Source organism: Microbacterium sp. NPDC089696 (assembly GCF_044749125.1).
Classification (GTDB): domain Bacteria; phylum Actinomycetota; class Actinomycetes; order Actinomycetales; family Microbacteriaceae; genus Microbacterium.
On record NZ_JBIVHF010000003.1, the window covers coordinates 111,187 to 163,957 of the forward strand.

General features: G+C 67.9%; 66 protein-coding genes and 1 other RNA gene (2 of these 67 running past the window's edge). 43 read left to right on the forward strand and 24 right to left on the reverse strand.

The window, feature by feature from the left end:
* From ACIPY8_RS16880 to ACIPY8_RS17000, 25 genes are all read left to right on the forward strand, one after another.
* Window positions 1-992: the 3' portion of a FliI/YscN family ATPase gene (locus tag ACIPY8_RS16880; protein ID WP_400820660.1), read on the forward strand. 337 nt of this gene lie to the left of the window's left edge; only the last 992 of its 1,329 coding nucleotides appear in the window; its start codon lies off the left edge, out of view; it ends in the stop codon at window positions 990-992.
* Window positions 989-1,414, forward strand: a complete 426-nt coding sequence (locus ACIPY8_RS16885; RefSeq protein ID WP_400820662.1) for a hypothetical protein — start codon at window positions 989-991, stop codon at window positions 1,412-1,414. The genes ACIPY8_RS16880 and ACIPY8_RS16885 overlap by 4 nt, the downstream gene beginning before the upstream one ends.
* Window positions 1,411-2,751: a hypothetical protein gene (locus tag ACIPY8_RS16890; RefSeq protein WP_400820664.1), complete on the forward strand. Its 1,341-nt coding sequence runs from the start codon at window positions 1,411-1,413 to the stop codon at window positions 2,749-2,751. The genes ACIPY8_RS16885 and ACIPY8_RS16890 overlap by 4 nt, the downstream gene beginning before the upstream one ends.
* Window positions 2,752-2,762: 11 nt before the next feature.
* Window positions 2,763-3,218: a flagellar hook capping FlgD N-terminal domain-containing protein gene (locus ACIPY8_RS16895; protein ID WP_400820666.1), complete on the forward strand. Its 456-nt coding sequence runs from the start codon at window positions 2,763-2,765 to the stop codon at window positions 3,216-3,218.
* A 31-nt stretch (window positions 3,219-3,249) separates the two neighbouring features.
* Window positions 3,250-4,416, forward strand: coding sequence for a flagellar hook protein FlgE (locus tag ACIPY8_RS16900; protein ID WP_400820668.1), 1,167 nt, complete (start codon window positions 3,250-3,252; stop codon window positions 4,414-4,416).
* 100 nt (window positions 4,417-4,516) lie between these two features.
* Window positions 4,517-4,747, forward strand: coding sequence for a flagellar FlbD family protein (locus ACIPY8_RS16905; protein ID WP_400820671.1), 231 nt, complete (start codon window positions 4,517-4,519; stop codon window positions 4,745-4,747).
* 2 nt (window positions 4,748-4,749) lie between these two features.
* Window positions 4,750-5,544, forward strand: a complete 795-nt coding sequence (locus tag ACIPY8_RS16910) for a motility protein A (RefSeq protein WP_400820673.1) — start codon at window positions 4,750-4,752, stop codon at window positions 5,542-5,544.
* Window positions 5,541-6,356 (forward strand): flagellar motor protein MotB, encoded by an 816-nt coding sequence (locus tag ACIPY8_RS16915; protein ID WP_400820676.1) that lies wholly within the window; start codon window positions 5,541-5,543, stop codon window positions 6,354-6,356. The genes ACIPY8_RS16910 and ACIPY8_RS16915 overlap by 4 nt, the downstream gene beginning before the upstream one ends.
* Before the next feature lie 7 nt (window positions 6,357-6,363).
* Window positions 6,364-7,284 carry a flagellar motor switch protein FliM gene (locus tag ACIPY8_RS16920; protein ID WP_400820679.1) on the forward strand — a complete coding sequence of 307 codons (921 nt, stop codon included), beginning with the start codon at window positions 6,364-6,366 and terminating at the stop codon, window positions 7,282-7,284.
* Window positions 7,284-7,937 carry a FliM/FliN family flagellar motor switch protein gene (locus ACIPY8_RS16925; protein WP_400820682.1) on the forward strand — a complete coding sequence of 218 codons (654 nt, stop codon included), beginning with the start codon at window positions 7,284-7,286 and terminating at the stop codon, window positions 7,935-7,937. The genes ACIPY8_RS16920 and ACIPY8_RS16925 overlap by 1 nt, the downstream gene beginning before the upstream one ends.
* 3 nt (window positions 7,938-7,940) lie before the next feature.
* Window positions 7,941-8,399, forward strand: a complete 459-nt coding sequence (locus ACIPY8_RS16930; RefSeq protein WP_400820685.1) for a flagellar biosynthetic protein FliO — start codon at window positions 7,941-7,943, stop codon at window positions 8,397-8,399.
* 117 nt (window positions 8,400-8,516) lie between these two features.
* Window positions 8,517-9,356 carry a flagellar type III secretion system pore protein FliP gene (gene fliP / locus ACIPY8_RS16935; RefSeq protein ID WP_400820688.1) on the forward strand — a complete coding sequence of 280 codons (840 nt, stop codon included), beginning with the start codon at window positions 8,517-8,519 and terminating at the stop codon, window positions 9,354-9,356.
* Entirely contained in the window at window positions 9,353-9,628 is a 276-nt protein-coding gene (gene fliQ, locus ACIPY8_RS16940; RefSeq protein WP_363365684.1) for a flagellar biosynthesis protein FliQ, read from the forward strand. Before fliP ends, fliQ begins: the two co-directional genes overlap by 4 nt.
* The gene (locus ACIPY8_RS16945; RefSeq protein WP_400820692.1) at window positions 9,628-10,389 is read left to right on the forward strand and encodes a flagellar biosynthetic protein FliR; all 762 of its coding nucleotides are present in this window, start codon (window positions 9,628-9,630) and stop codon (window positions 10,387-10,389) included. Before fliQ ends, ACIPY8_RS16945 begins: the two co-directional genes overlap by 1 nt.
* Window positions 10,386-11,492: a flagellar biosynthesis protein FlhB gene (locus tag ACIPY8_RS16950; RefSeq protein ID WP_400820695.1), complete on the forward strand. Its 1,107-nt coding sequence runs from the start codon at window positions 10,386-10,388 to the stop codon at window positions 11,490-11,492. The genes ACIPY8_RS16945 and ACIPY8_RS16950 overlap by 4 nt, the downstream gene beginning before the upstream one ends.
* Window positions 11,493-11,533: 41 nt before the next feature.
* The gene (locus ACIPY8_RS16955; RefSeq protein ID WP_400820697.1) at window positions 11,534-13,597 is read left to right on the forward strand and encodes a flagellar biosynthesis protein FlhA; all 2,064 of its coding nucleotides are present in this window, start codon (window positions 11,534-11,536) and stop codon (window positions 13,595-13,597) included.
* A gap of 156 nt (window positions 13,598-13,753) precedes the next feature.
* Window positions 13,754-14,638 carry a DUF4258 domain-containing protein gene (locus ACIPY8_RS16960; protein WP_400820700.1) on the forward strand — a complete coding sequence of 295 codons (885 nt, stop codon included), beginning with the start codon at window positions 13,754-13,756 and terminating at the stop codon, window positions 14,636-14,638.
* The gene (locus tag ACIPY8_RS16965) at window positions 14,635-14,859 is read left to right on the forward strand and encodes a DUF2283 domain-containing protein (protein ID WP_400820703.1); all 225 of its coding nucleotides are present in this window, start codon (window positions 14,635-14,637) and stop codon (window positions 14,857-14,859) included. The genes ACIPY8_RS16960 and ACIPY8_RS16965 overlap by 4 nt, the downstream gene beginning before the upstream one ends.
* Window positions 14,860-14,944: 85 nt before the next feature.
* A complete protein-coding gene (csrA, locus tag ACIPY8_RS16970; RefSeq protein ID WP_400820705.1) occupies window positions 14,945-15,193 on the forward strand; it encodes a carbon storage regulator CsrA in 249 nt (82 codons plus the stop codon).
* A 121-nt stretch (window positions 15,194-15,314) separates the two neighbouring features.
* Window positions 15,315-15,797 carry a flagellar export chaperone FlgN gene (gene flgN, locus ACIPY8_RS16975; protein WP_400820707.1) on the forward strand — a complete coding sequence of 161 codons (483 nt, stop codon included), beginning with the start codon at window positions 15,315-15,317 and terminating at the stop codon, window positions 15,795-15,797.
* A gap of 5 nt (window positions 15,798-15,802) precedes the next feature.
* A complete protein-coding gene (flgK, locus tag ACIPY8_RS16980) occupies window positions 15,803-17,209 on the forward strand; it encodes a flagellar hook-associated protein FlgK (RefSeq protein WP_400820709.1) in 1,407 nt (468 codons plus the stop codon).
* Between the two features lie 14 nt (window positions 17,210-17,223).
* The gene (locus ACIPY8_RS16985; RefSeq protein ID WP_400820711.1) at window positions 17,224-18,111 is read left to right on the forward strand and encodes a flagellin; all 888 of its coding nucleotides are present in this window, start codon (window positions 17,224-17,226) and stop codon (window positions 18,109-18,111) included.
* Window positions 18,108-18,503, forward strand: coding sequence for a flagellar assembly protein FliW (gene fliW / locus ACIPY8_RS16990; RefSeq protein ID WP_400820714.1), 396 nt, complete (start codon window positions 18,108-18,110; stop codon window positions 18,501-18,503). The genes ACIPY8_RS16985 and fliW overlap by 4 nt, the downstream gene beginning before the upstream one ends.
* Before the next feature lie 224 nt (window positions 18,504-18,727).
* Window positions 18,728-19,042, forward strand: coding sequence for an HU family DNA-binding protein (locus tag ACIPY8_RS16995; protein ID WP_400820716.1), 315 nt, complete (start codon window positions 18,728-18,730; stop codon window positions 19,040-19,042).
* 170 nt (window positions 19,043-19,212) lie between these two features.
* On the forward strand, window positions 19,213-20,010 hold the full coding sequence (locus ACIPY8_RS17000) for a sigma-70 family RNA polymerase sigma factor (protein ID WP_400820718.1): 798 nt from the start codon (window positions 19,213-19,215) through the stop codon (window positions 20,008-20,010).
* 10 nt (window positions 20,011-20,020) lie between these two features.
* Here the strand turns inward: ACIPY8_RS17000 and ACIPY8_RS17005 are convergent, their stop codons facing one another.
* Complete coding sequence (locus ACIPY8_RS17005) at window positions 20,021-21,109, reverse strand: AAA family ATPase (protein ID WP_400820721.1); 1,089 nt, start codon at window positions 21,107-21,109, stop codon at window positions 20,021-20,023.
* A gap of 150 nt (window positions 21,110-21,259) precedes the next feature.
* Between ACIPY8_RS17005 and ACIPY8_RS17010 the strand changes: the two genes are divergently transcribed.
* The gene (locus tag ACIPY8_RS17010; RefSeq protein WP_400820723.1) at window positions 21,260-22,147 is read left to right on the forward strand and encodes a TIGR01777 family oxidoreductase; all 888 of its coding nucleotides are present in this window, start codon (window positions 21,260-21,262) and stop codon (window positions 22,145-22,147) included.
* 31 nt (window positions 22,148-22,178) lie between these two features.
* Here the strand turns inward: ACIPY8_RS17010 and ACIPY8_RS17015 are convergent, their stop codons facing one another.
* Window positions 22,179-22,943: an SDR family oxidoreductase gene (locus tag ACIPY8_RS17015; RefSeq protein ID WP_400820726.1), complete on the reverse strand. Its 765-nt coding sequence runs from the start codon at window positions 22,941-22,943 to the stop codon at window positions 22,179-22,181.
* A 100-nt stretch (window positions 22,944-23,043) separates the two neighbouring features.
* Here ACIPY8_RS17015 and ACIPY8_RS17020 point away from each other — a divergent pair, with 100 nt between their 5' ends.
* Window positions 23,044-23,880: a helix-turn-helix transcriptional regulator gene (locus ACIPY8_RS17020; protein ID WP_400820728.1), complete on the forward strand. Its 837-nt coding sequence runs from the start codon at window positions 23,044-23,046 to the stop codon at window positions 23,878-23,880.
* A gap of 27 nt (window positions 23,881-23,907) precedes the next feature.
* On the opposite strand, the gene ACIPY8_RS17025 is transcribed toward ACIPY8_RS17020, so the two are convergent.
* Entirely contained in the window at window positions 23,908-24,747 is an 840-nt protein-coding gene (locus ACIPY8_RS17025) for an aldo/keto reductase (protein ID WP_400820730.1), read from the reverse strand.
* 40 nt (window positions 24,748-24,787) lie between these two features.
* On the opposite strand from ACIPY8_RS17025, the gene ACIPY8_RS17030 reads away from it, so the two are divergent.
* The 6 genes from ACIPY8_RS17030 to ACIPY8_RS17055 all read left to right on the forward strand — a co-directional run bounded on the left by ACIPY8_RS17030 (window position 24,788) and on the right by ACIPY8_RS17055 (window position 29,032).
* Window positions 24,788-25,192, forward strand: coding sequence for a YchJ family protein (locus ACIPY8_RS17030; RefSeq protein WP_400820732.1), 405 nt, complete (start codon window positions 24,788-24,790; stop codon window positions 25,190-25,192).
* Window positions 25,193-25,210: 18 nt separating this feature from the next.
* Window positions 25,211-25,942: a zinc ribbon domain-containing protein gene (locus ACIPY8_RS17035; RefSeq protein ID WP_400820734.1), complete on the forward strand. Its 732-nt coding sequence runs from the start codon at window positions 25,211-25,213 to the stop codon at window positions 25,940-25,942.
* A gap of 25 nt (window positions 25,943-25,967) precedes the next feature.
* Complete coding sequence (locus ACIPY8_RS17040) at window positions 25,968-27,665, forward strand: bifunctional 3'-5' exonuclease/DNA polymerase (protein WP_400820736.1); 1,698 nt, start codon at window positions 25,968-25,970, stop codon at window positions 27,663-27,665.
* Between the two features lie 28 nt (window positions 27,666-27,693).
* Window positions 27,694-28,050: RNase P RNA component class A (gene rnpB, locus ACIPY8_RS17045), an RNA gene on the forward strand.
* A gap of 281 nt (window positions 28,051-28,331) precedes the next feature.
* Window positions 28,332-28,589: a hypothetical protein gene (locus tag ACIPY8_RS17050; RefSeq protein ID WP_400820738.1), complete on the forward strand. Its 258-nt coding sequence runs from the start codon at window positions 28,332-28,334 to the stop codon at window positions 28,587-28,589.
* Window positions 28,586-29,032: a BLUF domain-containing protein gene (locus ACIPY8_RS17055; protein ID WP_400820740.1), complete on the forward strand. Its 447-nt coding sequence runs from the start codon at window positions 28,586-28,588 to the stop codon at window positions 29,030-29,032. The genes ACIPY8_RS17050 and ACIPY8_RS17055 overlap by 4 nt, the downstream gene beginning before the upstream one ends.
* Window positions 29,033-29,093: 61 nt before the next feature.
* Here ACIPY8_RS17055 and ppgK read toward each other — a convergent pair whose 3' ends face one another.
* Window positions 29,094-29,840 carry a polyphosphate--glucose phosphotransferase gene (gene ppgK / locus ACIPY8_RS17060; RefSeq protein ID WP_400820742.1) on the reverse strand — a complete coding sequence of 249 codons (747 nt, stop codon included), beginning with the start codon at window positions 29,838-29,840 and terminating at the stop codon, window positions 29,094-29,096.
* A 70-nt stretch (window positions 29,841-29,910) separates the two neighbouring features.
* Here ppgK and ACIPY8_RS17065 point away from each other — a divergent pair, with 70 nt between their 5' ends.
* The 4 genes from ACIPY8_RS17065 (at window position 29,911) to ACIPY8_RS17080 (ending at window position 35,450) form a co-directional block, all read left to right on the forward strand.
* Complete coding sequence (locus ACIPY8_RS17065; RefSeq protein ID WP_400820744.1) at window positions 29,911-30,126, forward strand: SPOR domain-containing protein; 216 nt, start codon at window positions 29,911-29,913, stop codon at window positions 30,124-30,126.
* Window positions 30,127-30,129: 3 nt separating this feature from the next.
* Window positions 30,130-31,467: a type I glutamate--ammonia ligase gene (gene glnA / locus ACIPY8_RS17070; RefSeq protein ID WP_400820747.1), complete on the forward strand. Its 1,338-nt coding sequence runs from the start codon at window positions 30,130-30,132 to the stop codon at window positions 31,465-31,467.
* Between the two features lie 9 nt (window positions 31,468-31,476).
* Window positions 31,477-34,452: a bifunctional [glutamine synthetase] adenylyltransferase/[glutamine synthetase]-adenylyl-L-tyrosine phosphorylase gene (locus tag ACIPY8_RS17075; protein ID WP_400820749.1), complete on the forward strand. Its 2,976-nt coding sequence runs from the start codon at window positions 31,477-31,479 to the stop codon at window positions 34,450-34,452.
* 68 nt (window positions 34,453-34,520) lie between these two features.
* Window positions 34,521-35,450 carry a diacylglycerol/lipid kinase family protein gene (locus tag ACIPY8_RS17080; RefSeq protein ID WP_400820752.1) on the forward strand — a complete coding sequence of 310 codons (930 nt, stop codon included), beginning with the start codon at window positions 34,521-34,523 and terminating at the stop codon, window positions 35,448-35,450.
* On the opposite strand, the gene ACIPY8_RS17085 is transcribed toward ACIPY8_RS17080, so the two are convergent.
* A complete protein-coding gene (locus ACIPY8_RS17085) occupies window positions 35,437-36,582 on the reverse strand; it encodes an AI-2E family transporter (RefSeq protein WP_400820754.1) in 1,146 nt (381 codons plus the stop codon). The genes ACIPY8_RS17080 and ACIPY8_RS17085 overlap by 14 nt on opposite strands.
* A 146-nt stretch (window positions 36,583-36,728) precedes the next feature.
* Here ACIPY8_RS17085 and ACIPY8_RS17090 point away from each other — a divergent pair, with 146 nt between their 5' ends.
* Window positions 36,729-37,238 carry a GNAT family N-acetyltransferase gene (locus ACIPY8_RS17090; protein ID WP_400820756.1) on the forward strand — a complete coding sequence of 170 codons (510 nt, stop codon included), beginning with the start codon at window positions 36,729-36,731 and terminating at the stop codon, window positions 37,236-37,238.
* A 24-nt stretch (window positions 37,239-37,262) separates the two neighbouring features.
* On the opposite strand, the gene ACIPY8_RS17095 is transcribed toward ACIPY8_RS17090, so the two are convergent.
* From ACIPY8_RS17095 to ACIPY8_RS17110, 4 genes are all read right to left on the reverse strand, one after another.
* Window positions 37,263-37,670, reverse strand: coding sequence for a hypothetical protein (locus tag ACIPY8_RS17095; protein ID WP_400820759.1), 408 nt, complete (start codon window positions 37,668-37,670; stop codon window positions 37,263-37,265).
* A gap of 552 nt (window positions 37,671-38,222) precedes the next feature.
* Window positions 38,223-38,507, reverse strand: a complete 285-nt coding sequence (locus tag ACIPY8_RS17100) for a hypothetical protein (protein WP_400820761.1) — start codon at window positions 38,505-38,507, stop codon at window positions 38,223-38,225.
* 60 nt (window positions 38,508-38,567) lie between these two features.
* The gene (locus ACIPY8_RS17105; RefSeq protein WP_400820763.1) at window positions 38,568-38,846 is read right to left on the reverse strand and encodes a hypothetical protein; all 279 of its coding nucleotides are present in this window, start codon (window positions 38,844-38,846) and stop codon (window positions 38,568-38,570) included.
* A 329-nt stretch (window positions 38,847-39,175) separates the two neighbouring features.
* Window positions 39,176-39,496 (reverse strand): helix-turn-helix domain-containing protein, encoded by a 321-nt coding sequence (locus ACIPY8_RS17110; RefSeq protein WP_400820766.1) that lies wholly within the window; start codon window positions 39,494-39,496, stop codon window positions 39,176-39,178.
* 155 nt (window positions 39,497-39,651) lie between these two features.
* Here ACIPY8_RS17110 and ACIPY8_RS17115 point away from each other — a divergent pair, with 155 nt between their 5' ends.
* Both ACIPY8_RS17115 and ACIPY8_RS17120 read left to right on the forward strand, forming a co-directional pair.
* Window positions 39,652-40,209, forward strand: coding sequence for a hypothetical protein (locus tag ACIPY8_RS17115; protein WP_400820768.1), 558 nt, complete (start codon window positions 39,652-39,654; stop codon window positions 40,207-40,209).
* Window positions 40,210-40,401: 192 nt separating this feature from the next.
* A complete protein-coding gene (locus ACIPY8_RS17120) occupies window positions 40,402-40,665 on the forward strand; it encodes a hypothetical protein (protein ID WP_400820770.1) in 264 nt (87 codons plus the stop codon).
* A gap of 20 nt (window positions 40,666-40,685) precedes the next feature.
* Here the strand turns inward: ACIPY8_RS17120 and ACIPY8_RS17125 are convergent, their stop codons facing one another.
* Window positions 40,686-41,009, reverse strand: coding sequence for a hypothetical protein (locus tag ACIPY8_RS17125; protein WP_400820773.1), 324 nt, complete (start codon window positions 41,007-41,009; stop codon window positions 40,686-40,688).
* Between the two features lie 688 nt (window positions 41,010-41,697).
* Here ACIPY8_RS17125 and ACIPY8_RS17130 point away from each other — a divergent pair.
* A complete protein-coding gene (locus ACIPY8_RS17130; protein ID WP_400820775.1) occupies window positions 41,698-42,279 on the forward strand; it encodes a hypothetical protein in 582 nt (193 codons plus the stop codon).
* Between the two features lie 191 nt (window positions 42,280-42,470).
* On the opposite strand, the gene ACIPY8_RS17135 is transcribed toward ACIPY8_RS17130, so the two are convergent.
* The 13 genes from ACIPY8_RS17135 to ACIPY8_RS17195 form a co-directional block, all read right to left on the reverse strand.
* Window positions 42,471-42,746 (reverse strand): hypothetical protein, encoded by a 276-nt coding sequence (locus ACIPY8_RS17135; protein WP_400820777.1) that lies wholly within the window; start codon window positions 42,744-42,746, stop codon window positions 42,471-42,473.
* Between the two features lie 68 nt (window positions 42,747-42,814).
* Window positions 42,815-45,574 (reverse strand): phage tail tape measure protein, encoded by a 2,760-nt coding sequence (locus tag ACIPY8_RS17140; RefSeq protein ID WP_400820780.1) that lies wholly within the window; start codon window positions 45,572-45,574, stop codon window positions 42,815-42,817.
* Entirely contained in the window at window positions 45,567-45,884 is a 318-nt protein-coding gene (locus ACIPY8_RS17145) for a hypothetical protein (RefSeq protein WP_400820783.1), read from the reverse strand. The genes ACIPY8_RS17140 and ACIPY8_RS17145 overlap by 8 nt, the downstream gene beginning before the upstream one ends.
* Window positions 45,881-46,372 (reverse strand): hypothetical protein, encoded by a 492-nt coding sequence (locus tag ACIPY8_RS17150; RefSeq protein WP_400820786.1) that lies wholly within the window; start codon window positions 46,370-46,372, stop codon window positions 45,881-45,883. The genes ACIPY8_RS17145 and ACIPY8_RS17150 overlap by 4 nt, the downstream gene beginning before the upstream one ends.
* An 11-nt stretch (window positions 46,373-46,383) precedes the next feature.
* A complete protein-coding gene (locus tag ACIPY8_RS17155) occupies window positions 46,384-46,872 on the reverse strand; it encodes a hypothetical protein (RefSeq protein WP_400820788.1) in 489 nt (162 codons plus the stop codon).
* Window positions 46,873-46,884: 12 nt separating this feature from the next.
* Window positions 46,885-47,157 carry an HNH endonuclease gene (locus tag ACIPY8_RS17160; protein ID WP_400820790.1) on the reverse strand — a complete coding sequence of 91 codons (273 nt, stop codon included), beginning with the start codon at window positions 47,155-47,157 and terminating at the stop codon, window positions 46,885-46,887.
* A gap of 137 nt (window positions 47,158-47,294) precedes the next feature.
* Window positions 47,295-47,879 carry a hypothetical protein gene (locus ACIPY8_RS17165; protein WP_400820792.1) on the reverse strand — a complete coding sequence of 195 codons (585 nt, stop codon included), beginning with the start codon at window positions 47,877-47,879 and terminating at the stop codon, window positions 47,295-47,297.
* On the reverse strand, window positions 47,876-48,043 hold the full coding sequence (locus ACIPY8_RS17170; RefSeq protein ID WP_400820794.1) for a hypothetical protein: 168 nt from the start codon (window positions 48,041-48,043) through the stop codon (window positions 47,876-47,878). The genes ACIPY8_RS17165 and ACIPY8_RS17170 overlap by 4 nt, the downstream gene beginning before the upstream one ends.
* A gap of 690 nt (window positions 48,044-48,733) precedes the next feature.
* Entirely contained in the window at window positions 48,734-49,123 is a 390-nt protein-coding gene (locus ACIPY8_RS17175; RefSeq protein WP_400820796.1) for a hypothetical protein, read from the reverse strand.
* Window positions 49,120-49,248, reverse strand: coding sequence for a hypothetical protein (locus tag ACIPY8_RS17180; RefSeq protein ID WP_400820798.1), 129 nt, complete (start codon window positions 49,246-49,248; stop codon window positions 49,120-49,122). The genes ACIPY8_RS17175 and ACIPY8_RS17180 overlap by 4 nt, the downstream gene beginning before the upstream one ends.
* Window positions 49,245-49,682 carry a hypothetical protein gene (locus ACIPY8_RS17185; RefSeq protein WP_400820799.1) on the reverse strand — a complete coding sequence of 146 codons (438 nt, stop codon included), beginning with the start codon at window positions 49,680-49,682 and terminating at the stop codon, window positions 49,245-49,247. Before ACIPY8_RS17185 ends, ACIPY8_RS17180 begins: the two co-directional genes overlap by 4 nt.
* Window position 49,683: 1 nt before the next feature.
* Entirely contained in the window at window positions 49,684-49,956 is a 273-nt protein-coding gene (locus ACIPY8_RS17190) for a hypothetical protein (protein WP_400820801.1), read from the reverse strand.
* A 31-nt stretch (window positions 49,957-49,987) separates the two neighbouring features.
* Window positions 49,988-50,197: a helix-turn-helix transcriptional regulator gene (locus ACIPY8_RS17195; protein ID WP_400820803.1), complete on the reverse strand. Its 210-nt coding sequence runs from the start codon at window positions 50,195-50,197 to the stop codon at window positions 49,988-49,990.
* 94 nt (window positions 50,198-50,291) lie between these two features.
* Between ACIPY8_RS17195 and ACIPY8_RS17200 the strand changes: the two genes are divergently transcribed.
* The gene (locus tag ACIPY8_RS17200; RefSeq protein WP_400820804.1) at window positions 50,292-50,864 is read left to right on the forward strand and encodes a helix-turn-helix transcriptional regulator; all 573 of its coding nucleotides are present in this window, start codon (window positions 50,292-50,294) and stop codon (window positions 50,862-50,864) included.
* Between the two features lie 520 nt (window positions 50,865-51,384).
* On the forward strand, window positions 51,385-51,912 hold the full coding sequence (locus ACIPY8_RS17205; RefSeq protein ID WP_400820806.1) for a tyrosine-type recombinase/integrase: 528 nt from the start codon (window positions 51,385-51,387) through the stop codon (window positions 51,910-51,912).
* Between the two features lie 345 nt (window positions 51,913-52,257).
* Here the strand turns inward: ACIPY8_RS17205 and glnA (ACIPY8_RS17210) are convergent, their stop codons facing one another.
* Window positions 52,258-52,771, reverse strand: partial view of a type I glutamate--ammonia ligase gene (gene glnA, locus ACIPY8_RS17210; protein ID WP_400820808.1) — the 3' portion only. It continues 911 nt past the right edge of the window; 514 of the gene's 1,425 nt are visible here — the last part of the coding sequence; the start codon falls outside the window, past its right edge; it ends in the stop codon at window positions 52,258-52,260.

Here is a 52,771-nt window from a genome sequence, read left to right on the forward strand (position 1 = left end):
AGGGGCCGATCGACGCGAGCGCGGGCAGGGTCTCGCTCGACCAGGCGCCGCCGAGCATCCTGCACCGACGGCGGATCGATCGTCAGCTCGGACTGGGCGTCCGCGTGCTCGACACCATGACGCCGGTCGGCTCCGGACAGCGGCTCGGGCTGTTCGCCGGGTCAGGCGTCGGCAAGTCCTCGCTCATGTCGATGATCGCCCGCGGCTCGACCGCCGACGTCACCGTCATCGCGCTCGTGGGGGAGCGCGGCCGCGAGGTCAGGGAGTTCATCGAGGATGACCTCGGCCCCGAGGGGCTGGCCCGCTCGGTGGTCGTCGTCGCGACCTCGGATCAGCCGGCGATGGCGCGCCTGCGGTCGGCGTTCGTGGCGACCCGCATCGCCGAGCAGTTCCGCGACGACGGACTCGACGTCGTGCTCATGATGGACTCGCTCACCCGCGTGGCCATGGCGCAGCGCGAGATCGGGCTGAGCGCGGGGGAGCCCCCGGCCACTCGCGGATATCCGCCGTCGACGTTCTCCGTGCTCGCGCGTCTCCTGGAGCGCGCCGGGACCGGGATCGAGGGCTCGATCACCGGGCTGTACACGGTGCTCGTCGACGGAGACGACCACAACGAACCGATCGCCGATGCGGCGCGAGGCATCCTCGACGGGCACGTCGTGCTCGACCGGGCCCTCGCCGTGCGCGGGCACTTCCCGGCCGTGGACGTGCTGGGCTCGGTGTCGCGGGTGGTCTCGAAGATCACGACGCCCGAGCAGCGCGCCCACGCGGTGACGCTCCGCAGCGTCCTGGCCGCCCGCCGTTCGGCGAACGACCTCATCGACATCGGTGCGTATCGCCAGGGTGCGAACCCGCTGGTCGACGCCGCGATCGCGCACGACGCCGACATCTCACGGTTCCTGACGCAGCGGATGGACGACCTCACCGCGCCCGACATCTCCTGGCAGCGGCTCGCTGCCCTGACCGACGAGTTCGGAGGACTGACACCATGACCTTCACCCTGTCCGGGCTGCTGCGTGTGCGCGGAGCCCAGGAGCGCGTCGCGGCGGAAGACCTCTCGCGTGCGACCTCGGCACGCGTCCACGCCGAGGCGGCCGAGCAGTCGGCCGTCGCGAGCCTCGCGGAGATCAGCGAGCGCATCGACGACTCGGCGACCCTGCTCGCGATGGCCGCCGCCCGCGCCGCCGGACGGAGCACGCTCGCGGACCTGCAGGCGTTGGTCGAGATGCGCCGAGCGTCGGAGGGCGAGGCCAAGGCGGCGCACGTCGAGGCGCGCCGCGACCTCAGGGGCCTCGAGCGCCTGGCGGAGGCGCATCGCACCGCGGCTGTGCGCGAGGAGCTCGCCACCGAGCAGGCGATCCTCGACGAGGTCGCGACCACGCGTGGGCGCCGTCCCGCGGGGAGCGCGGCGTGACCGCGGTCGCGCTGGCCGGCACGCTGCTCGCCGCGCCCACGGCCGGCGCTGCCGCGGTGCGCAGCGGACGGGACTCGGGAGCCCGCTTCGGCGAGGTGCTCGACGCCGCGGGGCTCGCTCTCGACGGTGCCGAGCAGACGACGGCCGACCACGCGTCACCGGGCGAAGACGACGCGATTCCGGCGGAGGTCGAACGCGATGCGACCGTGTCCCTTGCTGCCACGCTGCTGACGGTCACGCCGGCACCCGCGCCCTCCGGATCGGTGGCGCTGACGGAGACCCGCGAGTCGGTCGGGGGAGCGGCGGAGCTGGAGGCGATGCCATCGGCTGCGGCACCGTCGCTCTCCGCACAGCCAAACTCGGAAGCTGCGGCCGAGCCCGCTCCGATGACGCCCGACGATCCCGCGGCGTCGTCGGGCGTGCAGTCGATCCCGTCGCCGCTGGTGAGCGCTCCGTCCTCGACCGCCGCAGCCCTCAGCCAGGAGTCGGCAGCCGTCGGTGACGGTCGGCGTGTCGCCGTGGCATCCGCCACGCCCACTCTCGGAGTCGCAGCGGACGCGTCGCCCGCGGATGGACCCGCCCTCGCTTCGACGGACCCGGTGCCGACGCCGCTCGCCGCCGCCGTCCCGGAATCCGGAGCCCGACCCACCGATCTGCGCGCCTCGTCGCCGACGCCTCCCGTACCGGTGGCAGTCGCGTCCGCATCCGCGCCGGTCGCACCTGCTCCCGCGACGGCCGCCCCGGCCCCGGTCGACGACGCGGCCCCGGCATCCGCCCTCCCGTCGCCGGCGACCTCCGCGGCCGCGCCGGTCGTGCCCCAGGCCTCCGCGACCCCCGCCGAGGCCCCCGCGCCCGTCGCGCACACCCCGCGCGCGGTGGCGGCGCAGGTCTCACCCGTCGTCGTCAGCATCGCGCAGCGTCCCTCCGGCACGCACCAGCTGACCATGACCGTCAACCCCGACTCTCTGGGACCCGTCACCGTCCGCGCGCACATCGGCCAGGGCGGAGACGTGCGGGTGGAGCTCATCGGCGCGACGGATGCCGGACGCGACGCGCTCCGCGCCATCGTCACCGACCTGCGACGCGACCTCGCCGCGGCGATGCCCCACGCGACCCTGAGCATCGCGCAGGGAGCGAGTGCCGAAGCGGGTGCCGATCGCGGAGGTCAGGCCTTCACCGGTGGCGCGGGGGAGCAGGGCGCCTCCGATCCCGGAGCAGCCCGCGATACCCACGGCGCTCCGGTGTCCCCCGAGACGACCGCCTCCGACCCTGCACGCAGCTCCGCCACGACCGCTACCGCATCCGCCCCGGGCTCCGGCCTCGACATCCTGGCCTGAGAGGACGAACCATGACCATCCCCATCACCGCGAACACGCCGATCGACGCGTCGAGCTCGATCCACACCGGCAGCACCACCGATCCGGCGGCCCGCAAGCAGGTGCTCGACGGCGAGGTGTTCCTCAAGCTCCTCGTGACGCAGCTCACGCATCAGGACCCGTCGAGCCCGATGGACACGAACGAGATGATCTCACAGACCACCCAGCTGGCGATGATGGAGCAGCTCACATCGCTCGCCGACAGCGGTTCCGAGGCGTTCGCGCTCAACATGCGGCAGGCCGCGACCGCGCTCATCGGCCAAGAGGCCAGCTACAAGGACGCCGACGGGAAGACCGTCACCGGGATCGTCACCAAGGTGTCGTTCGACGGTCCGATCCCGCAGGTCAGCATCGGCGACAAGACGATCGCCCTCGACGCCATCACCGGTGTCACCTCCACGACCACTCCGGCCTCCCCGGCCGCTTGACCCCCCGCTCCACACAGGAAGAGAGAACCTCATGCTTCGCTCGCTCTACTCCGGGATCTCCGGGCTCCGCTCGCACCAGACGATGCTCGACGTGACCGGCAACAACATCGCCAACGTCAACACGGCCGGTTTCAAGGGATCCTCCGTGCTGTTCCAGGACTCGCTGTCGCAGCTCGTCGGCAACCCCGGCATCCCCGACGACCAGATCGGCGGACGCAACCCCGCCCAGGTCGGCCTCGGCGTGCAGGTCGCCGGAATCCGCACCAACTTCGCGCAGGGCTCGGCTCAGGCCACGGGCCGCGGAGGAGACCTCATGATCTCCGGCGACGGCTTCTTCGCCGTGCGCTCCGGCGGCGAGACGCTGTACACCCGCGCCGGCGGATTCACGTTCGACCCCACGGGCAAGATGGTCACGACCGACGGCGCGATCGTTCAGGGCTGGTCGGCGCAGAACGGCGTCGTCAACACGGGCCAGGCCGCCGGCAATATCGTCCTCCCGCTCGACGCCGTCTCCCCGGCGCGGGCGACCACCACGGCCGGCGTCACCGGAAACCTGCCCTCGACCGCAGCGGTCGGCGACGAGCTCGTCCGCGACGTGACCGTGTACGACGCGCAGGGCACGCCGTCGACGCTCAGCCTCACGTTCACGAAGACCGCCGCCGGCTGGAACGTCACGGAGCCGGTCAGCGGCGCCACGGGCGCTCTCGCCTTCACGGACGGCGTGCAGACGGGAGCGGGCCTCACGCTGACCGCGGGCGCGGTGACGGTCGACCTCACGACCGTGACCGGCTACGCGAGCCTCTCGACCGTGGCCGTCACGGAGCAGAACGGCGCCGCGGCAGGCACGCTGAAGTCGTACAGCATCACGGGCGACGGGTCGATCGTCGGCACGTTCAGCAACGGCGCCACGCAGACCCTCGCGAAGATCGCGATGGCGACGTTCGGCAACCCCGAGGGACTCGAGAAGGCCGGTGGTACGGCGTACCGGGTCTCGGTCAACTCCGGTGCAGTCCGCATGGGCGAGCCCGGTCAGGCCGGCTTCGGCAACCTCGTCTCGGGCGCGCTCGAGATGAGCAACGTCGACCTGTCGCAGGAGTTCACGAACCTCATCGTCGCGCAGCGCGGCTTCCAGGCGAACGCGCGCATCATCACGACGAGCGACGAGGTCCTGCAGGAGCTCACGCAGCTCAAGCGCTGATCCGTCGCCCTCCGCACACGGCCCGCCCTGGTTACCCGGGGCGGGCCGTGTCGCGATAGTCGGGGCAGACTCCCTCCATCCGAAGTCCGGAGAACGCTCGATGATCACCGTCACCCGCCTCGACAGCACGAGGTTCGCGGTCAACCCCGACCTGATCGAGCGCATCCAGGAGTCGCCGGACACCACGCTGCACATGGTCGACGGCCACGTCTACGTGGTCCGCGAGGACATGGATGCCGTGATCGCCCTCGTCGTCGACTACCGTGCCCGCGTGCTCGGCGCCGCGCAGGCGCTCACGTCCGGACAGAAGACCCCCCGGTCCGAGGTCTGATCGTGGATCCCGCATTCCTCATCGGCGTCGTCCTCGCGTTCGGCGCGCTCGTCGCCATGATCACGATGGAGGGCGCGAGCTTCCAGGCGCTGCTCATCCCCGCGCCGATGATCCTCGTGCTCGGCTCGACGATCGGCGTCGGCATCGCGAGCCACACGCTGCGCGACACCCGCCTCGCCGTGCAGAGCCTCGGCCGTATGGTGCGCGGGCCGCGCATGACGCCGGAGGCCGTCATCCCGTTCCTCGTGGGGTACGCGGAGAAGGCGCGAGGAGAGGGGCTGCTCTCCCTCGAGCAGGAGCTCGACGGAGCACCGGACGACTTCACGAGGCAGGCGCTCCAGGCGCTGGCCGACGGCACCGACGCCGAGGATCTGCGCACGGTCATGGACGACGAGATCGAGGCCGCGTCGTCTCGGAACCGCGTGGCGGCGAAGTTCTTCGCCTCGCTCGGCGGATACGCGCCGACGATCGGCATCGTCGGCACGGTCGTCTCGCTCACGCACGTGCTCGAGAAGCTCGACGAGCCCGATCACCTCGGCCCGATGATCGCCGCCGCGTTCGTCGCGACGCTGTGGGGCCTCCTGTCGGCGAACTTCATCTGGAACCCGATCGCCGGGCGGCTGAACCGCATCGGAGCGGTCGAGCTGGAGCGCATGACGCTCGTCGCCGAGGGCATGCTCGCGATCCAGGCCGGCAGCGCCCCGCACCTCCTGCAGGAGCGACTGGAGGCGCTGTCGACCGTCAAGCCCAAGGCGAAGAAGGCCAAGGCGGCGCCCGCGAACGAGGACCCGGCATGAGCACCGCACGCCGCGCACGCGGCCGCGGACACGGCGACGACTCCCATGACGAGCCCGACGAGCGCTGGGCGGTCTCGTACGCCGACATGGTGACGGTGCTCATGTGCCTGTTCATCGTGCTGTTCGCGATCTCGAACGTCGATGCGACCAAGTTCGAGCTCCTCGCCAACAGCCTCGCCTCGGGCTTCGGGCAGGAGGAGACGCATGCAGGCGGCGCGGACACCGCCGAGGGCGTCGTGGTGCCGCCGGAGATGCAGGACGAGGACGGCGTGGTCGATCTGACGGCCAGGGCCACCGCGGAGTACGAGTCGCTCGAGGAGCTCAAGGAGCGGATGCTGACGGCGCTCACCGCCCAGGGACTCCAGAACACGGTCGAGTTCGTCATCGACGACCGCGGCCTCAGCGTGGGTCTCATCGGCGCCGAGACGTTCTTCGGAGACAACAGCACCGATCTCTCGGGTACGGCCGATGCGGTGCTCGACTCGATCGGCGACGTGCTCACGACCGTCGACAACCAGGTGAGCATCGAGGGGCACGCCGATCACCGGGTGTCGGCCTACCCGTTCCCGACGAACTGGGAGCTGTCGGGAGGTCGTGCCACCCAGGTCGCGCGGTTCCTCGTCGAGCACGAGGGCATCGCCGGGCCGCGGGTCAAGGCCACCGCGTACTCGGACACGCGTCCGCTCGTGCAGGGGGACTCTCCCGAGGCCCTCGCCAGCAACAGGCGCGTCGACATCGTCGTCGAGTCGAACGAGGAGGAGCAGGTGCGCGCGCTGATCCCCGCCATCGTCCAGGGAGCCGCTGCGAAATGAGAGACCTGTGACCATCACTGCCGATCAGACCGCCGAGCCCGCCGAGACCACGCGCGACGCGCGGTCGGACGCGTACCCGGAGTACGACTTCAGCCGCCCCGCGCAGCTGGACCGCGAGAGCGTCCGTCATCTCGAGGCCGGCTTCGAGGCCTTCGCCCGACTGTGGTCGGCCCAGCTCACCGCCAAGGTCCGCGTCCGCGCGCACCTCGCACTCGAGCGCGTCGAGCTTGTGTCGTACGAGGAGTACGCCGAGACGCTGCCGGTCACCACCGCGATGGTGGTCGGTACGCTGAGCGGACGCGAGGAGCCGTGCGTCGTGCAGTTCGGCCTCGACAGCGCCCTGCTGTGGGTCGTGCAGATGATGGGGGGACGCAGCACGTCGCTGCCCGAGCCGCGGACGTTCACGCCGATCGAGCTCGCACTGGTCCGTCACCTCATGGAGGACACCTTCGAGCACCTGAACGCGGGGCTCGACGGTCTACTCCCCGCCGAGCCGCGGTTCTCGGCGGTGCACTACAACCCGCAGTACATGCAGGTCATCTCGGCCGCGGCCGCCGTGATCGTGGCCCGCTACTCGATGCGCCTGGGCGACGCCGAGACCACGGCCACCGTCATGGTCCCGGCCTCGGCGGTGGCCGACCGCCTCGCCGCGACGGGATCGGACGCGGCCGCGGCCCACACCCCGGCGCATACCGTCGAACAGGTGCGCAGCACACCGCTCGAGGTCACGCTGCGACTCGCGCCGCTCACGATCGGCGCCGGTGAGGTGCTCGACCTCGCGCCGGGCGATCTGCTGCGCCTGCCGCACCCCGAGACCCGACCCTTCGAACTCGTCGCCGGTGACACGCGGATCGCGCTCGCGACGCCCGGAAGCCGCGGCTCCCGACTGACCTGCCTGATCACGACCACCTCAGAGGAGACCCACTGATGAGCACCTTCCACGAGACCGCCGTCGCCGCGGCGATTGCCGGCAGGCTGCCGTTCGGCTACCCGGTCATCCCGGCGCCGTCGACGGATCCCGGCGCCACGGGTACCGCGATCGTGGCGACCTTCACGGGCTCGCCCGGCGCGCGGATCGCGATCCAGGTTCTCGACCCCTCGCAGCTCGAGGACGGCTCCTCGACCGCGCCGCTCGCCGACCGCCTGCACCCGATCCTCGAGGCGGCGGTCGCGGTGCTCGGGGCCGGTACGCTCGCGGCCGGCGAGGAGATCCTCGCGGAGTCGGTGTTCGCCGATGCCGGGACCCAGGTCTTCGACATGGTCGACGCCGAGGGCACGGTCGTCGCTCGCGCCGCCGTGCGTGTCGACGGCGCGCACGCGGCGGCGGCCGCACCGCAGCGTCTGAGCCGGATCGCGGGCGTGGAGATGGACCTCGTCGTCGAGATCGGACGGACGCGGATGCCGGTGCGCGACGTGCTGTCGCTCGAACCCGGCCGCGTGGTCGAGCTGGACCGCGCCGCGGGTTCGCCCGCCGACATCAAGCTCAACGGCCGCCTGATCGGCCACGGCACGGTCGTGGTCGCCGAGGGCGATTTCGCGATCCGCGTCGAGCGCATCCTCGACGGCGCCGAGGTCGTCTGAGCCATGGACGACCTGCTCGTCGCGCTGCGCGCCGTGGTCGCGCTGGCCGCCGTCCTCGGACTGCTGCTCTTCCTGAGCCGGCGTCTGCAGAAGAGCCAGGCTCGAGGCGAGAGCCCGCTGTCCGGGCTGCTGCCCAAGGGACTCGGCGCGCTCGCGGCGAAACGGCCCTCGAAGCCCGCGCCGCGCACGGCCGCGCGACCGGCGCCGCGGCACAGCACGCGCGTGAAGCCGCGGCCCGAGAAGATCACCGTCGTCGCACGGACAGGTCTCGGCGGCAAGACGCAGCTCGTGGTCGCGGAGTTCGGCGGCATCCGCTACGTGCTCGGTGTCACCGAGAGCGGCGTGAGCGTCGTCGACACGCAGGAGGCGCCACCGGTCGAGGACGAGCTCCCGGTCGACGAGACGACGGCAGTGGAGCCGCCGAACGACATCGTGGACCGCGCGCTGCGCTCGGTCGCCTGAACCGCGGCGACTCGCGGTTACGGGCGGCGTGCCGTGTCGCGATAGTCGGCCACGAGCACGGATAGCTCGCCCCCTCGGCTACGGATCGGCCTCGACACTTTTCTCCGGAGTGCCGCCGTGCCCCCATCCGCGTTCGTCTCCGCGCCGCCCGCGCGCGCTCGACGACGTCGGCGCGCGACGGTCCTGATCGCGATCGCGCTGGCCGTCGCGGTGCTGTGGGTGCTGTTCACCGCGGTCGGCGCGGATGCGGCGACCACCGATCCGACCGACTCGGGCGACGGCACCGGCGGCGGGGTGACGATCAACGGCATCAACGGCACGCCGTCCGACAGCATCATGACGCTGCTGGGCATCACCGTCCTCAGCGTCGCCCCGGCGCTGCTGCTCATGATGTCGAGCTTCACGAAGATCTTCGTGGTCCTCGCGTTGACCCGCAACGCGCTCTCGCTCCCGTCGATCCCGCCCAATCAGGTGCTCGCCGGGCTGAGTCTCTTCCTGACGCTGTTCATCATGTGGCCTGTCCTCACCGACATCAACGCGGTCGCGGTCAGCCCCTTCACGGCGGGTGACATCGACTTCGGGCGTGCGTTCGAGCGCGCCCAGCAGCCGTTGCGGGAATGGATGCTCGCGTACACGCGCGAGGAGGACATCGCGCTCATGCACCGCGCGGCGCAGATGGACAACCCGACGGATCCGTCGGAGATCGGGCTGCAGACGCTCGTTCCCGCCTTCATGCTCAGCGAACTGCGCGCGGCCTTCCTCATCGGCTTCGTGATCTTCGTGCCGTTCCTCGTCATCGACCTCGTGGTCGCGAGCGCCCTGATGTCGATGGGCATGATGATGCTCCCGCCGGTCATGATCTCGCTGCCGTTCAAGATCCTGCTGTTCCTCCTGATCGACGGGTGGGGGATGGTCATCACGGCCCTCGTGCAGTCGTACGCCGGAGGTGGCGGATGAACCCCGAGGCGGTCATCGACATCGGTCAGGCAGCGCTGATCCTCGGTGCGAAGCTGTGCGCCCCGCTGCTCATCACCGCGCTCGTGGTCGGCTTCGCGATCTCCCTCCTGCAGTCGATCACGCAGGTGCAGGAGATGACGATCTCCTTCGTCCCCAAGCTCGTCGCGGTCGGGATCGCCCTGCTCGTGAGCGGCCACTGGATGATCGCCGAGCTCATCGCCTTCTCGAACGAGATGTTCGCGCGGATCCCCGGCCTGCTGAACGGCGGATGATGGACATCCCGATCGACTTCACCTGGCTCGAGGCGACGTCCCTCGCCTGCGTGCGCATCACGGCTTTCCTCGTGATCGCGCCGCCGTTCAGCCACGGCACGATCCCGATGCGCATCAAGGCCATGCTGGGGGCGGGACTCGCCCTCGCGGTGTCGCCGGTCGTGACCGACGGGTACGAGCGGCTCGACACCGGAGCGTTCCTGATGGCCCTGGTCGGGCAGACGCTCACGGGCGCACTCCTCGGGTTCCTCGTGATGATCCTCTTCAGCGCGATCCAGGGGGCCGGGCATCTCGTCGACACGTTCGGCGGCTTCCAGATGGCGCAGGCGTTCGACCCGGGTATGGCGATCAACGGTGCGCAGTTCACGCGGCTGTTCCAGATGACCGCGATCCTCCTGCTGTTCGCCTCGGACGGCTACCAGCTCGTCCTCGGCGGTCTCTTCCGCTCGTTCGACGCCGTGTCGGTGACCGGCACGATCGACCTGTCGTCGCCGGCCGAGGCGCTCGTCGGCGCCGCGGGCCAGATGATGCTCAGCGCGGTGCAGATCGCGGGTCCGCTGCTCATCGTGCTCTTCCTCGCCGACGTGGGACTCGGCCTCGTCACCCGCGTCGCACCGGCGTTGAACGCGTTCGCGATGGGCTTCCCGGTCAAGATCGCGCTCACCCTCGTGCTCGTCGGCTTCGTGTACGCGGCGCTCCCGGGGGTCGTCGGCGCCATCGCCGAGGATGCGGTCCGCACCGTCCTGGGGGTGATCCGGTGAGCAGCTCCGCCGACACCGGGGAACGGACCGAGAAGGCCACCGAGCAGCGTCTCAAGGAGGCGCGGCGCAAGGGGCAGATCGGTCGCAGCCAGGACTTCACGGCGTGGATCTGCATCGCGGCCGCGGCAGTCATGATGGTCCCCACCGTGGCGACCGGCACCCAGGTCACGACCGAGCTGTTCCTGCGGGTCGCCCAGGTCGCGCAGCACCCGACGGACGCCGCGGCGCTCGACGCTCTCGATGCCGCCGTCGCCTCCCTCGGCGGCATCCTGCTGCCGATGCTCGTCGTCGTCCTGCTCGCGACCACCGCGACCGCGGTCGCACAGGGCGGCATCCACCTGCGCGGCGTGACCATGCGCGCGGAGCAGTTCAACGTCGTCGCCGGACTCAAGCGCGTCTTCGGACAGCAGGCTCTGTGGGAGGGCGTCAAGGCGCTTCTGAAGACGGTCGCGATCGGCCTGTCGCTGTGGATCGTCGTGTCGGGACTCGTGCCCGTGCTCATGGCGAGCGGCAGTCACAACATCACCTGGCTCCTCGAACAGGCTGCAGGGGGAGCGGTCGCGCTCCTGCAGGTGGCCGTGGCGGTCGGCATCCTCCTCGCGGCGATCGACGTCGCCGTCGTCATGCGCCGCAACCGCAAGCACACGCACATGACGAAGAAGGAGGCGAAGGACGAGCACAAGAAGACCGAGGGCGACCCGCTCGTGCGCTCCCAGCGCCGCTCGCGACAGATCGCCCTGAGCCGCAACCGCATGATCGCCGCCGTGGGAGACAGCGACGTCGTGCTCGTCAACCCCACCCACGTCGCGGTCGCGCTGCGGTACGAGCCCGGCAAGTCCGCCCCTCGCGTCGTCGCCAAGGGGGCGGGTGTCGTGGCGCAGAAGATCCGGGAGAAGGCCGAGGAGACCGGGGTGCCGATGGTGCGCGACGTGCCGCTCGCCCGCGCGCTGCACGCCGCGTGCGACATCGGACGTGAGATCCCGGAGGAGCTCTACACCGCCGTCGCCCAGGTGCTGGCCTTCATCGAGCACCTGAAGCGTCGCGGTTCGGCGCGCGGCACCCACACCATGCCCTTCGCGAGCACGAGAGACCGCGGGCTCTGACTCCGGTCGGAATCGCACAGGCACGAGAGAACGAGAGAAGAATGATCGGTCAGCTGCTGTCCAAGGGCGCGGTGCCCGTCGGCGTCGTCGGCATCATCCTGCTGCTCATCGTCCCCATCCCCACCCCGCTGCTCGACGTGCTCATCGTCGTCAACATCTCGTTCGCCCTGTTGATCCTGCTCACGGCGATGTTCGTCAAGAAGCCCCTCGAGTTCTCGGTCTTCCCGAGCCTCTTGCTCGTGGCGACGCTGTTCCGTCTGGGGCTCAACGTGGCCTCGACGCGTCTGGTGCTCAGCGAGGCGCACGCCGGGCAGGTCATCCAGGCATTCGGCCAGATCACGATCAGCGGCTCCCTCGTGATCGGCGCCGTGATCTTCCTCATCCTGACCGTGATCCAGTTCGTCGTCGTCACGAAGGGCGCCGAGCGCGTCGCCGAGGTCGGGGCGCGCTTCACGCTCGACGCTATGCCCGGCAAGCAGATGGCGATCGACGCCGACCTCAATGCCGGGCTCATCACCGAGGAGCAGGCGCGGAAGCGCCGAGCGGAGGTCGCGGCGGAGGCGGACTTCTACGGCGCGATGGACGGTGCCTCGAAGTTCGTGAAGGGCGACGCGATCGCGGGCATCGTGATCGTGGTCATCAACTTCGTCGGCGGCATCATCATCGGCATGGCACAGCGCGGCATGGAGATGGGCGAGGCGCTGGAGACGTACAGCATCCTCACCATCGGCGACGGTCTCGTCACGCAGATCCCGGCGCTGCTCATGGCGGTGTCCACGGGCATGATCGTGACCCGCGAGAACGTCGAGGCCGAGATGGGCCAGGCGGCGGGTCGTCAGCTCATGCAGTCGCGCAACGCCCTCCTCATCACCGGCCTGGCGGCGTGCGCCATGGGGTTCATCCCCGGGATGCCGGTGGTCGTGTTCCTCGCGATCGGATGCCTCCTGCTGTTCGCGGCCTCGCGTGTCCGCGCCAACGAGGCCCGCGAGGCCGCGCTCGTCACAGACGCGCAGCAGCTGGAGGCGGCGGAGGCGGCGGCCGAGGGCCCGGAGGAGCTCATGGACCGGATGCGCGTGCACGCCCTGGAGATCTCGCTCTCGCCGGACATCGTCGACCTCGCCTCCGGCGGCCAGGGGGATCTGCTGACGCGCGTGAAGTCGCTGCGCCGCAAGCTGGCGCTCGACATCGGCATCCTCATGCCTCCGGTGCGCACGCGCGACAACATCGAGCTCCCGGCGCAGACCTACGCGCTGCTCATCGCGGGCGTCGAGGTCGGCCGGGGCACGGTCCCGCGCGGGCACGTGCTCGCGATCGGCGCGGGACTGGAGCAGCTTCCCGGCACGGCGGTCACGGATCCCGTCTTCGGGCTCGAAGGCAAGTGGGTGCCCACGGAGATGTCGCACGCGGCCGACATGGCCGGCGCGACGGTGATCGACCGGGCGAGCGTCATCATCACGCACCTCTCCGACGTCGTGCAGAGCCAGGCCGACCGGCTGCTGTCCCTGGAGGACGTGCGGCAGCTCACGGAGCACCTCAAGCAGTCGAGCCCTGCGACCGTGGAGGAGCTCACGCCCGCGATGCTGTCGCTCGCGGCGATCCAGCGCGTGCTGGCCGGCCTTCTCGCCGAGCGCGTGGCGATCAACGACCTCGCCCGGATCTACGAGGCGCTCGCGCTCCGCGCCAAGACCGCCACGGACACCCCCGGTCTGATCGAGGCGGCTCGGACGGCCCTCGGTCCCGCGATCGCCGCCCGATTCGCCGACGACGGTCGCCTGCGGGTCGTGATGTTCGAGCCGATGCTGGAGCAGCAGATGCTCGAGGGCATGCGCGTCGTCGACGGTCAGCCGCAGATCGTGCTCGCTCCGGAATCGACCATGCAGCTGATCGAGAGCATCCGCCGCACGGTCACCGAGATCGATCCCTCGGGTCCCGACCCGGTGCTGGTCTGCGCGCCGTCGTTGCGCCCGGCCGTCCGTCGGATGGTCGCGGCCCAGGTGCGCGGCCTCCCGGTGCTGTCGTACGACGAGGCCGGCGCGGGCGGATTTGCGACCGACGTCGTCGGCGTCGTGCGCATCGCGCCGTCCGCCCTCCCGATCGGAAACTGATTTCGGCATTTCGCTGAGTTAGTGATGCTGGAGCCCGTCCGGCGTCGCTCGACGCCCGCACGTGTCATCGGGAGTGCATGCCGCCATATCGGAGGGAGCAGAGGACGATCTCGAGTGATCCTTCTCCGCCCCGTCCATCGAATGGCAGGACCGACGATGCAGCGCCGCAACGTCCTCATCACCAAGATGGGCGCCGCCCTGCTGGCGATTTCCCTCGCCGTATTCCCGATCAGTGCTGCCCAAGGCGATGATGAGTCCGGTCATGAGCACCCCGTGGCGGATATCGAGTCGATTGCTCCTGATGTCGTGGACGCTGCGATTCTCAGCAGGACGCAAGTCGCGGCCGTCCAGATTCCATTGAACCCCGCTGAAGGCATCGACCTGCACACTTCGGAAGGTCCGCTGACGGTCGACCTCCCGTCTGTCGATGGGGAGCAGCAAGTTGTGGTGAGGGAAGACGGTGTTGTCGGGTACGTGAATGGAGATGGCTCCAGCACCGTGCCACTGCGGAGGGATGGCGGCGCTCTGCAGTTACTGACGGTCATCGACTCGCCCGACGCGCCGGTCGAGTACGAGTACGAACTGACACTCCCAAAGGATGCAACGCCGATTCTCAACCACGACGGCAGCGTGTCCGTGGAAAGCCATGATGGAGCGGTTCTTGCGTATGTGCCAGCCCCCTGGGCAAAGGACGCGGTCGGTGCGGCTGTGCCGACTCACTATGAGGTTCGCGGAGCCTCTCTCGTGCAGGTCGTGCACCACGTGGGCGCCACGTATCCAGTCGTGGCAGACCCATTCTGGATCCCCCTGCTTCGCCTTGTGGCACAGTGGTCGAAGCACGCACTCAAACAGATCGCAGAACGAAACATCACCGAGAATCTCGTGAAGATTGCCTTGCAGGAGGGGCGCAGGACCAAGGGCAATGAGAAGGGAACCTCGGTGTTCGAAGCGAACGGGATTCGAGTTGTCGTGAACGACAAGACGGGGACCATCATCACCGTCACCCGCTCCGGGGGCGGAGGAAGCAGTGGAGGGCGATGAAGATTCGATACGATCCTGAGGCGGATGCGGCCTATCTTGCGGTCGGGCCGCGAGTCGCGGATGGTGAAGCGGTTGCCCAGATCCCCGAGATCTACCCGCCTGGGGGACGCGGAGAGATCATTCTCGATTTCGACACGGAGGGTCACGTGATCGGGATGGAGATCCTCTCTGCCAGCGCTCTCCTTCGGCCGGAAGCGCTCGCGGAGGCCGAACGGATCTGAAGCGTTCCTCTCATTTACGAGCGGAACGTGCGCTAGTTTGGTGAGCGGGCGTGCGACGGTGCGCCAGCCATGGAAGGCGGACGGCATGCTGGTACTCACGAGGCGCGCGAACGAGAGCATCCTCATCGGCGACGACATCACGGTGACGATCCTCGCGGTCACGCCCGGGGGAGTGCGGGTGGGGATCGACGCCCCTCGCGACAAGCGCATCAACCGCGCCGAGATCGTCCTGGCGGTCGGCGACGCCAACCAGGAAGCCGTCCACACCTCGTCCGACGAGGCCGCGGAGACCGCCCTGCTCGGGGCGCTCGCCCGCATCAGCACGGCTCCCTGAGGCTGTCAATGGGGAGTTCTCCCCATGCAGCCCGAGTTACCCCGGATCACGTTGTCGCGATAGTCGTGAATGTGACGGGCGGGGACCCGTCACGGACCACTGAACTGACGAGGTGACCACCGTGGCCGCTCATGATCTGAGCATGCAGCTGATGCGCGAGCGCGATCTGCTCGAGGTGCTGCTCTTCAAGCTCGACGAGCAGCAGATGCTCCTCGCCACCGGGCGCAACCGCTGGATCCACCATGCCGCGAACGAGGTCGACCGGGTCCTCGCGGCCATGCCGACCGTCGCCCTCTCCCGAGACACGCTCGTCGTCGCGGTCGCCGACGAGTGGGGCGTCCCCGAGGCGACGACGCTCCGCGAGCTGATCGACGCCGCGCCGACCGACGCCTGGCGCGAGGTCATGACCGGTCACCTCGATGCCATGACGACCCTCGCCGACGAGATCGGCGAGATGAAGAAGGTCAACGAGCAGCGACTGCGCGCCGCGATCCGGGTGACGCAGGAGACCATCGCCGGGCTCGGCACGCCGACGGGGGAGTACGCCTCCTCGGGCGACGTCGTGCGCGACGCGGATGCCCGACTCCTCGACACGAGGGTGTGACGTCGATGTCCTCCTTCGCCGGACTGCGGCTCGCCGAGTCCGCCCTCGCGGCCGCACGCGCAGGCATGACCGTCACGGGCCAGAACATCGCGAACCAGACGACCGCGGGATACACCCGCCAGCGGCTCGAGCAGACGCCGTCGGCCGCACCAGGACAGTCGGGGCTGTGGCCTACGCGCTTCGCCGTCGGTTCGGGCGTGGACGTCACGGGCGTGGCCCGCCTCGGCGACAACCTGCTCGACGCCCGGGTGCGCGACGCGCTCGGAGCCTCGGGCTTCTGGGTCGCGCGGGCCACTGCCGCCGGTCAGGTCGAAGCGGCCATGGCCGAACCCACCGCGGACGGGCTCGCCGCCAACCTCAATCGCTTCTGGGCCGGATGGTCCGATCTCGCGAACACGCCGGACGCCGCGGCGGCGCAGGTCGTGCTCACGAACGCGCAGGTGCTCATCGGGCAGGTGGCCGCGGGCTACCAGTCCGTCGCCGGTCAGTGGTCGGACCTTCGCGGCCAGGTCGACCGGCAGGTCGCCGACGTCAACGCGGTCGCCGGCCAGGTCGCGTCGCTCAACGGACAGATCCGGGACGCGCTGCTCTCGGGGCGCAACGCGAACGAGCTCATCGATCAGCGCGGGGTGCTCACGCAGCAGCTGGCGTCCTCGGTGGGCGCGACCGGTGTCGTCGAGGCGGACGGCACGCTCACGCTGCGCGTCGACGGCAACGCGCTCGTCTCGGGTGACGCGAGCCGGTCGCTCGACGTGAGCGGCCCGCGCACCATCGCCGATGCCGGGCGCATCACGGTCGCGTGGGCGGATCGCCCCGCGGCGCCCATCGCGGTCACCGGCGGAACCATCGGCGGCACGATCAGCACGCTCGCACCGGCCTCCGACGGCGGCACGCTCGCGGCCGTGGCCGCCGCGTACAACGAGACGGCCGTCGCGCTCGCGACCGCGGTGAACGACGTGCACCGCACCGGTCAGACGCCGACGGGTGCGGCGGGCGGCGACTTCTTCGCCCTCGACCCGAGCGGCCCAGCGGCTCTCGGCCTCCGGGTGATCCCCACCGGACTCGCCGACCTCGCTCTCGCGGCGCCGGGCGCGGGTGCGAAGGACACGACGATCGCCGATCGCATCAGCGCGCTCGGCACCTCGGCCGGCGGGCCCAGCAAGGTGTGGTCGAGTTTCGTGACCGGATTCGCGGTCACCGTCGCGGGCGACCGGCAGCGCGCCGACATCGCCGACATGGGGGCCGTGGCCGCCGTGACGGCCCAGCAGTCGAACGCCTCGGTCGACGGCGACGAGGAGACCATCAATCTGCTGACCTATCAGACCGCCTACCAGGCGGCCGCGCGTGTGCTCACGGCGGTCGACGAGGCGCTCGACCTGCTCATCAACCGCACCGGCCTGGTGGGCCGCTGATCCTCGGAGGACTCATGATCGGGCGCATCACCAGCAGCACCATGACCCAGCAGTCGCTGCGCACCCTGCAGACGACGCTCGTCGACCGGGAGCGCCTGCAGAACCAGGCGACCTCGCAGCGTGCTTTCCGCACTCCCAGCGAGGACCCCGCCGCGGCGGCGACGACGCTCGGCGTGCACGGCGACCAGTCGCGTACCGCGCAGTACAAGCGCAACCTCAGCGACGGGATGGCGTGGGTCACGACCGTGGACACCGCTCTCGGCGCCAGCGCCGATCTCCTGAACCGTGCGCGGGACCTCACGGCGCAGGGAGCCAACTCCGGCGCGCTGAGTCCGACCGCGCGCGAGTCGATCGCGCAGGAGCTCGAGACGATCAGCGCCGAACTGCTCGCGCGTGCGAACACCACCGTCCTCGGGCGCAGCGTCTTCGCCGGGACCAGCGACGCGGCGGTGGCGTTCGACTCGGGGACCTTCACGTTCAACGGCACCGCGGGGGACGGCGTGCAGCGACGGATCAGCGACAACGAGACGGTGCGCGTCGACTTCGACGGGGCTCAGGCCTTCGGCTCGGGAGCCGACAGTGCGTTCGCTCTGCTGAACGACATCGCGGCCGACCTCCGGGCCGGCGTGAACGTGGGCACGCGCCTCGGCGACATCGACGACCGGCTCAAGGAGGTCGTCTCCGCGCGAGGCGCCACGGGTGCCCGGCAGGTGCAGATCGAACGGGCGATGTCGCAGAACCTGTCGGTCTCGACGGACCTCGAGGCGCGCCGGGTCGAGGTCGAGAACGTCGACACCCTCGAGGTGCTCGTGCGGCTGCAGTCCGCCGAGCTCGTCTTTCAGTCCGCCCTGCAGGTGACCGCCCGTTCGCTGCAGACCAACCTCATGGAGTTCCTGCGATGACCACGATCACCGCTGACACGCCCGACACCGCGGTCGAGTTCGCCTTCCCGATGCCGGGGCTGAGTCCGTACACCGCGTTCTCCCTCGACCCGATCCCGGGCGCCGAGGGCTTGTACGCGCTGCGGGCCGTCGGTGCGGACGTGCGGCTGTTCCTGCTCGATCCGGATTTCAGCGACTACGGCTACGAGCCGCGGATCCCGGCGGAGGTCCGCGCGGAACTCGGCGCGGACGACGGCACCGAGCTGAGGGTCCTGGTGGTCGCGAACCCGGCGGAGGACGGCGTCTACATCAATCTGCGTGCACCGATCGTGCTGCACCCCGTCACCGCGCGAGCCGCGCAGGTGATCCTCGACGACGAGTCGTACCCGATCCGGGTGCGATTGGACGGCTGAGTCCGCTCCGCCCGAGGCGCGGATTTCGGGAATCAGAGGATTCCGATATTCACCGCATATACCAAGGAAGAACGAGTATCCTCTGAAATGCACAGGCTGGGGTACTGGCAGATTCCGGCGTAGGCGCAGGAGATTGGGACCTGCGGGCGCGCCGCGGATGCCGCTGGTGGGGTACAGCGCAAGACGCTCGGTGACGAGCGATTTTCCATTGGACGGAAAAGAAGATGAGCACATCCAGGACGCTCGACACGAATCGGGTGAGCAAGAGGGAGTTCGTGCAGCGGTTCGCACGACGCGGCGGGATCTCCGTCGGCGCCGCGCAGACCGCCTACAACGCGATGATCGACGAACTCGTCGATCTGGTGAGCCGCGGCAACACCGTGACCCTGACGAACTTCGGGAAGTTCTACCCGCAGACCCACAAGGGGCACCGGGTGCAGTTCTCGAAGGACGAGGGCGCGGGCGAGGTCGACGACTACACCGTGTTGAAGTTCTCTGCGACGCGCGAGGTCAACAAGCGTGTCAAGGTGAACGACTAGCAATCGTGATCTAAACGTAAACGAGAATTTCCGGAGGTTTCGCCTCTCGGTGCACACTCACCTGCCCAGCGGCCCTAGCATGTAGTCGGACGGAAGTCCCCGTCATCATCGGATGACGTGTGCTGTGGGTCGCTGGGGGGCTTGCACTGACAGTGAAAGAGGGCGGCCTCATGCCGATGCGCGCGCGGAACAAGCTCGTCGTCGACCACCTGCACATCGTGGGCGCGGCAACCGCGAACGTCGCCGCCCGGCTGACGCAGGTCTCGCGGGAGGAGCTCGCCTCTGCCGGCGCCTTCGCGCTGGTGCGCGCCGCCGACAGGTTCGACGCGAGCCTGGGGGTGCCGTTCGGCGCGTACGCGCGCGAGCGCATCAACTGGGCGCTCATGGACGAGCTCCGGTCGATGGACTGGGCGCCGCGTGACGTGCGCGCCCGTGCGAAGGAGACCACCCGGGTCCGCGACACCCTCGCCGGTGTCCTCGGGCGCACGCCGACGCACCGCGAGGTCGCGGACGCGATGGGGGTGGACGCCGGCCTCGTGCGTGAGCGGCTGGCGGATGCAGAGCGCACGGTCTCGAGCCTCGACGTCCTGGATCCGTATGACGTCGTCTGGTCGGGGTACCTCCCGGAGGAGATGGCGATAGCCGCCGAGCGGGAGGAGCTGCTGCATCATGCGGTCGAGGCGCTCCCCGAGCGCAAACGTCGCATCGTGCGCGCGATCTACTTCGAGGACCGCACGGTCAAGGACCTGGCCGAGGAGCTCGGCGTCTCGCATGCGGCGATCTCGCAGCAGCGCTCGGAGGCCGTGCGCATGCTGCGCGACGCGCTCGACAGGCACTACGCCGAAAGCGCCGTGACTCCGGCGTCGAAGTCCTCTGCATCGGCTCTCGACGCCTATTTCGACCGCCTCGCCGTCTCCAGCGGGCACCGCTACGCGCGATCGTTCCTCCGCCGGACCATCGGCGTGTGAGCCCTCGGCCTCAGAGGCCGAACCCGTAGCTCGCCTGGCCGACCAGGGTCAGGCTGACGCTCGTCGGATAGACCTCCGGCTCCTCGTCGTCGTCGTCCACGAGGTCGAGGCGATCGACCGGCACGAAAATGGTGCCGTCGGTCTCGAACACGAGGTCGCGTGGCCGGAACGACGCGAAGATCGAGCGGGTGGAGTGGCGGAGCTCGTAGGTGCGGACCGTGTCACCGCGCTCGAACAGGTTCATCTCCGCCTCCTCCGACCAGGTCCTGCCATCGGGGAAGCGCGCGTCGATCCGATAGGTGCTCGGCTCGATCGCCTTGATGTTGAGGTCCTCGACGATCTCTGAGAACAGGGTGTCGGGCTGCGCGAGCTCGAACGCGATCGCGCGGAGGTGGTCGTAGTTGAGCCGGGCTCGTCGTGAGAACAGCGCGACGTTCTCGATCTCGATCGGGTCGGCGTTCGGTGCCTGGTCGACGAGGTACTGACGCACCTCATCCGGCCCGGGGTACTCGAAACGCATGTGGTAGTGGAACCGCCCCGGACGGTTGACGATGTATGCGCTCACGTCGTTGATGTCGTTGACGGTGAGGCAGTAGATGCGCTTGACCGACGAGAGGCCGTCGAACAGCGACAGGAACTGGTTCTGCCGGTTGGCGCCGTCGACGCCGCCGCGACGGGTGACGGGAAAGGTCTTCTCGAACTCGTCGAAGACGATGAGGCACTCATCGAGGCTGTCGAGGAACTCGACGATGCCGTCGTTGTCCTCGGACACGATCACGACCGGCAGCGCCTGCTCCCGCGCCTCCTCGGCGACCATGCGCAGGAACAGGGTCTTGCCTATGCCCTTGTCGCCGGAGAGCATCACCCCGAGACTGCGGTCCGAGAGCGCGTAGGAGCGGAAGATCTTGTCGACCTTGCGCTCGAGGCCGCCATACACCCGTTCGGCGCCGACCGAGAGGTCGTCGACCTTCACGAGGCTGAAGCCCTCCTTCGACGTGAAGTGCACCCGGTAGGTGCCCAGCGGGAACACCTCGTGCGTGCGCACGGCGTCGTCGTACACCCGTACGTGGCCACCGGTCTCGATGTACGTTGTCGTCACGGATCCTCGTCCTCTTTCTACCCCGACCTGTATATCGGCCGTGCAGGGGATGCCGTAAGGCGACTCGCGGAAGTCTCCTCCTGCGTCGCCCCGACGTGAAAGACTCGGGTCGGGGGAGCATCCCCCGGACGTGGTCGGGCGGGAGCGGACATGGCACAGCGGATCGTGGTCAGCGGCGCATCGGGACTCGTCGGGACGGCCCTCGTCAGCGCGCTCCGCGCGGAGGGCGTCGCCGTCACCCGACTCGTCAGGAGGCCTCCGTCGAGCTCTGACGAGGTGCAGTGGCGGCCGGGGGAGCGCGACCTCGATCCGGCAGTGCTCGCCGGTGCGGATGCCGTCGTCGCACTGGGCGGCGCCAGCGTCGGACGGCTGCCGTGGACCCGCGGGTACCGCCGGACCCTCGTCGAGTCGCGCCTCATCACGACCCGGACGATCGCCACGGCGGTGCGGGCTCTCGCTGCCGACGCTCCGGCGTTCGTGTCGGCCTCCGCGGTCGGCTACTACGGCTCGGCGCCCGGTGAGGTGCTCACCGAGAGCGCTCCGGCCGGCGACACCTTCCTCGCGCGGCTCTGCGTCCGCTGGGAGGACGAGGCCAGGCGCGCCGGCGACCACGCACGCGTCGCGCTGCTGCGCACGGCGCCGATCGTGCACCGGAGCGGCGTGCTGAAGCCGCTCATCCAGTCGACGCGGTTCGGTCTCGCCGGTCCGCTCGGGCCGGGCACCCAGCTCTGGCCGTGGATCTCGCTGGAGGACGAGGTCCGGGGCATCCGTCAGGTGATCGACGCCGGCCTCGACGGCCCGGTGAATCTCTCGGGACCGAGTCCGGCGACCGCCGACGATCTCGGACGCGCCGTCGCCGATCGCATGCGACGTCCGTTCTGGGTGCCGGCCCCGGCATGGGCCCTGCGGCTGGCGCTCGGTGACGCGGCGGAGTCGCTGCTGCTCTCGGATGCCGACGTGCGGCCCGACGCGCTCCTCGCCTCCGGCTTCACGTTCTCCCGCACCACCGTTCAGCAGGCGGTCGACGCGGCGCTCTGAGGGCCCGCGCCGACCGCCTCGACGCCGAGGGTCAGCCGTTGTGCGGATCCGCCGCGTTGAGCGCCGCCACAACCTGCGGATAGTCGCCGCGGGCCTCGCCGTAGCGCAGGAACTTCACGCGCTCGACCTGGATCTCGGTCGCCTCGGGCTGCGACTCGATGAGACCGATCACCTCGGATACGAAGTCGTCCAGAGGCATGGCGTTGTCGCTCGTCTCGTGTCCGGGCATCAGCGCGGTCCGCACGGCCGGAGGCTCGAGCTCCTGCACGGCCACGCTCGTCCCGGCGAGCTGCAGGCGCAGCGACTCGCTGAGCATGTGGATCGCCGCCTTGGTGGCGTTGTAGGTGGGCGTGACGCGCAGGGGAGCGAACGCCAGGCCCGAGGACACGGTCATGATCGTCGCATCGTCCTTCGTCTGCAGGTGCTCGATGAACGCGGCGATGAGGCGGATCGGCCCGAGCAGGTTGGTCGTCACGGTCGCCTCAGCCGTCTCGAGGAAGCCCGAGGGCGTGGTCCAGTCCTCGGCGCGCATGATGCCCGCCATCGCGACGACGACGTTGAGGTCGGGGTGAGCGGTGATGACCTCCCGTGCCGCCTCCTGGATGCTCCCGGCGTCGGCGGTGTCGATGCGCACGGCGTGGATGCCGGGGTTCTCCGCCGTGATGCGCTCCAGGAGCTCGGTGCGGCGTCCGCCGACGATCACGGTGTTGCCGCGCTCGGCGAAGCGCTGAGCGAGGGCGAGCCCGATGCCGCTCGTCGCCCCGGGGATGAAGATGGTGTTTCCGCTGATGTTCATGCGTCCACTCTCCGTCGTCCCGGGACCGTTCTCCAGGGACGCCTCATCCAGGGATCCGCGGTCCCTGGATCGACGCTCGCGTGCGGGGGATACTGCTGAGGTGGACAGAGAAGCACTGGCAGAGTTCCTCGTGAGCCGACGGGAGCAGCTGCGGCCCGCCGACGTGGGGCTCGGGGCCGGCGTCCGTCGTCGTACGCCCGGTCTCCGACGTGAGGAGGTCGCCCAGCTCGCCGCGATGTCGACGGACTACTACGCCCGACTCGAGCAGCGCCGCGGCCCGCAGCCGAGCGTCCAGATCCTCGCCTCTCTCGCCCGCGCCCTCCGGCTCACGCCCGATGAGCGCGACTATCTGCATCGCGTCAGCGGGCACAGCGCGCCCGATCGCACGGCGTTCACGGACTACGTGCATCCCGGCATGCTCCGCGTGCTCGACCGGCTCGACGACACCCCCGCGTTCATCGTGTCCGTGCTCGACGAGGTGCTCGTCCAGAACGACGCGGCCAAGGCCCTGCTCGGCGACGCCAGTGGTTTCGAAGGACTGGATCGCAGCGGAATCTACCGGTGGTTCGCCGACCCGGAGGGGGAGCGCCACCACTATCCGGAGGCGGACCACCCGCAGCGCAGCCGCGTGCTCGTCGCCTCGCTCCGCGCCGCCTACGGCGTCCTCGGCGAGCGCTCTCGCGCGGGCGACATCGTGCGCGACCTGACCGGCCGTTCGACGGAGTTCGCCGAGCTGTGGCCCGTGCACGAGGTGCGGCGCCGGTTCGACGACCACAAGGTGCTGATCCACCCGGCCGTCGGAGAGATCGAGGTCGACTGCCAGGCACTGCTCACCGAGGACGAATCACAGGCGCTCGTGGTGCTCACGGCCGCCCCCGGCAGCGAGGCGGCGAGCAAGCTCGAACTGGTCAGGGTGCTCGGGACGCAACGGGTCTGAGCGCGCGCTCCGGATGCGACGACCGGGTCAGGACTCCTCGTGCGTGCGCGGGTCCGCCCCGAACAGGCGTCCGTCGGCACGACCCAGCCCGGTGATCGCCTCGACCTCGTCGTCGGCGAGGCGCACGGACCCGGCCTCGAGGTTCGCGACCTGGTGCTCCCGGGACGAGGCCTTGGGGATCGCGACCGTCTCGCGCGCCACATGCCATGCGAGGACCGTCTGCGCGGGGGAGATGCCGTGCGCCGCGGCGACCTCGTGGATCACGGGCTCGTCGATCAGCTCTTTGGCGCGGCCGAGAGGGCTCCACGCCTCGGTGAGGATGCCGTGCTCGCGGTGATAGGCGAGCTGCTCGGTCTGCGGGAAGTACGGGTGCACCTCGATCTGGTTCACGACGGGGCGCACACCGGTCTCGCGTTCGATGCGCTCGAGGTGCTCCGGGAGGAAGTTCGAGACGCCGATCTGGCGTACGACGCCGCGCTGCTGCGCGTCGACCAGGGCCTCCCACGCCTGCAGGTACTCGTCCTGGCTCGGATTCGGCCAGTGGATCAGGTGCACGTCCGTCACGTCGACGCCGAGGCGCGAGCGGCTCTCCTCGATGCTCGTCGTCGCCTTCGCCCGCGGGTGATGGCGCCCGGGGAGCTTCGTCGTCACGATGATCTCGGAGCGGTCGACGTCGGACTGCCGGACGCCGCGACCCACCGAGCCCTCGTTCTCGTAGTTGAACGCCGAGTCCAGGAGGCGGTACCCGGCGCCGATCGCGGTGGTCACGGCATCCGCTCCCGCATCGCCGTTCAGAGCGTAGGTGCCGAGTCCGAGTGCGGGGAGTTCGAAGCCGTTGTGGGCGGTGAAGCGGGGGAGTGCGGTCATGTCGCCAGCGTACGCTGGAGCGGTGACGGGAGCGGAGAGAATGGCGCAGGATGACGCGACGAGGCAGGACGCGCTCCGGTGCCCGTGCGGTTCGGGAGACGTGCTCGCGAACTGCTGCGGTCCCGTGCTCGCCGGGGCGCCCGCGCCGACCGCGGAGCGTCTCATGCGCTCGCGCTACACGGCGTTCGTGCTCGGTGACACGGATCACCTGCTCGCGACCTGGCATCCGTCGACGCGCCCGTCGTCCCTCGACCTCGACGCGGATCTGCATTGGCGCCGCCTCGCGATCGTCGACCGCGTCGCCGGAGGTCCGTTCGACCGTCAGGGCGTGGTGGAGTTCGCCGCCGCCTGGGAGCAGCGGGGCGACCGCGGGGTGCTCCGGGAGCGGAGCCGGTTCGTCCGCGATGGGCGCCGTTGGCTGTACGTCGACGGCGATGTCGCCTGAGCGGGTAGATTTGAGAGCGTGAACGCCAGCCCAGAACACCAGCGCATCCTCCTCGACGTCGCCGACCTGGACCGCCGCATCGCGCAGGCGGAGCGTGCACGCACCAAGCCTGCACAGGCCGCCCGCATCACCGAGCTCGTCGCGATCCGGCAGGACCAGCTGCGCGAGCTCACGAGTCTCACGGGCGCTCGCGACGACGTGCGCACCGAGCTCACGCGACTCGAATCCGACGTCGTCCTCGTCGAGCAGCGCCGCGCGCGCGACGCCGACCGGCTCGCCGCGGCCACCAACTCCAAGGAGGCGCAGGCGCTCGAGCACGAGATCGCCAGCCTGACGCGTCGACAGAGCGACCTCGAGGACGCACAGCTCGACGTCATGGGCCGAGTGGAGGACGCCGACGCCGCGGTCGCCGCGCAGCAGGCGCTCCTCGACACCACCACCGCCGAGGGCAGCGCCCTCACCGCGCAGGCCAAGGCCGACGTCGCCGCCGCCACCGAGCTGGGGGCGCAGCTCGGCCGCGATCGCGAGGCCGTCACCGCGACTCTCCCCGCTCCGCTCCTCGCCGAGTACACGCGCCGTGCGGCCAACAGCGCGGGCGCCGCCCTCCTCACCCGGGGCACCTGCGAAGGGTGCCGCATCCTGCTGCCCGGAACGGACATCGCCGAGATCCGCCGTGCCGCCGAGGACGCCGTCGTCTCGTGCCCCGAGTGCGGTTGCATCCTCGTCCGCACCGAGGAATCCGGGCTGTGAGCTCCGCGCCGCGAGCGCGCCGACGGTGAGCTCGCGGCGCACTCCGGAGCGCTGGATCGCTCTGGTGCGAGTCGGCGTCGGGGGCTGGACAGCCGTCGAGATCGACCCGACCGGCGTCGAGACCTCTCGTCACCAGGTGGCCGACGCGGACCTCCCCGCGTGGGTCTCCGGTCGTGAGGGCGAGGGAGCGCCCCGCTGGGTCATCCGCAGCGCCCGTGAGGTGTATCCGCGACTGCTCTCCGCCGGCGTGCGACTGGGCCGCACGCACGACCTGCTGCTGTGCCACGCGATCCTCCGCGATACGGACGCCGTCGCCCGTCCGCTCGCTCCCTCCGCTGACTGGGTGCGCCGCGACGCGGTGGACGAGGCCCCGTCCCTGTTCGATGCGTTCGATGAGGAGGACGCCGCCGACCCCGTCGACGAGGTGCTCACGCAGTTCCGGCTTCAGCGCCGTGTGATCGGCGACGGCGCCGACGGTCGCCTCGCTCTGCTCACCTCGGCGGAATCCGCGGGCGGCCTCGTCGCAGAGGAGATGCGTGCGGCCGGGCTGCCCTGGGACGCGGGCATCCATGACGCGATCCTCACCGAGATCCTCGGCGCGCGTCCGATCGCGGGCGGGACGCCGAGCCGCATGGTCGCGGAGGCCGATCGGGTGCGCTCGATCCTCGGAGATCCGACCCTCAACCTGGACAGTCAGCCCAAGCTGCTGCGGGCGCTGCATCGGGTGGGCGTGCAGGTCGAGTCGACCGGCCGCTGGGAGCTCGCTCAGCACGACCACCCCGTCATCGCGCCGCTCACGTCGTACAAGAAGCTCGCGCGTCTCCTCAGCGCGAACGGCTGGGCCTGGCTCGCGGAGTGGGTGCACGACGGGCGCTTCCGCCCGGTGTACATCCCGGGTGGCGTGGTCACGGGCCGCTGGGCATCGGCGGGCGGCGGCGCGCTGCAGATCCCGCGGAATCTCCGTGCGGCCGTGCGCGCGGACGAGGGGTGGCGGCTCGTCGTCGCCGACGTCGCGCAGCTCGAGCCGCGCATGCTCGCCGCGATGGCCGGCGACCGGGCGATGGCTCGCGCGGCCCAGGGCGCCGATCTCTACGCGGGCGTGGTCGAGTCCGGAGCCGTCGCCACGCGCGAGGAGGCGAAGTACGCGGTGCTCGGCGCCATGTACGGAGCGACCACGGGCGACAGCGGACGCCTCGTGCCTCGGTTGCGCAAGGTGTATCCGCGGGCCATGGCGCTCGTCGACCAAGCCGCGCGGGTCGGCGAGGACGGCGGCGTCGTGTCCACGTGGCTGGGACGCTCGTCACCCCGACCGTCGATCGAGTGGGAGAGCATGCAGGCGCGCGCCACGGACGCCGACGCGGATCCCGCAGACGTCGCCGTGGCGCGTCGGCGCGCGCGGGACTGGGGGCGCTTCACCCGGAACTTCGTCGTGCAGGGCACCGCGGCCGAGTGGTCGCTGATCTGGCTCGCCGAGATCCGCCATCGGCTGCAGCAGCTGCCCGCGTCCGCGCATCCTGCACCGGCATCCGGACCCTTCGCGGCGCGCGCGCATCTCGCGTTCTTCCTCCACGACGAGGTCGTGCTGCACGCGCCGGCGGATCAGGCCGAGGCGGCCGCCGATGCCGTGCGCGAGGCCGCGGCGGTCGCGACCCGTCGTCTGTTCGGGGACTTCCCGATCGAGGTGCCGTTGGATCTGCGCATCGCCGAGTCGGCGGAGAAGTAGCGCCGCCCCCGTAGACTGGTGGTGCGAATGGGTCGACTGGACGGTCGCGTGGCGGGAGACCGCACCGAGGAACGTCCGGGCTCCACAGGGCAGGACGGTGGGTAACGCCCACCCGGAGCAATCCGCGAGAAAGTGCCACAGAGAGCAGACCGCCCCGCAAGGGGTAAGGGTGAAAGGGTGGTGTAAGAGACCACCGGGGGCCATGGTGACATGGCCCGCCAGGTAAACCTCGTCCGGAGCAAGGTCAGACAGAGGATGACGACGCGGCTCGCCGAGTCCTCGGGTAGACCGCTAGAGTGCCACGGCAACGTGTCGCCGAGAGAGATGACCGTCGAAGGGGCGAAGAACCCCGGAACAGAACCCGGCGTACAGGTCGGCCCATTCGCCTCCTGCCGGCACAGGCAGCACCGACCGACCGCCTAGCAGTGCGTGCGGGCGCCCGTCAATGGGAGGCGGCGCATCGCGCGCGGAACCTAGGCTGGGAACACAACGGGCCGCTCCTGTGCCGCCCTACGTCAGTCGGCCCGGCGGCGCACGGATTCTCTCGGTTCCGTGGTCCCTGCTCGGCAGCGACGGGCACCGTCCACGGTTCCCCTCCCGACTGTCCGGTCCCTCGAAATCGGGTTCGAGGGACCGGAACATCTTCCCTTCCCGACCGGAGCAGCCGTGGAGAACACCGACAGACCTGACGCCCCGCACGTGCTGTGGGCCTGCGTCGAAGAGGGCTTCCACGTCGGGAGCCGCGGCGGGGACTTCCTCGGCTACGTGGACCGTCAGCCGAACGGCGAGTACCGCGCCTTCGACGCCCGATCGGCCGTGATCGGCGACTTCGCAGTCCTCGCGGAGGCGACGGCGGCCGTGTCGGCGGCCTCTCCGGGTGACGACGCTCCGTCGGCTGAGGATCTGCAGGGGACCCTCCGATGAACGCATCCGGACGGCTGCTCTCGCTCGTCTACACCAGCACGGCGTCCCACCCGTTCCGGGAGACAGCTCTCGAGCAGCTCCTCGAGGAGTGCCGTCGCCTCAACGCGGAGCGCGATGTGACCGGGATGCTGCTTCACCGGTCGGGGCGTTTCATCCAGGTGCTCGAGGGCGAACCCGAGATCGTCCGCGCCCTCGCGGAGCGCATCCGGAACGACGGCCGTCACCACGACATGAGGGTGCTCATCGAGGAGTCCATCGACGAGCGGCGCTTCCCGGACTGGACCATGGGCTACCGCGCGTTCCGCGGCGACCCGGGTCTCGCACCCGCCGGCTACCGCGACTCCTTCGCCGATCTCGACGCCGATGCCGACCGCATGACCACGAGGCGTGCGCTGTCCGAGCTCACGCTGTGGTTCCGGGTGCGCACCGCGCGCTCGGCCTGAGCCCCTGGACGACGAAGGCCCCGCCGGATCCGGCGGGGCCTTCGTGCTGTCGTGAGGGCGTTCAGTCGCCCGCGAGGGACGCCGCGCCGATGATGCCGGAGTTGTTGCGGTGGATCGCCGGGACGATCGGGGTCTTGAGGTCGAGGAGCGGGAGGAAGTCGCCCGCGTTCTTCGAGACGCCGCCGCCGACCACGAACAGATCCGGGCTGAACAGGAACTCGATGTGCGAATAGAACTCCTGCAGACGCTCCGCCCATTCGGCCCAGCTGAGGTTCTCGCGCTCGCGTGCCGAGGTCGCGGCGTAGGTCTCGACGGACTCGTACTCGCGGAAGTTGAGGTGGCCGAGCTCGGTGTTCGGCACCAGGACGCCGTCGTACAGGAACGCCGAGCCGATGCCGGTGCCCAGCGTCGTGAGCAGCGTGAAGCCGAGCACGTCGCGCGCCGCGCCGTGGCGGGCCTCGGCGACTCCCGCGGCATCCGCGTCGTTCACGAAGACGATGTTGCGCCCCAGTCCGTCGCGGAAGAAGCGCTCGGCGTCGAAGCCGATCCATTCCTTCGACACGTTGGCCGCGGAGAGGGTCTTGCCGCGCTTGACGATCGCGGGGAACGCGACGCCGAGCGGGAGGGTCGACTCGTGCACGTCGAGGGTCTTGAGCACGGTCTTCACGGCCTGCAGCACGTCCTGCGGCGAGGCGCCCTCCGGCGTGGGCACGCGCACCCTGTCGGATGCCATGGTGCCGTGCTCGAGGTCGACGATGCCTGCCTTGATTCCCGTGCCGCCGATGTCGACGCCGATCGCTTTTGCCATGGTCGATAGCTTAGCGACCGAGCTTCGCGCCGATAGGATCGATGACACCACGTGATGAAGGGGGTCGGCCATGTCGAACGGCGACGAGAAGTACTGGTACAACCTGAATACCAAGCAGGTCGAGTTCGGCATGCTCTCGCCGTCGGCGGATCGCGTCGGGCCGTTCGACACCGAGGCCGAGGCGGCTCACGCCCCCGAGAAGCTGCAGGAGCGAGCGCGTGCCTGGGCCGACGAGGACGCCGCCGAGGACGGCTGGGACGCCCCCAGCAGCAAGGACGCCGAATAACCGATGGACAAGCAGCGGGATTTCGTCCTCCGGACGATCGAGGAGCGCGGCGTCAAGTTCGTGCGTCTGTGGTTCACCGATGTGATCGGCACGCTCAAGTCGGTCGCGATCGCACCGGCCGAGGTCGAGGGGGCCTTCGCCGAGGGCATCGGCTTCGACGGCTCGGCGATCGAGGGGCTCACGCGCAGCTACGAGTCGGATCTGCTCGCACAGCCCGACCCCACCACCTTCCAGACGCTGCCGTGGCGCGGCGAGATCGACCCGACGGCGCGCATGTTCTGCGACATCACGACGCCGGACGGACGTCCTGCCGTCTCCGACCCGCGGCATGTGCTCAAGCGCACCCTCGCGAAGGCCGCCGACGCCGGGTTCACGTTCTACACGCATCCCGAGATCGAGTTCTACCTGCTGAAGTCCTCGTCGTTCGGGCCGGAAGGACCCGTCCCGGTGGACTCCGCCGGCTACTTCGACAACGTGCCCGGCGGCACGGCGCACGACTTCCGGCGTCGCTCGGTGCGGATGCTGGAGGACCTCGGCATCTCCGTGGAGTTCAGCCACCACGAGGGCGGGCCCGGACAGAACGAGATTGACCTGCGCTACGCCGACGCCCTCACGATGGCCGACAACGTCATGACGTTCCGCACGGTCATCAAGGAGGTCGCGATCGAGCAGGGCGTCTACGCGACGTTCATGCCGAAGCCCCTCAGCGGTCAGCCCGGCAGCGGCATGCACACGCACATGTCCCTGTTCGAGGGAGAGCGCAACGCCTTCTACGAGGAGGGGGCGAAGTACCAGCTCTCCAAGACCGGACGGCACTTCATCGCCGGCCTCCTGAAGCACGCGAACGAGATCGCGGCGGTCACGAACCAGTTCGTCAACTCGTACAAGCGCCTCTGGGGCGGCGACGAGGCGCCGAGCTTTGTGACCTGGGGTCACAACAACCGCTCCGCGCTGGTGCGCGTGCCGATGTACAAGCCCAACAAGGGCGGGTCCTCGCGAGTGGAGTACCGTGCGCTCGACTCGGCGGCGAACCCGTACCTCGCGTACGCGCTCATGCTCGCCGCCGGGCTCAAGGGCATCGAAGAGGAGTACGAGCTCCCGCCCGAGGCCGAGGACAACGTGTGGTCGCTGAGCGACGCCGAGCGCCGTGCGCTGGGCTACGCCGCGCTGCCCGCGAGCCTCGACCACGCGCTCGAGTACATGGAGGGGTCGGAGCTCGTCGCCGAGACCCTGGGCGAATCGGTCTTCAACTACGTGCTGCTGAACAAGCGCAAGGAGTGGGAGGCCTACCGCGGCCAGGTCACGCCGCTGGAGCTGAAGAACAACCTCGAGCTGCTCTGAGCGCCGCGCATGGCCCGTTCGGACGATTCCGTCTCCCTCTCCGCGCTGGCCAGGCTCGGGTTCGCCGAGCTCAGTGAGGCCTCGGCGAACCTGACCGAGCTCGCGGATATCCTCGGGAGGGACCGGGCCGCTCTGGTCGCCGAGGCCTCTGCCGCCGATCCTGACGCGGCGGTGGAGGGGATGCTGCGTGTGGCGCGTCGCGACCCCGCTCCGCTCCGGGAGCTTTTCCACGACCACGAGTCGCGACGGCGCACCTGGCGCGTGTTCGGGGCGTCGGAGGGTCTGGCGGACTTCTTCCTCCGGCATCCCGAGGAGCTCTCCGTCCTGGGGGAGCAGCGGGACTCCCTGCCGACCGCCGGAGAACTGCACGATCTGCTGCTCGGTGCGGTGGACGCCCGTGACGGCTTCGCGGCGTCGGGCGACGACGACGCCGTCGTGGCGCTGCGGGTCGCCTATCGTCGCGGTCTCGCGGCGATCGCGGCGTTCGACCTCAGCGCGCACAACCCCGTCATGGTCGTGGGCGATGTCGCTGCGGCTCTCGCGGACATCGCGGGTGCCGCTCTCGAGGCGTCGCTGGCCGTCGCGCGGCGTCGGCTCGCGCAGACGCTCCGCGAGGAGCAGGTGGCCGCCACCCGACTCGCGATCATCGGCATGGGCAAGTCCGGCGCCCGCGAGCTCAACTACGTGAGCGACGTCGACGTGATCTTCGTGGGCGGAACGCTCGACGACGACGTGGTCGACGAGCCGCGGGCGATCGACATCGCGACGCGACTCGCGCGCGAGACCATGCGTGGGCTCGGCGGTATCGAGGCCGAGCCTCCGCTGTGGGAGGTGGATGCGGCTCTCCGACCCGAGGGCAAGCAGGGTGCCCTCGTGCGCTCCCTGGCGTCGCACGTGGCCTATTACGACCGGTGGGCGAAGAGCTGGGAGTTCCAGGCTCTGCTCAAGGCCCGGCCCCTCGCCGGCGACGCCGGACTCGGGGCCGAGTACATCGCGGCCTTGCAGCCCAAGGTGTTCTCCAGCGCGGCGCGGGAGAACTTCGTCGACAGCGTGCAGCGCATGCGCGAGCGGGTCATGGAGTACATCGACCCGGAGGACGCGCCCTACCAGCTGAAGCTCGGCGCCGGCGGCCTGCGCGACATCGAGTTCACGGTGCAACTGCTGCAGCTCGTGCACGGGCTCACGGACGAGCGTCTGCGCACCCGAGGCACGCTCGAGAGCATCGACGCCCTCGTCGAGGGCGGCTACATCGGACGGGCGGAGGCCGGCACGTTCGCCGACGACTACCGCATCCTGCGGCTCATGGAGCACCGTCTGCAGCTGCGCGAGCTGAGCCGTACGCACCTCATGCCGCGCACCCCCGCCGGTCGTCGCGTGCTGGCGCGCAGCACGGGGCTCGCGGACTCGGCGGAGATCATCTGGGCGCGGTGGGAGTCCGTGCGACGCGAGGTGCGCGACATCCACACGCGCCTGTTCTACCGGCCGCTGCTCAGCGCGGTCGCGGCGCTGCCCGAGGACGAGCGCACCCTCTCGACCGAGCAGGCGCACGACCGCCTCATGGCGATCGGGTTCCGGGATCCCGCCGGGGCGCTGCGTCACATCGGCGCGCTCACGACCGGGCTGAGCCGCAAGGCGACGATCCAGCGGCACCTCATGCCGGTGATGGTCAAGTGGTTCTCCGACGGCAGCGACCCCGATTACGCGCTGCTCGCGTTCCGTCGGATCAGCGAGCGTCTCGGCGACACTCCGTGGTTCCTGCGGATGCTGCGTGACTCGTCCGGGGCGGCGGAGAGCCTGACCCGGCTGCTGTCCTCGTCGCGCTACGTCGGCGAGCTCATGGAGTGGATCCCCGAGTCCGTGGCGTGGCTCGACAGCAGCGACCTGCTGCGCCCTCGGAGCGGTGCCGCGCTCGACGAGGAGGCGCGGGCGATCCAGACCCGGCACGCCAGCGTGTCCGACGCGCTGCAGGCCGTGCGCGCTCTGCGTCGACGCGAACTGCTGCGCACCGCGATGGGCGGCGTGCTCGACGTGCTCACGATCGAACAGGTCGCGACCTCGCTCACCGAGATCACGGATGCGTCGATCCAGGCGGCGCTCCGGGCGGTGCGCCGGGAGATCGTGCCGGAGGAGGACGACGCTCTCGACTTCGCCGTGATCGGCATGGGGCGCTACGGCGGGGCGGAGCTCGGATTCGGCTCCGACGCCGACGTCCTGTACGTGTACGACGCGAACGGCGTCGACCCGCAGCGCGCGCAGACGCTCGCGACGAAGATCGTGGCGGGCCTGCGCGAGCACCTCACGGATCACCGCGTGCCGCTCGACCTCGACGCGGACCTGCGGCCGGAGGGACGCAACGGCCCGCTCGTGCGGACCCTCCAGGCGTATGCCGAGTACTACCGTCGGTGGTCGCTCTCCTGGGAGGCTCAGGCTCTTCTCCGCGCACGCGGGGTCGCGGGCAGCGCCAAGCTCATCACGGCGTTCACGGAGCTCGCGGACAGCATCCGCTACCCGGCGTCGATCGATCTGCAGGGCACGCGGGAGATCAAGCGCATCAAGGCGCGGGTCGAAGGGGAGCGCCTTCCGCAGGGCGTGGATCCGCGGCGGCACCTGAAGCTCGGCCCGGGCACGCTCAGCGACGTCGAATGGCTCGTCCAGCTCATCCAGCTGCAGCACGCGCACCGCGTGCCGGCGCTGCGCACCACGTCGACGATCGCCGCGCTCGACGCCGCCGTCGGCGCCGATCTCGTGCCGGCCGACGCCGCCGAGCTGCTGCGCGACGCGTGGCTGCTGTCGAGCCGTCTGCGTTCGGCGATCACGCTGTACACCGGACGAACGAGCGACGCGCTGCCGACGGATCCGCGCGACCTCGACGCGATCGGTCGGCTCCTCGGCTACCCCGACCGGTCGGCGAGCGTGCTCGAGGACGACTACCTCGGCGTCACCCGTCGCGCGCGGCGCGCCTTCGAGCAGCTCTTCTACGGCTGAGCGGGCGTGCGACGACGGTCGAGCCGTGTCGAGTTGCCAAGCGGCCGGGTTTGGAACAGGCTGACCTCATGACGATCTCGAAGCTCGGTGTGATCTGGAACCCCTCGAAGTCCGACGGGGAGCAGCTCCGCTCCCACGTCGCCGACGTCTTCGGCGCGGACGAGGGCGGCATCGGGGTCGAGTGGTGGGAGACCAGCCCTGAGGACCCCGGTCGCGGCATGGCCGAGAAGGCCGTGGCCGCCGGCTGCGACGTGGTCGTGGCGGTCGGGGGAGACGGCACGGTGCGCGCGGTCGCGGAGGCGCTGGCCGGAACGGACGCCGCTCTCGGCATCGTCCCGAAGGGCACGGGCAACCTTCTCGCGCGCAACCTCGAGGTGCCTCTCAACGATGTGCCCGCCGCGTTGCGCCGTGTGCGAGACGGGGAACCCCGCACGATCGACATCGGCTGGGTCGACCGCGACGGCGAGGAGCACGCCTTCGTCGTCATGGTCGGGTTCGGGATCGACGCGCAGATGCTCGTCGAGACCGACGACGACCTCAAGAGCAAGGCCGGCTGGCTCGCCTACGTCGAGGCCATGGGACGTGCCCTCGCCGGCACCGAGATGACCGACATCACCGTGACACTCGACGACGGCGAGCCACAGGAGCTGCACGGCCACACCATGCTGATCGGCAACTGCGGCATGGTGCAGGGCGGCATCCGGCTCCTCCCCGACGCCGTGCTCGACGACGGTCAGCTCGACATGCTCCTCGTGAGCGCCGACGGTCCGCTGCAATGGCTCGACACCGTGCGCTCGGTCGTCTGGGAGAACGGCATCCGTCGGATCTTCGGCGGTGTGGACCAGGCCGTGAGCACCGATTCCACGACGCACGTCGCCGCCGAGCGCATCGCGGTCACGCTGTCCTCGCCCCAGATGTTCGAGATCGACGGCGAAGAGGTCGGAGAGGTGTCCGAGTTCGGCGTGCGGGTCCAGCCCGCCGCGCTCACCGTCCGCTGAGGGTGCCGGGCGGGACGAGCTTGCTGTCCTGACTCGGGAACACGACCTTCTGCACGATGATGATGATGCTCGCCGCGACGGGGATCGCGACGAGCGCGCCGAGGATTCCTCCGAGCGCGCCGCCGGCGACCGCCGCGATCACCACGAGGGCACCCGGTACGGCGACCGCCTTGTTCATGATGCGCGGCGAGAGCACGTATGCCTCGATCTGCATGTACACGAGGTAGTAGATGAACGCGATGAGCGCGGTGATCGGGCTCACGATCAGGCAGATCAGCGAGTTGATGATCGAGGCGCTCAGGGTTCCCACGAGAGGGATCATCGAGCCGATGAACGCGATGAGCGCGAGGAGCGCGGGAACCGGGGCGCCGATGATCGTCAGCATGATCAGGCTCAGGATGCCGTTGATCGCCGCAAGGCTCGCCTGCCCCATGACGTAGCGGCCCACGGCGCCCGAGACGTCCTCCAGGAGACCGCCGAAGGTCTCGCGCTGGTACGCGGGGACGAATCGCGTCGCGACCTTCTTCATGCTGCGCAGGGACGCCATGAAGTACAGCGTGAGGATCAGGACGATCGTGACTCCGGTGAACCCGCCGGCGATGCCCGCGCCCACGGCGAAGACGCCGCCGCTGATGTTGAGGATGTTGCCCGGGTCCTGGATGAAGCTGAGCACGCCCTGCGCCGCGTCGTCGAACGTCGAGCCGAACTGCTCGCTCACGTCCGTGAACCAGGCGCTGTTCATGAAGTCCTGGACCATCTTGGGCCCGTCCTTCACGAGGTTCGTGATCTGCTCGACGAGGATCGGGACGATCGCGAGCAGAATCCCGGCGAACGCGAGCACGACGACGGCGACGACGATCGCCACCGCGGCACCGCGCGGGAGCTTCTTCTCGATCCAGGTGACGATCGGATCGAGCCCGAGTGCGAGGAAGAGCGCGACGCCGATGTAGACGAGCACGGTGGCGAGCTGGTTGACGACCGCGCCCAGCAGCAGCGCGACGAGAACGCCGAGCGCTCCGAGGAGTCCGAACGTGAACGGGTTGATACGGGCGATCGCCGCCGCCGCGGTCTTCGGCTGGTTCTGCTGCGTCTCCGCCGCCGCCACCCGCGCCTTGATCATCTTGCGACGCATGATGCCCCCTCTGGATCTTTCCGACCTCTCAGTTGATCACCGCGAAGGGACCCGGTCAAGCGAGGCGCGCCGGGCTGGCGTCGACCGGCTCCCGAGTGGTAGGCGCCGGTTCCGGCGATGTCGGCGGCGTGTGCGAAGCTCTGCGCATGGAGACGCTCACGCTTCGCCCGTGGTCGGATGACGATCTGCCGATGCTCCGCATCGCGAACAGCGCAGCCATGACCGCTCACCTGAACGGACCCGAGAGCGGGCAGCAGGTCGACGAGCGACACGCGAGATACCTGGGGCTGACCGACCCCGCAGAGGCCCGGATGCTCGTGATCGACGATGCCGACGGCCGGGCTCTCGGGGCGATCGGCTACTGGTCCGTCGAGTGGCGAGGCGAGCCCGCCTTCGAGACGGGCTGGTTCGTGCTTCCCGAGGCGCAGGGCAGGGGAGTGGCGTCCGCGGCCCTGACGCTGCTGATCGAGGTCGCTCGCGTCCATCGGGGCGATCGCCGACACCTCGTGGCCTTTCCCGGCGTCGACAACGCGGCGTCCAACGGCGTGTGTCGCCGCAACGGCTTCTCCCTCGTCGGCTCGTTCGAGGAGCAGTTCCGCGGTGCCGATCTCGCCGTCAACGAGTGGGCCCTGGACCTGGACGGCTGGTACGCCTGAACCGCGAGCCGTGATCGGTCCGCGTCACGGACGCTGACGACTCGCGATCAGATCGGTGAGGCGCTGCACTTCTGCGGGGTCCGCGTCGCGGGCGAGAGCGACGTAGTGGTCCATGACGCCGGGGCGATAGCGCACCGGCAGCGTCTGACCGGCGGACAGCCGGGTGAGCTCGGTGATCGTGAAGGCCTCGTCGGCGATGCCTCGGAACGACGGGCCCTCCGCCGTCTCCACATCGAGCATCAGCGCCAGACGCGGATTGTCGTTGATCTCCCGCCAGTCGACGAGTGTGCCGATCGCGAGTACGCCGCCGTACAGTTCTTCGATGCGCGCGCGGGCAGCACGGCTCAGGAGCGGGTTCGGTGCGATGCCCGGGAAGTCGGGACCGACGCCGAGGGCCTCCCGGCTCAGATCGGGACGCAGCTGCTCCATCATCGCGTCGAGCCTGGCTTTTTTCTTCGAACCGAACATCTCGAGCCCTCCCGTCTGCGCGTGCTCTCGTCCGGCGCGTCGCTGTCACCGCGATTCTAGAGGGGCTCACGCACGGCACGCAGAAGCGCCCCCGGAGCGGATGCTCCGGGGGCGCTTCCCGACGATCGATCAGACGCCGAAGTACAGCTCGTACTCTGCACGGGTGGTTGGCCGATGACGGGGACCACCGAGATCCGCGTCTTTCCGGCCTTCTGGGTGATGGGAAGTAATGGCTAGGGGTGTGCTGCAACGATGGTTCTGCGGACTTTCTGCGGACTGAGCGTGATCTTTCCGGCCTCTGCCATGGTGTCTACAGTCCGGGTCGGGTAGTGACGCGGCTGTCGTGCACCCATGCGGTCACTTCGGCGAGATTGTAGAGAACGACCTTCCCTCGATCGCCAGTCGGCTTGAAGTAGGGAGGGTCGAGGCGCTGCTTGCGGCGTTCGCTCAAGATCTCCTCTGTCATCCCCGGGAGGAGAGAGCAGACCTGCGCCGGTGACAGCCACTGTGAATCAGTCATGCCGAATATCTTGGCGGCTGCAGGTAGGTCTTGCCGTCGAGGCCCGTCACGCGCAGCGGCTCGGGAGCCGGCATGTCGGCAGGAATCGCAACGAGGCGATTGGCGCCGTCGAACCGGCGCGAGATGAGCTTGATTCTGCCAGCACCGGCAAGCTTGTGTGCCGCCCGCCTGATTGCGTTCTGGTCGGCGTGGGTCTGGTCGGGGCCTGTGAGTACGAGCGCCTTCCCTTGATCGGTTCGCTCCAAGATCGCACGCTGCCAGATGCCGGGTCCACGGGACATGCTCGCTCCTAAGTGTTGTGCTGCGGTAAATGTACACAGCACAACACTTAGATGTCAACGCTAGAGCTCGGTGACGTCGATCGGTCGTTCTCGCAACCATCTAATGAGTTCCTCCACCATGATGACCGGCTTCGTGTTCGCGTAGGACGGCATCAGCTCGAGGCGTTTCACGGCTTTCTGGATTGAGTCGACGCTGTACCCGGTCACCTTGGCCGCATCTCGAAACGAGAGCGACAAAACCAGCGGGTGGGTTCCTTCGAGGCGAAGCACGTCGAGCTCTTCCCGGACGACTCGACGAACCATCGTCTCGATCTGCTCGGCGGTGTCCCTGGCTAACATGATCGGAAGGCTAGGCCACCTGAAGCCCCGATGCATAGGGGCTCTCGCGCCCGCCTGTCGATGCTGACAGGTAGCCCGTCGACATCGGCGGAAAGATGATTTGTCGGGGTCGACGGATCATCTCGGCGGACCCGACAAGATGATCTGGCCGACCATGCTGGCGGCTCCGACAAGATGGTCACTGGTCAAAAGGCTAAGCACTGGTTAGGGCATAGGGGGTGCGAGATCTGCACACCCTCGAAGGGTCTCCACAGTATGGAGTGGGGGTCCGCACAATCTGCGTACCCCCTCAGATCATTTTCGTGGGGTCACGAGAATGGTGTCCGCGGTCAGCGGGTTCGCTTCGCAAGCGCGCTCGGTGGCTGAGCCCACGCGTCTGGCTTCGGGTGCTTGAGCGGGGCGATCTCGTCAGTCCTGTCGGTCCCAAAGCGTTCGGTGAGCGCGGCAGACAACATGATGTCCTGAGTGGTGAGCCCCAGGAACTCAGCTACCTTGTCGAGCTCGGGAATGGTGAACGGATAAGCCCCGGACAGGCGTCCCCCGACCGTGACTCTGCTCAGTCCCAGCGCAACGGCCAGATCGCTCGACTTCTTCCGCGCTCGCGCCATCTCTGCCCTGACGGCGCCCGCGATTGCATCCTTCGTTTCCATGCAGCGCACGATACTCAGAAATCGTGTCAGCATGTGCTGACCCCGATTAGAACACATGTTCGATCCTTGCTATTCTGAGTTCTCGGCCGGAGGAAGGATGCCGGCATGGGGACGAGCGGACGCGGTGCCTGAAGCGTGGGCATAGGCTGATGGACATGCTGACCAAGAAGACTGCGATTCCCGCGGCCTCGATAGTGACCTTGCTAGTTCTCGTTGGGTGCGCTCCCGCCTCGGAGTCAAGCAGCACTCCGGTTGCATCATCGCCAACTGCGTCGCCGACCTCGCCAACGCCTGAGCTCACAGAACCGGCGGTGGATCTTCCCACAGCCGATACCATCAGCTGCGATTCGATGCTCGATCCGGTGGTGGACGAGGAGCTCCGCTCGAGAGATCTTCTACCGTCCCCAAAACCATGGACGCAGTTCAATTTTGAGCCGTCAGGGGCTGCGCTGGAATGCCCCTGGGGCATCTCGGGTTCGGTGGAGTCCGCTGAATACTTTGCGTGGTCCGCGCTATCGGAAGGAGAAAGCGACGAGTTCATCTCCTTGGCCGAAGCGAACGGGTACAAGGTCACGCAGGACGAGCGCGGACGTTGGCTCGAATCAGACCACGACGTTACCCCTCCACTCGAACCAGCCGTGCTCGTCACCGATACGTGGATCGCGATCGCCAACACACCAGAGCTCATCGACGCAATCCGCTGGGTGCACTGACGCTCACCGTGGGACGAGGGTGACCCAAACTCAGCTCTACGCAAATACAGCAACACCTGCGGTGTGAGCAGCAACGAGGATGAATGACCAGCCCACAGCCATCGCGCTTCTCGGGATCATCGATCAAGCTAGCGCTGGATTCCTCGCTCACTTGGTGTGGAGTCGCAGCGCCATGGCGCGTACTCTGCCGGGATGATGGCTTTGACGACGGCGGCGACGCACCTGTACCCGGGCGCGCACCTCTCGGCCGCGGAGAAGTTGATCGCTCCGGTCGACGTCGTTGTCGTCTTCGGTGGGACGAATCCGACCGGCGGTCGAGTCGAGGAACTTGCGAACGGAGAGATGGCGCTTCGCCTCGAGGAGTACGTCACTCTCGCCGGCACTGTGATCGCCGCGAAGAGTTGGTTGGTGCGTCGCGAAGGTCCGGGCCTCATCGTGACGGGACGTGACTCTTGACGCGCTGTGCTGGTCGCCGTCTAGGCCGCAGCGGACCCGGGAAGTTCGAGAACCTCGTCCACGAGCTGAATGCCGCCGGTGGAGTTCGCCGACTGCATGAGCTCTTCAACCCACTTCATGTTCAGCTCTGGCTGCACCGGGTCGTCAAAGGTGAAGCGGAGAGGTATCGAAGGGTGGATCCAGATCGTGGATCGTCCTCGAGCGTCGCCCTCTGGATGAGTCCAGGAGAGGGTGAAGCTCTCGTTCCGGCGGAGTTTCGTCGCAATGACAATCTTGAGGTGGGCGAGTGCCCTGTCCTCGATGTGTACGGGGTCGTCTGATATCCCGTAGTGAAGAGTCGCCATGGGCTAACAGTAGCCGCATTCTGGACGTTGTCTAACTACGTTAGGTAGTTCGTGTGCGGTGGGTGTTCGGATGTGGCTGTCTTCGATGGCTCGCTTGGCTAGGCGATGATGCTTGGGGTTGTGGGTGATCGGACGTACCATTCAGGAACGCGCAGGGCCGGGACTCGTTCAGGTCGAGCGCGACGACGGTCGATTCAGCCGGGTAGGGGGATCCGCGAGCGTCTCTGGGGGACGTGTCCAAGCTGCTCGTCCGGACAAGTGATCCGGCCCCTCGCTCTGGGGATGGAGGGGCCGGATCACTACTGCGTGGGATCGTTTCGAGGTTCAGTCTGGGGAACTGTCATCTCTGAGGGACCCTGACCTCACCCGACTGGGGATCGGGTTGATTGAGCACAACATTACTAGGCTGCCTAGGAAAGAGGAAGGGTGGCCTTCCTGGGCCTGAGAGCCGACAACCCGGCCTTTCGAGGGAGATCGACCGGGCTGCCGCAGCAGAGAGTGGTGAGGGCCACGACTCCGCCTCTCGGATCCTAAGACCAGAGCGGTCGCGTTTGCTGGGGATTGACTTGCGCTTGATGAACGAGTTGGCTTTCATGGTCGTCTCGCACGAGTCTCGAATCTCTCATCCACCACCACCGGTCCCAGGGATACGAGGGCCATTCCGCCCCAACCCAGGAAGCACTGACCGATGACAGATGAAGCAACTGCACGTGCGGCCGTCGACGAAAGCCGTGAGCGGCTCGACGCCATCGTGCACGAAGTCGCCGACGAGTACAGGCGGTTTGTGAGCGACGCTCTCGAGCAGCTCATCGAGCTCACCGTGATCGAGCAGTACGACCGCACGATCAGCAAGGATCCGATCGAACTCAAGTTCCTCAGACTCCAGATCACAGGCGCTCGGCAAGATGCGATCGATCACGTTGACGATCGAATTGGGATACTCGATCTCGCGGCGCTCTCTGAAAAAGCAGAACCGGGCGTCAGTGGTGAGAGCTTCATTGACTACGACCGGATCCTGTCGCCGCTCCTGGAACCGACCGGCGAACTCCTCGCTGGGGCTGGGTACTCCACGAGCGCTTTTTCCTCCTTGCGGTCCGGCGTCAAGTACAGCATCACCCGCATCCCCCGGATCGGCTCGGAAGCCGCTACGGCCACTCGCAAGCTCGACGCCGCTCTAGAGGAATACGGCAAAGCCCGGAAAGCAGTTCGGGAGCTGCAGCGAGAACAAGACCGGGACGCAGCACGCAAAGCGTGGAGAGCCGCCCACTAGCGGCCGGGACTGCCTGCTCCTATCGACGCGAGCATGTCGGGCGTGCGACACTCACGCCATGATCTTCAGCGGAGTGGCGTCAGTGCAACATTTCGCAGAACACCTGGGTGAGTTAGAAAGCACGGATCCCGCGGATGTTGAAGCTCACGCCGCAGCGAACCTGAGTGAGGATTAGTCGCGACAGTTGAGCGCTAGTTCTGTTTGCCGGCGCCAACGCCATGCTTGGCCTCAAACGTACGGAGCTTGCGGCGGTAGTCGAACCACTGCTTCACTCCGTAGAGCGCGAGGGCGACCGTGCCGGCAAGTAGAATCCAGTCCCAGATATCGGTGATATCGAGAACGACGATCCGCACCGCCGACAACGCGCCCCATCCGATCATCCAGATCAGCGCGGCGATGCGAGACCTTCCGAGCTCGTGACGCTGTTGGATCAGCGACGGGGCCGGTTCTCCTGCAGGCTCGCTCATGCGCAGAGCATATCGGTGGGGATCGGAACCAAGGCAAGTGGCTCCGATCCCCGCACTCAGTATGTCGCTCAGCGCACACCGGGCACAGAGCGAACCCCGCGCCTGGTGATCTGCATGTTGCGTTCGTCGTACTGGGCGATGTGACCGTTGATGATGCGAGCGAGTCCGTCGCCGCCGATCTCGAGCTGGCCTGTGATCGAGAGGCCGTCGAGTGAGATGGGCTGCTGAGGGACGGCATATCCACCCCCACCGCCGCCGAGGTCCACGCCGCGCACGTAGACCGGCTGTGCCTCGGGCTTGGCGAACATGAGGCTCGAGCGCCATGCTTCGACTGCTTCATGACCACCCGCGGCCCGCACCTCGGCGGCGGCGATGACGTGCTCGCCATTCGACAGCTTCGCATTGACGTCATCGGACGTTCCCGATCCGGGGCCGATCACTCGACCACCACCCGCGAACGCAGAGACGGTCTTGGAGCCCACCTGGAATGACTGGTTTCCGGTCTCGGCATCGACGAACACCTTCACGCGCCGGCCGTTGTTGAGCATCACGAACTTGTCGACCTGCGACTGTGCCGCCGCCGTCTCCACCAGCATCGCGATCTCCTTCTCGGAGGGCATCTGGAAGATCCTGTCAGCGAGAGCCTGCACCTCGCCGGCGTTGTAGCCCGCCGCCGTGGCGCTGTCGATAAACGCCTGCTTCTGAGCCGCGAGAGTGCCGTTCCACTTCTTCGCGGCGTCGTCCGCCGACATCGTCGCCAGATCCTGCTCGAACTGCGCTTCGGCAGCGTCACGGGCCTTCTCAGCGAGGTCACCCATCGCCGCGGCGTTCGCGGACCCGGCGACAGTGCTTTCATCGAGGGAGACTCCCGCCTTCTCGGCCTGCGCGCTGAGTCCGTCGAGCGCGGATAGGTAGTTCGCGTTGGCCGTGATCGCATCGACTGCGACGCCGTTGGCATCGTTGATCCGCTGGATCAGGTCGGAGAGCTTCGTGTTCAGGTCCGACACGGCGTCTGCTTCGGCCGTGTACGCCTCTGCAGCAGTGTCTGCGGCATCGGAGCTCTCGCTGGTCGCCGCGGCCTTGTCGCGGGCCGCCTGAGCGGCCTGGTCGATGGCTCCGGTCTCCTTCTCGATCTCCCCGCGGAGGTACTGCGCCGACGACTGGAGCTTGATCGACTCGGAGTCCCAGAAGTTGTACGCGTCGATCGCATCCTGTGTCTTTGCATTCACCTCGTCGAGCGCGTCCGCGTTGCCCTCGATCGCCTTGCGGACGACGTCGAGCGAGATCCCGAGATCCTTGGCGGCATCGGATGCGGCGTTGCCCTCGAGCCACAGGAACCCGTTTTGCTTCATCGTGAGGTTCTCGGCGATCAGATCCCGGGTCGCGTCGGTGATCTCGTGCGTCCCATCCGCGAGCGTGGCCGCGTACGACTGCGCCTTCTGCTGTGCCCGCTGATGCTCGGCCGCAAGCTCGCCGACGATCATGAACAGGCCTCCGAGAGCGAGCCCCGCAGCGCCGGCTGTCAGCGAGATGCCCTTCATGGACAGCCCCGCCTGCTGGACGGTGTTTTTCAGCTCGAGGTACTTGGGAACGGCGAGCAGGGCCGCGCCGCCCGAAAGCGTTACCGCGGCCGTGGCGCCGCCGACCGCCATCACTGCCGCTTGCACTCCGGACGGCATGTCGTTGTACAGCCCCACAAGCCCTGTGAGCGCCTGTGCCATCGTGCGGAGCGTGTCATTCGCCGTCGACCCGGTGTCGATCAGAGCGGTCTCCATAGCGCCTCCGAGCGCCTCCAGGTCGCCCTTGAGGTTGTCGAGTCGGAGAGCCGCAGTCTCGGCCGCATAGCCCTGGTCGTCGACAGCGTCCGTCCACTCGCTGATTCCCTCCGCGCCCTGCTGGTACAGCACGGTCGCCGCGCGCACCGCATCGGCGCCAAACACGGTCTTGAGCGTGGCGTTCTGCTGCTCGGTCGAGAGTCCCGAGAGGCCCGCCTTCAGCTTGCCGGCGTACTCCGACAGCCCGACGAAATTGCCCTGAGCGTCGTAGGCCTCGATGTTGTAGTCCTTCATCGCCTGAGCCGCCGCCGCCGACGTAGGCGTGAGCGATTGCAAGAGGGTCTTGAAGCTCGTCCCGGCATCCGAACCGAGCAGACCCGCCGCCGCGAACGCCGACAGACCGGCCGTCGTCTCCTCGATCGACAGACCCGTCTGCTTTGCCACGAGAGCGGACTGGTTGAGCGCCTGTGCGAGATCCGTGACATCTCCCATCGCTTTTCCTGCACCCGCAGCGAGAAGATCGGCGACGTGGGACATCTGCGCACCGTTGAGATTGAACTGCTGCAGAGCTGTCGCCGCGATCCCCGCCGCCGTCGCTACGTCGAGACCGCCAGCGGCAGCAAGATCGAGAGCACCCGTCAGGCCGCCGCCAAGGATATCCGCCGTCGAGACGCCCGCCTTCGCGAGCTCCTCGATCGCCGCCGCCGACTCCGTCGCCGAGAACACCGTCGACTCGCCGGCGTCGAGTGCCGCCTGTCGCAGATCGGCCATACCGCTCTGTGACTCGTGGGTCGCAGCCTGCACGTTGCTCATCGCCGCATCGAAATCCATGGACGATTTCACGGCCATCGTAAAGCCCGCTGCCAGAACGGTCCCCACCGCCACGGCGGCCACCCCAACGGCATTGAACGCGTCCGAATAGGCCTTCGCACGATCGGTCGCCGTCTCGACCTCTTTGCCCGTCTTCTTCGTCTCCTCAGCGGCCTCCTTCATTGCCTGCTTGTAACTGTCGACGGCCGCACTTAAGCGGACCCGCACCACGCGTTCAGCCATTTGCGGCCTCCTTCAGTTCTCGCGTCCATCGACGCGTCGCATCCTCGAGCTGCTCCCGCAGCCGGTCGATCTTCTCGGGCACCAACCGACGCTGAGGGTCGGTGAGGTCGTACACCGTCATCGCGTTCGCAGCCCGGAACGCCAGCGTGACAACGAGTTCTCCGAGGTCGCGCATCAGGTTCTCTGACGAGTCCTCGAGCTCTCCCAGGATCAGTGACGTGTCCTCAGATCCGGCGCGGTGTACATACACCTCGATGAGCCGGTCAGCGAACCCCTCGATGCGCGGGCCACGTTCCTCGTAGGCGTTCACTTCGCCGCCTTCGCAGCGGCGGCCTTCGCAGCGGCCATCTTCTTCTGGGCCTCGTGCACATAGACGCCCCACACAGCGGCCTGCAGGTTCTGCTTGTCCTCGTGGCGCAGGGAGTCATAGATTTCGCCCCACCGGTAGACCGCTTCCTTCTCGCGTCTCGTCCCTCCGATGACGTACAAGTCGTCCTCAACGTCGCCGTCGACCAACACAACACCGGGATGGTTGCGCGTCACATTCTCCAACTCGAACCAACACCCAAGCTGGTCCCGGTACGCAGGATGGGGGCAGTAGGGCAGCGTGAACTCATCGAACTCGTTCGCGCTGAGATGAGGCATGCGGACGGTCATGATCCTCCCCGACAGCAGCACCTCCACATCCACGGGCGGGTGCTTCATCTTCCGCTCCTCGTCCGCCAGGCGCAGCAGCTCATTGAGGTCAATACCCTTCTTCTCGGTCTTGGCCTCGGTCGTGGTCTTGTTCTTCGTCATGTCGTTTCCCCTCAGTCCCAGATCGAATAGTTGCCGAAGAGCTGGTCGACGAACTCGCTGACCTCGGGATCTCTCCGCGGCCCGGTCTGCACCGTGGCGCCTTCCATCCGTGCGACGTTCCCCATCGGACGCGCCGGCAGGGCGAGCCGCTCCGCTTGCGCGATCAGTGCTGCCTCGTCCGTGCCCGTCATCAGCAGCTCGCGGTCCTCATCCGAGATCCCGAACCTCGCAGCCACCGAAATCCGCAGAGACTCGAGCTGCGCCTGAGAGATCTCACCCTGCAGACTCGCGATCCGCCCCTCGAGCTCTGACGCACGCTCGGCCTGAGCCTTGATCTCGTCGTAGTCCGCAGGTTTCAGACCCTTCTCCGCGTCCAGCAATGCTCGCGCGACCTCGCGATCGATGTCGGCCTGCGTCAACCTGCGTGGAGCAACCTGTGCCGCCACCGTAGCCGGCGTAGGCACGGCCACATCCGGTGCGTCCGTCTGTTCTGTGTCCATCGAATCCATCTCCTATTCGAGAGTTCCCGAGCGCTTCACGAGCGACTCGTACTGCTTGTCCTTTTTTGCGGCATTACATGTCGCATGGCTCGCCGCCTTGTTCGCGAAGTCATCCGAACCGCCATTCGCAATCGCCACGATGTGGTCGACGACGAAGCACATTGGGTCAGGCCAGCGAAGGTCGTAATCAATCGGTCGCCCGCAGAGGTGACAGGCAGGCTTCGTCTTCGCAAAGCGCGCACGGTGCCGCTTCCGAAGCGCGTCACTGCGAGCTGAGCGCGCCACGTCAGACCGCCAACCCTGTGGAAAAAAAAGACCAGGGAGAGACGATCCCAATGCCCGGAGACCCTTTCAGGAGGTGACCAGGGGTGTAGTCCCCCTGGTCACCTCGAGTCCTCAGCGTCGTGTTCACGGTGCTTCGTTCACATGTATGCGACGGTTCGGTTGAATCCGTCGTCGTGGAGCTTCTGCAGCATGTGCACGTCGTTGACGAGGCCCGCAACTGTTGGGTTCTCCTGTGCGAACGCGCCTCGTGCTTCCTTCCATCGGTTGTCGACGGCTCGTCGGTAGAGCGCGTGAGCGAGTGTCTTGTCGCCTGTGCGGAGTGCGCGTGCCATGACGGTTGCGGCCCGGTCGGCGTCGTCGATCGCTTCGGCTCGGTCTTGGGCGTCTCGGAAGGCCATGATGTTGTCGCTGGAGTAGCCGACGTACCCGTCGAGGCGGCGTTCGAGTGCGGTGATCTTGTCGGTGATGACCTTCTTCTCTCGGTTGATTGCGTCGAGTCGCGCGACCTTGCGGTTGGCTTCGAGGTCGGCGATGCGGTCCTTCTTGCCCTGGTCGCTGAGTCCCTCGTCGCGGTTGATGGCGTCGATGTGGCGGCCGTGGGCGTTGCTCGCCTGAGTGGCGGCCGTTCGGAGCTCTTGGACCTTGGTCGCGACCTCGACGAGTTCGGGGCTGTCGGTCTCGTGGATGGTGATGCCGCTGCTGTTGCGGTACTCGAGGGTCATGATTGTTCTCCTTCGGTTGATGGTTCTGTGATGTCGACGGGAGGGACGTTATAGCCCTGCTCCCGAAGTTGGACGTAGTAGGTGTTCAGCGCTGCCGCGTATGCCTCGGGGTCATCCCAGGTGGCAGACAGCGTGGCGAAGTTCAGAGGCATTGGTGCGCTCATGCGGTCCCTCCTGATGGGTCATCTGAAATGAGGCGGGAAGTTATCCACAGCCCCTGGTGAGATGCGAGCGTTAGGCGACTTGTATCTCCTGACGTTGTTCCTGTTCTCCTGTTGTTCCTGAGGGGGACTGCCGTAGTCCCCCATCGGTACTGCCGTAGTCCCCCAACAGGGACTGCCGCAGTCCTGCAACGGGTACTGCCGCAGTACCGCTAGATCGGCGGCGGCGGGCTTCTGCGGTAGACATGCGGAAATTCCGACTCCTCCTCTTGAACTCGTCTGACGACCGCGCCTTCTCGACGTCGAGCGTGATGGCGAACTCTGCTCTGCGACCGTTTCCGCCCGTCTTCGTTCGAACGATGGCCTGCAGGTCCGTGAGCCCCTTCGCGGCCACCTTCACGGCCTTGAACGCTGCTTCTCGCTCCGGGTCGATCACCCCGGCTGAATGGTCAGGCACGCGTCTGCCGAGAGTCAGAGCCATGGCCTCGCGTGAGTCGTAGTAGCGTGGTGGCTTCCCCTCGTCCATGGCGGTCAAGCACATGCCGACAAGCAGCCGATATTCATTCGGTTGTAGTGGGACGTCAACCGCAAAGGCGATCGCGCGTCCGACAAGATTGGCGCCCAAACGGTCACCCCCTTTCGTGTTCAGTTGAAATGCAGATGCCCCGCCGGCCGGGGCGGGGCATCTGGGTCTTACTCGTCAAGCGCGCGCAGCCGTTCGTCGACTGAGGGGTCTCGCTTGAGTGCTCGTGGTGGATCTGGGAGAGATTCGACGTAGGCCGTCACCATCTCGAGCAGTGAGTCGTCTTTGCAGGTGATCTCGGGCTCGTCGTCGATGGGCTGATCTCCGTATGTGAGCGTCCCGTCTGGGTCGACAAACCACCAGTCGCTGATGGTGAACTTCTCATCGTCGAAGTAGTACCGGAACGTCGCCTCGCCGTTGTCGAGGATCTCGATGAACTCGATGACGCGCGCCCACCTGGGGGCGCTCGTTTCGATGGCCGGGTGACTCCGACAGAACATGACCGCTTCCTCGTGTGAGGTCGCGGCGAGATCGCCAGAGATGATCGTCAGCGCGGTCATGCTGCCTCGCTCACGGGCGTGAAGTTCAGCAGACCCAAACGGATCATCTCGGCCTCGAGGAGGTCGTCAGCGAGAGCGAAAAGGTCAGGACGGGTGCTGCGGGCGTCCGGCTCCTCCCGGCTCATGCTGACAATCCCTTGAAGGCGTCCAGGCCGTTTAGAAGCAGCTCGTCGACGACCGTCCTGCTGCCCCTGTCGATCATCATCTCGAGCTCAAGCTGCATGAGCGGGTCGTCGAGGAATGATCCGCAGGGCGCCGACCAGAAGTACGTTCCTGTGGTGGAGTGCCGGCACCTCTTCGCTCTGCCATCCTGCTCCCAGTGTCCGTAGATCCGGGGGAGGAGGTGCAGCATCCGCTCTGCCTCCGCCCTCTCTGTCTCCGTGGAGGGTGCGTAGTTACGGACGATGAACTTCTTCTCGCTCGGGACGCGAAAGGCGCGATAGTGGATCTTGAGCACGCGCCCTCCGTCGCGCGGCTCATACCACCCCTCCTTGTCGATGTCGCCGCCGACCTCGAATCCGTAGTTGGAGTACTTCCCGCGAGGCTGTACAGTGGCCATATCAGTTCTTTCCTTTGTCAGGGTTGTTCTGGTTCAGCCCCGGGTGCAACCGGGGCTTTTTCTTGTGTGCGCGCAGCATTCGACCTCGGCGTGATGGAACGAAGTCCACCCGTTTGCCGATTAGGTCGATGAGAAGCGCGGAGTTGATGACGAACACCGGATGATCTCGGTCGTAGACGACTAGATCCCTTCCCAGTACCAACCGAACGGTGGTGTCTCCCGTGGGGTCGGCGTAGGTGAGTTCGCCGGAATCTTCGGCGGGAACCCGGCTCATGGCTTCGGGCTGTGAGGTAAAGGGGGTTCCGTCAGCTCGCCTCCTGGAAGGCTTCTTCAACGAACGCCTCGACATCGGATGTCTTGAAGCAGACCCGGCCCGCGATCTTCGCGTGCTTAGGTGCGGTTCCCTTCTGGATCATCCAACGGATCTGAGCCGGCGAGCGACCGAGGCGCTCGGCGACGTCATCGACGAAGATGATCTTGTCGACGGTGGGCGCGAGCCCTGTGGAAATGGTCATCCTTGAGTCTCCCATCGAAAAGGTGGATGCCTCCACAGTAATGCATTCCACTCTAATGTTCAACCACCCACGTAAATGTGGAATCATGTCTCGTATGGAACGAGATGACGAGGCGAACTTTGCGCGCAAGATGATCGAGCTGCGCGAGCGCTGGGAGATGAGTCAGAGCGAGGTCGCGCGCAAGATGGTGGAGCGCGGCTTCGACAACTACTCTCAGATGACCGTGAGCCGCACCGAGAAAGGGGAGCGGCCCATACGTCTCGGCGAAGCGCGCGTGCTCGCCGAAGTGCTTGGCTCCAGCCTTGAGTTGATGATGCGGGGCACGCACGAAGAGGAGTTTCTGGGCGCGGTCGAGAAGACTCAGGCCGCGATCAGCACCAAGATGTTCGACGCGGCCTTCGCGCTCTGGGACTACGCGGATCTCACGTCTGACATCGACCACCTCCGTCTCGCGCTGTCAACATTCGACCGCGAGACAGAGAGTGACTCGCGGCGTGCTCTTGAGACCCTTGAGGAACTGAGATTCCCCGTTTCAGCAGTCGCGCTGTGGGCGGCTGAGATGGTTGCAGCTGGCCGAGATCTGACCGATAGGGAACTGCTCCATAGTGACGTGCAGCGACTGAAGCGATTGGCAGGGGACTATGGCAAGCCTGAAGCAACGGCCTGACGGGGTATGGAGAGCGCGCTACCGCGATGAGACGGGACGCGAGTACTCGGCGCACCGTAAGACGAAGCGTGAGGCGAAGGCATGGCTAGATGAGCGGACAGCCGAGCTCGTGGCGGGAACACATCTCTCTCCGAGCAAGTCCCGAATCACGATCGGAGAGTGGGCAGAGACGTGGCTCAAGGGGTACGAGCGTCATCGGGCGTCGACCGTGCGCCAGGCACGCGTGCACGTCCGTGTGATCGTTCAGGATCTGGGTGTGCGACCTTTGCGAGACCTGCGACCCTCTGAGGTACAGCGGTGGGTTGTCCAGCTTGCGGGTCGAGGGTACGCACCGAGCTACGTCTACGCACTACACCGACGCCTGTCGCAGCTATTCGCCGATGCGCAGCACGATGGTCTGGTCGCGAAGAACCCATGCTCGAGGCGCACATCACCCGCGGCAGCTAAGCAGCGTCCCTACGTCGCAACGACAGAGCAGGTTTGGGCACTCCACGATGCCCTGCCAGAACATTTCCGGCCCGTGGTACTGCTCGGCGCCTTCGCCGGCCTACGCGTCGCCGAGATCGCAGCGCTCCGCGCCGAAGACGTCGACTTTATGCGGGGCGTCATCACGCCGGCCATCCAGTATCCGGGTCAGGATCTCAAGACGGAGATGAGTAAGACCCCGATCCCGATACCTGCCGAGTTGGCGGTGCTCCTCAACGCCAACCCGGTGCGGTGGGGGAGCGCGACGATCGTAGTGGGCGCCTTCGGTAGGGCCGTCGCTCCGTACACGATCGAGACGGCCTTCAAAGCAGCCAGGGTGACCGTGGGCGGTCTGCCCGCAGGCTTCCGAATTCACGATTTGAGACACTATTTCGCTTCGTTGCTGATCGCCGCGGGACTGGATGTCAAGACCGTGCAGGCCCGGCTGCGTCATGCTTCTGCGAAGACGACGCTCGACACCTACGGTCACATGTGGCCAGACCGCGACGAGTCGTCACGAACAGCGGTATCGGCGGCGATGATGCGCACGATTCGCGAAGGAGAGAAGGCACTTGATGGGTAAAAAGGCGAAGTCCTCGGCGAAGTTCTGGACGCCGTCCGTCATCCAATGGTTTGGGCTGGCCGTAGTCGTTGCCACAGGCTGGTTTCTCCCGCGCGGCGAGCATTGCATTGTTCGGTGCCCTCCTACGGCTTATCGCACACCTCAACCCGCGGTCAGAGTGGTGGAGGGCCTGGGACTTCGTGGGCAAAGGCTGCGCGGCCGTCGCCGCCGCCATCGCACTGCTCGCGGTCCTCTTCAACTTCTAGGTCCGATGCAGAAAGGCCCCGTCGTGAGACTCACGACGGGGCCTTTCTAAAATTCTGCGGACTCCCTGCGGACTAGACCCGGGGATTCCGCGTCATCTAGCTACACGCCGAAGTACAGCTCGTACTCGAACGGGTGCGGGCGCTGGGCCATCGGCAGGATCTCGTTCTCGTACTTGTAGGAGATCCAGGTCTCGATGAGCTCCTCGGTGAACACGCCGCCCTCGAGGAGGAAGGCGTGGTCCTCGCGCAGGGCCTCGAGCGAGTCCAGCAGCGAGTTCGGCACCTGCGGGATGTTCTTGGCCTCCTCGGGCGGGAGCTCGTAGAGGTCCTTGTCGACGGGCTCGTGCGGCTCGATGCGGTTCTTGATGCCGTCGAGGCCGGCCATGAGCTGCGCCGCGAAGGCGAGGTACGGGTTGCCCGAGGCATCCGGCGCGCGGAACTCGATGCGCTTGGCCTTGGGGTTGGAGCCCGTGATCGGGATGCGGATCGCCGCGGAGCGGTTGCCGGCCGAGTAGACCAGGTTGACCGGCGCCTCGAAGCCCTTGACCAGACGGTGGTAGCTGTTCAGCGTCGGGTTCGTGAAGGCGAGCAGGGCCGGCGCGTGCGCCAGGATG

What these genes read in the sequence shown, in the direction of transcription:
- ACIPY8_RS16885 (WP_400820662.1), top strand. Translation starts at nt 989, where the DNA reads ATGACCTTCACCCTGTCCGGGCTGCTGCGTGTGCGCGGAGCCCAGGAG.
- ACIPY8_RS16895 (WP_400820666.1), top strand. Translation starts at nt 2,763, where the DNA reads ATGACCATCCCCATCACCGCGAACACGCCGATCGACGCGTCGAGCTCG.
- ACIPY8_RS16900 (WP_400820668.1), top strand. Translation starts at nt 3,250, where the DNA reads ATGCTTCGCTCGCTCTACTCCGGGATCTCCGGGCTCCGCTCGCACCAG.
- ACIPY8_RS16905 (WP_400820671.1), top strand. Translation starts at nt 4,517, where the DNA reads ATGATCACCGTCACCCGCCTCGACAGCACGAGGTTCGCGGTCAACCCC.
- ACIPY8_RS16915 (WP_400820676.1), top strand. Translation starts at nt 5,541, where the DNA reads ATGAGCACCGCACGCCGCGCACGCGGCCGCGGACACGGCGACGACTCC.
- ACIPY8_RS16925 (WP_400820682.1), top strand. Translation starts at nt 7,284, where the DNA reads ATGAGCACCTTCCACGAGACCGCCGTCGCCGCGGCGATTGCCGGCAGG.
- ACIPY8_RS16930 (WP_400820685.1), top strand. Translation starts at nt 7,941, where the DNA reads ATGGACGACCTGCTCGTCGCGCTGCGCGCCGTGGTCGCGCTGGCCGCC.
- fliQ (WP_363365684.1), top strand. Translation starts at nt 9,353, where the DNA reads ATGAACCCCGAGGCGGTCATCGACATCGGTCAGGCAGCGCTGATCCTC.
- ACIPY8_RS16945 (WP_400820692.1), top strand. Translation starts at nt 9,628, where the DNA reads ATGGACATCCCGATCGACTTCACCTGGCTCGAGGCGACGTCCCTCGCC.
- ACIPY8_RS16955 (WP_400820697.1), top strand. Translation starts at nt 11,534, where the DNA reads ATGATCGGTCAGCTGCTGTCCAAGGGCGCGGTGCCCGTCGGCGTCGTC.
- ACIPY8_RS16960 (WP_400820700.1), top strand. Translation starts at nt 13,754, where the DNA reads ATGCAGCGCCGCAACGTCCTCATCACCAAGATGGGCGCCGCCCTGCTG.
- ACIPY8_RS16965 (WP_400820703.1), top strand. Translation starts at nt 14,635, where the DNA reads ATGAAGATTCGATACGATCCTGAGGCGGATGCGGCCTATCTTGCGGTC.
- csrA (WP_400820705.1), top strand. Translation starts at nt 14,945, where the DNA reads ATGCTGGTACTCACGAGGCGCGCGAACGAGAGCATCCTCATCGGCGAC.
- flgK (WP_400820709.1), top strand. Translation starts at nt 15,803, where the DNA reads ATGTCCTCCTTCGCCGGACTGCGGCTCGCCGAGTCCGCCCTCGCGGCC.
- ACIPY8_RS16985 (WP_400820711.1), top strand. Translation starts at nt 17,224, where the DNA reads ATGATCGGGCGCATCACCAGCAGCACCATGACCCAGCAGTCGCTGCGC.
- fliW (WP_400820714.1), top strand. Translation starts at nt 18,108, where the DNA reads ATGACCACGATCACCGCTGACACGCCCGACACCGCGGTCGAGTTCGCC.
- ACIPY8_RS16995 (WP_400820716.1), top strand. Translation starts at nt 18,728, where the DNA reads ATGAGCACATCCAGGACGCTCGACACGAATCGGGTGAGCAAGAGGGAG.
- ACIPY8_RS17000 (WP_400820718.1), top strand. Translation starts at nt 19,213, where the DNA reads ATGCCGATGCGCGCGCGGAACAAGCTCGTCGTCGACCACCTGCACATC.
- ACIPY8_RS17010 (WP_400820723.1), top strand. Translation starts at nt 21,260, where the DNA reads ATGGCACAGCGGATCGTGGTCAGCGGCGCATCGGGACTCGTCGGGACG.
- ACIPY8_RS17015 (WP_400820726.1), bottom strand. Translation starts at nt 22,943, where the DNA reads ATGAACATCAGCGGAAACACCATCTTCATCCCCGGGGCGACGAGCGGC.
- ACIPY8_RS17025 (WP_400820730.1), bottom strand. Translation starts at nt 24,747, where the DNA reads ATGACCGCACTCCCCCGCTTCACCGCCCACAACGGCTTCGAACTCCCC.
- ACIPY8_RS17030 (WP_400820732.1), top strand. Translation starts at nt 24,788, where the DNA reads ATGGCGCAGGATGACGCGACGAGGCAGGACGCGCTCCGGTGCCCGTGC.
- ACIPY8_RS17055 (WP_400820740.1), top strand. Translation starts at nt 28,586, where the DNA reads ATGAACGCATCCGGACGGCTGCTCTCGCTCGTCTACACCAGCACGGCG.
- ppgK (WP_400820742.1), bottom strand. Translation starts at nt 29,840, where the DNA reads ATGGCAAAAGCGATCGGCGTCGACATCGGCGGCACGGGAATCAAGGCA.
- ACIPY8_RS17065 (WP_400820744.1), top strand. Translation starts at nt 29,911, where the DNA reads ATGTCGAACGGCGACGAGAAGTACTGGTACAACCTGAATACCAAGCAG.
- glnA (WP_400820747.1), top strand. Translation starts at nt 30,130, where the DNA reads ATGGACAAGCAGCGGGATTTCGTCCTCCGGACGATCGAGGAGCGCGGC.
- ACIPY8_RS17075 (WP_400820749.1), top strand. Translation starts at nt 31,477, where the DNA reads ATGGCCCGTTCGGACGATTCCGTCTCCCTCTCCGCGCTGGCCAGGCTC.
- ACIPY8_RS17080 (WP_400820752.1), top strand. Translation starts at nt 34,521, where the DNA reads ATGACGATCTCGAAGCTCGGTGTGATCTGGAACCCCTCGAAGTCCGAC.
- ACIPY8_RS17085 (WP_400820754.1), bottom strand. Translation starts at nt 36,582, where the DNA reads ATGCGTCGCAAGATGATCAAGGCGCGGGTGGCGGCGGCGGAGACGCAG.
- ACIPY8_RS17090 (WP_400820756.1), top strand. Translation starts at nt 36,729, where the DNA reads ATGGAGACGCTCACGCTTCGCCCGTGGTCGGATGACGATCTGCCGATG.
- ACIPY8_RS17095 (WP_400820759.1), bottom strand. Translation starts at nt 37,670, where the DNA reads ATGATGGAGCAGCTGCGTCCCGATCTGAGCCGGGAGGCCCTCGGCGTC.
- ACIPY8_RS17100 (WP_400820761.1), bottom strand. Translation starts at nt 38,507, where the DNA reads ATGTCCCGTGGACCCGGCATCTGGCAGCGTGCGATCTTGGAGCGAACC.
- ACIPY8_RS17105 (WP_400820763.1), bottom strand. Translation starts at nt 38,846, where the DNA reads ATGTTAGCCAGGGACACCGCCGAGCAGATCGAGACGATGGTTCGTCGA.
- ACIPY8_RS17110 (WP_400820766.1), bottom strand. Translation starts at nt 39,496, where the DNA reads ATGGAAACGAAGGATGCAATCGCGGGCGCCGTCAGGGCAGAGATGGCG.
- ACIPY8_RS17115 (WP_400820768.1), top strand. Translation starts at nt 39,652, where the DNA reads ATGCTGACCAAGAAGACTGCGATTCCCGCGGCCTCGATAGTGACCTTG.
- ACIPY8_RS17120 (WP_400820770.1), top strand. Translation starts at nt 40,402, where the DNA reads ATGATGGCTTTGACGACGGCGGCGACGCACCTGTACCCGGGCGCGCAC.
- ACIPY8_RS17125 (WP_400820773.1), bottom strand. Translation starts at nt 41,009, where the DNA reads ATGGCGACTCTTCACTACGGGATATCAGACGACCCCGTACACATCGAG.
- ACIPY8_RS17130 (WP_400820775.1), top strand. Translation starts at nt 41,698, where the DNA reads ATGACAGATGAAGCAACTGCACGTGCGGCCGTCGACGAAAGCCGTGAG.
- ACIPY8_RS17135 (WP_400820777.1), bottom strand. Translation starts at nt 42,746, where the DNA reads ATGAGCGAGCCTGCAGGAGAACCGGCCCCGTCGCTGATCCAACAGCGT.
- ACIPY8_RS17140 (WP_400820780.1), bottom strand. Translation starts at nt 45,574, where the DNA reads ATGGCTGAACGCGTGGTGCGGGTCCGCTTAAGTGCGGCCGTCGACAGT.
- ACIPY8_RS17150 (WP_400820786.1), bottom strand. Translation starts at nt 46,372, where the DNA reads ATGACGAAGAACAAGACCACGACCGAGGCCAAGACCGAGAAGAAGGGT.
- ACIPY8_RS17155 (WP_400820788.1), bottom strand. Translation starts at nt 46,872, where the DNA reads ATGGACACAGAACAGACGGACGCACCGGATGTGGCCGTGCCTACGCCG.
- ACIPY8_RS17165 (WP_400820792.1), bottom strand. Translation starts at nt 47,879, where the DNA reads ATGACCCTCGAGTACCGCAACAGCAGCGGCATCACCATCCACGAGACC.
- ACIPY8_RS17170 (WP_400820794.1), bottom strand. Translation starts at nt 48,043, where the DNA reads ATGAGCGCACCAATGCCTCTGAACTTCGCCACGCTGTCTGCCACCTGG.
- ACIPY8_RS17175 (WP_400820796.1), bottom strand. Translation starts at nt 49,123, where the DNA reads ATGACCGCGCTGACGATCATCTCTGGCGATCTCGCCGCGACCTCACAC.
- ACIPY8_RS17180 (WP_400820798.1), bottom strand. Translation starts at nt 49,248, where the DNA reads ATGAGCCGGGAGGAGCCGGACGCCCGCAGCACCCGTCCTGACCTTTTC.
- ACIPY8_RS17185 (WP_400820799.1), bottom strand. Translation starts at nt 49,682, where the DNA reads ATGGCCACTGTACAGCCTCGCGGGAAGTACTCCAACTACGGATTCGAG.
- ACIPY8_RS17190 (WP_400820801.1), bottom strand. Translation starts at nt 49,956, where the DNA reads ATGAGCCGGGTTCCCGCCGAAGATTCCGGCGAACTCACCTACGCCGAC.
- ACIPY8_RS17195 (WP_400820803.1), bottom strand. Translation starts at nt 50,197, where the DNA reads ATGACCATTTCCACAGGGCTCGCGCCCACCGTCGACAAGATCATCTTC.
- ACIPY8_RS17200 (WP_400820804.1), top strand. Translation starts at nt 50,292, where the DNA reads ATGGAACGAGATGACGAGGCGAACTTTGCGCGCAAGATGATCGAGCTG.